Annotated in this window: 50 protein-coding genes and 3 rRNA genes (1 of these 53 cut by a window edge); 27 read left to right on the plus strand and 26 right to left on the minus strand. The window is 53.8% G+C overall.

Features of this window, described 5'->3' with window-relative positions; all coding sequences use genetic code 11:
• The 4 genes in view from fdnG to fdhE are tightly spaced (at most 12 nt apart) and all read left to right on the plus strand, a layout consistent with a single transcriptional unit that may run on beyond the window.
• On the plus strand, nt 1–418 hold the end of the coding sequence (gene fdnG, locus ABGB15_RS21105; protein ID WP_152082875.1) for a formate dehydrogenase-N subunit alpha. 2,633 nt of this gene lie to the left of the window's left edge; the window shows 418 of its 3,051 coding nt (coding positions 2,634–3,051); its start codon lies beyond the left edge, outside the window; it ends in the stop codon at nt 416–418.
• Nucleotides 419–430: 12 nt separating this feature from the next.
• Nucleotides 431–1,333: a formate dehydrogenase subunit beta gene (fdxH, locus tag ABGB15_RS21110; RefSeq protein ID WP_014833793.1), complete on the plus strand. Its 903-nt coding sequence runs from the start codon at nt 431–433 to the stop codon at nt 1,331–1,333.
• Nucleotides 1,330–1,965, plus strand: coding sequence for a formate dehydrogenase cytochrome b556 subunit (gene fdoI, locus ABGB15_RS21115; protein ID WP_008501832.1), 636 nt, complete (start codon nt 1,330–1,332; stop codon nt 1,963–1,965). The genes fdxH and fdoI overlap by 4 nt, the downstream gene beginning before the upstream one ends.
• Nucleotides 1,962–2,891 (plus strand): formate dehydrogenase accessory protein FdhE, encoded by a 930-nt coding sequence (gene fdhE, locus ABGB15_RS21120; RefSeq protein ID WP_152082873.1) that lies wholly within the window; start codon nt 1,962–1,964, stop codon nt 2,889–2,891. Before fdoI ends, fdhE begins: the two co-directional genes overlap by 4 nt.
• Nucleotides 2,892–2,930: 39 nt before the next feature.
• Here the strand turns inward: fdhE and ABGB15_RS21125 are convergent, their stop codons facing one another.
• Nucleotides 2,931–3,302, minus strand: a complete 372-nt coding sequence (locus ABGB15_RS21125; RefSeq protein WP_152082872.1) for a type II toxin-antitoxin system VapC family toxin — start codon at nt 3,300–3,302, stop codon at nt 2,931–2,933.
• Between the two features lie 2 nt (nt 3,303–3,304).
• Complete coding sequence (locus ABGB15_RS21130; protein ID WP_215723769.1) at nt 3,305–3,547, minus strand: ribbon-helix-helix protein, CopG family; 243 nt, start codon at nt 3,545–3,547, stop codon at nt 3,305–3,307.
• Nucleotides 3,548–3,749: 202 nt separating this feature from the next.
• Here ABGB15_RS21130 and ABGB15_RS21135 point away from each other — a divergent pair, with 202 nt between their 5' ends.
• Nucleotides 3,750–4,667: an alpha/beta hydrolase gene (locus ABGB15_RS21135; RefSeq protein WP_215723770.1), complete on the plus strand. Its 918-nt coding sequence runs from the start codon at nt 3,750–3,752 to the stop codon at nt 4,665–4,667.
• 11 nt (nt 4,668–4,678) lie between these two features.
• Here the strand turns inward: ABGB15_RS21135 and fabY are convergent, their stop codons facing one another.
• The 6 genes from fabY to ABGB15_RS21165 all read right to left on the minus strand — a co-directional run bounded on the left by fabY (nt 4,679) and on the right by ABGB15_RS21165 (nt 9,424).
• A complete protein-coding gene (gene fabY / locus ABGB15_RS21140; protein WP_167515542.1) occupies nt 4,679–5,620 on the minus strand; it encodes a fatty acid biosynthesis protein FabY in 942 nt (313 codons plus the stop codon).
• Nucleotides 5,621–5,664: 44 nt separating this feature from the next.
• Nucleotides 5,665–6,102 (minus strand): D-aminoacyl-tRNA deacylase, encoded by a 438-nt coding sequence (gene dtd / locus ABGB15_RS21145; protein ID WP_008501836.1) that lies wholly within the window; start codon nt 6,100–6,102, stop codon nt 5,665–5,667.
• On the minus strand, nt 6,099–6,980 hold the full coding sequence (locus ABGB15_RS21150; RefSeq protein ID WP_152082868.1) for a virulence factor BrkB family protein: 882 nt from the start codon (nt 6,978–6,980) through the stop codon (nt 6,099–6,101). The genes dtd and ABGB15_RS21150 overlap by 4 nt, the downstream gene beginning before the upstream one ends.
• Nucleotides 6,974–7,573: a glucose-1-phosphatase gene (gene yihX / locus ABGB15_RS21155; RefSeq protein WP_215723771.1), complete on the minus strand. Its 600-nt coding sequence runs from the start codon at nt 7,571–7,573 to the stop codon at nt 6,974–6,976. The genes ABGB15_RS21150 and yihX overlap by 7 nt, the downstream gene beginning before the upstream one ends.
• 119 nt (nt 7,574–7,692) lie before the next feature.
• Nucleotides 7,693–8,493 (minus strand): DeoR/GlpR family DNA-binding transcription regulator, encoded by an 801-nt coding sequence (locus ABGB15_RS21160; protein ID WP_215723772.1) that lies wholly within the window; start codon nt 8,491–8,493, stop codon nt 7,693–7,695.
• A gap of 34 nt (nt 8,494–8,527) precedes the next feature.
• Nucleotides 8,528–9,424, minus strand: a complete 897-nt coding sequence (locus ABGB15_RS21165; protein WP_215723773.1) for a sugar kinase — start codon at nt 9,422–9,424, stop codon at nt 8,528–8,530.
• Nucleotides 9,425–9,579: 155 nt separating this feature from the next.
• Between ABGB15_RS21165 and yihU the strand changes: the two genes are divergently transcribed.
• The 7 genes from yihU to ompL all read left to right on the plus strand — a co-directional run bounded on the left by yihU (nt 9,580) and on the right by ompL (nt 18,317).
• Entirely contained in the window at nt 9,580–10,470 is an 891-nt protein-coding gene (gene yihU / locus ABGB15_RS21170; protein ID WP_215723774.1) for a sulfolactaldehyde 3-reductase, read from the plus strand.
• 17 nt (nt 10,471–10,487) lie between these two features.
• Nucleotides 10,488–11,363: a sulfofructosephosphate aldolase gene (gene yihT / locus ABGB15_RS21175; RefSeq protein WP_215723775.1), complete on the plus strand. Its 876-nt coding sequence runs from the start codon at nt 10,488–10,490 to the stop codon at nt 11,361–11,363.
• A 14-nt stretch (nt 11,364–11,377) separates the two neighbouring features.
• Entirely contained in the window at nt 11,378–12,619 is a 1,242-nt protein-coding gene (yihS, locus tag ABGB15_RS21180; RefSeq protein ID WP_215723776.1) for a sulfoquinovose isomerase, read from the plus strand.
• A 16-nt stretch (nt 12,620–12,635) separates the two neighbouring features.
• The gene (locus ABGB15_RS21185; RefSeq protein ID WP_215723777.1) at nt 12,636–14,660 is read left to right on the plus strand and encodes an alpha-glucosidase; all 2,025 of its coding nucleotides are present in this window, start codon (nt 12,636–12,638) and stop codon (nt 14,658–14,660) included.
• A 45-nt stretch (nt 14,661–14,705) separates the two neighbouring features.
• On the plus strand, nt 14,706–16,088 hold the full coding sequence (locus tag ABGB15_RS21190) for an MFS transporter (protein WP_152082860.1): 1,383 nt from the start codon (nt 14,706–14,708) through the stop codon (nt 16,086–16,088).
• A 43-nt stretch (nt 16,089–16,131) separates the two neighbouring features.
• Nucleotides 16,132–17,556: an MFS transporter gene (locus tag ABGB15_RS21195; protein WP_215723778.1), complete on the plus strand. Its 1,425-nt coding sequence runs from the start codon at nt 16,132–16,134 to the stop codon at nt 17,554–17,556.
• Nucleotides 17,557–17,630: 74 nt separating this feature from the next.
• A complete protein-coding gene (gene ompL, locus ABGB15_RS21200; protein WP_215723779.1) occupies nt 17,631–18,317 on the plus strand; it encodes a porin OmpL in 687 nt (228 codons plus the stop codon).
• A 79-nt stretch (nt 18,318–18,396) separates the two neighbouring features.
• On the opposite strand, the gene typA is transcribed toward ompL, so the two are convergent.
• Nucleotides 18,397–20,220, minus strand: a complete 1,824-nt coding sequence (typA, locus tag ABGB15_RS21205; protein WP_152082857.1) for a ribosome-dependent GTPase TypA — start codon at nt 20,218–20,220, stop codon at nt 18,397–18,399.
• 377 nt (nt 20,221–20,597) lie between these two features.
• Here typA and glnA point away from each other — a divergent pair, with 377 nt between their 5' ends.
• The 4 genes from glnA (at nt 20,598) to ABGB15_RS21225 (ending at nt 24,868) form a co-directional block, all read left to right on the plus strand.
• The gene (glnA, locus tag ABGB15_RS21210) at nt 20,598–22,007 is read left to right on the plus strand and encodes a glutamate--ammonia ligase (RefSeq protein ID WP_003861925.1); all 1,410 of its coding nucleotides are present in this window, start codon (nt 20,598–20,600) and stop codon (nt 22,005–22,007) included.
• A gap of 176 nt (nt 22,008–22,183) precedes the next feature.
• The gene (glnL, locus tag ABGB15_RS21215; protein ID WP_152082856.1) at nt 22,184–23,233 is read left to right on the plus strand and encodes a nitrogen regulation protein NR(II); all 1,050 of its coding nucleotides are present in this window, start codon (nt 22,184–22,186) and stop codon (nt 23,231–23,233) included.
• 11 nt (nt 23,234–23,244) lie between these two features.
• Nucleotides 23,245–24,657 (plus strand): nitrogen regulation protein NR(I), encoded by a 1,413-nt coding sequence (glnG, locus tag ABGB15_RS21220; protein ID WP_152082855.1) that lies wholly within the window; start codon nt 23,245–23,247, stop codon nt 24,655–24,657.
• Nucleotides 24,658–24,757: 100 nt separating this feature from the next.
• Nucleotides 24,758–24,868: a YshB family small membrane protein gene (locus ABGB15_RS21225; protein WP_152082854.1), complete on the plus strand. Its 111-nt coding sequence runs from the start codon at nt 24,758–24,760 to the stop codon at nt 24,866–24,868.
• A gap of 73 nt (nt 24,869–24,941) precedes the next feature.
• On the opposite strand, the gene hemN is transcribed toward ABGB15_RS21225, so the two are convergent.
• Both hemN and yihI read right to left on the minus strand, forming a co-directional pair.
• Nucleotides 24,942–26,315, minus strand: coding sequence for an oxygen-independent coproporphyrinogen III oxidase (gene hemN, locus ABGB15_RS21230; RefSeq protein ID WP_215723780.1), 1,374 nt, complete (start codon nt 26,313–26,315; stop codon nt 24,942–24,944).
• A 188-nt stretch (nt 26,316–26,503) separates the two neighbouring features.
• Nucleotides 26,504–27,019, minus strand: a complete 516-nt coding sequence (gene yihI, locus ABGB15_RS21235) for a Der GTPase-activating protein YihI (protein WP_152082851.1) — start codon at nt 27,017–27,019, stop codon at nt 26,504–26,506.
• A gap of 579 nt (nt 27,020–27,598) precedes the next feature.
• On the opposite strand from yihI, the gene yihA reads away from it, so the two are divergent.
• The gene (gene yihA, locus ABGB15_RS21240) at nt 27,599–28,228 is read left to right on the plus strand and encodes a ribosome biogenesis GTP-binding protein YihA/YsxC (RefSeq protein WP_215723781.1); all 630 of its coding nucleotides are present in this window, start codon (nt 27,599–27,601) and stop codon (nt 28,226–28,228) included.
• Nucleotides 28,229–28,539: 311 nt separating this feature from the next.
• Here yihA and polA read toward each other — a convergent pair whose 3' ends face one another.
• Nucleotides 28,540–31,332, minus strand: coding sequence for a DNA polymerase I (gene polA, locus ABGB15_RS21245; RefSeq protein ID WP_152082849.1), 2,793 nt, complete (start codon nt 31,330–31,332; stop codon nt 28,540–28,542).
• A 438-nt stretch (nt 31,333–31,770) separates the two neighbouring features.
• On the opposite strand from polA, the gene ABGB15_RS21250 reads away from it, so the two are divergent.
• Nucleotides 31,771–32,679, plus strand: a complete 909-nt coding sequence (locus tag ABGB15_RS21250; RefSeq protein WP_215723782.1) for an acyltransferase — start codon at nt 31,771–31,773, stop codon at nt 32,677–32,679.
• A 26-nt stretch (nt 32,680–32,705) separates the two neighbouring features.
• Here the strand turns inward: ABGB15_RS21250 and dsbA are convergent, their stop codons facing one another.
• From dsbA to ABGB15_RS21265, 3 genes are all read right to left on the minus strand, one after another.
• On the minus strand, nt 32,706–33,329 hold the full coding sequence (gene dsbA, locus ABGB15_RS21255) for a thiol:disulfide interchange protein DsbA (RefSeq protein ID WP_152082847.1): 624 nt from the start codon (nt 33,327–33,329) through the stop codon (nt 32,706–32,708).
• 28 nt (nt 33,330–33,357) lie between these two features.
• A complete protein-coding gene (locus tag ABGB15_RS21260; RefSeq protein ID WP_152082846.1) occupies nt 33,358–34,344 on the minus strand; it encodes a serine/threonine protein kinase in 987 nt (328 codons plus the stop codon).
• Nucleotides 34,345–34,419: 75 nt separating this feature from the next.
• A complete protein-coding gene (locus ABGB15_RS21265) occupies nt 34,420–34,689 on the minus strand; it encodes a YihD family protein (protein WP_003861904.1) in 270 nt (89 codons plus the stop codon).
• Nucleotides 34,690–34,757: 68 nt separating this feature from the next.
• Between ABGB15_RS21265 and mobA the strand changes: the two genes are divergently transcribed.
• Both mobA and mobB read left to right on the plus strand, forming a co-directional pair.
• Nucleotides 34,758–35,342: a molybdenum cofactor guanylyltransferase MobA gene (mobA, locus tag ABGB15_RS21270; protein ID WP_215723783.1), complete on the plus strand. Its 585-nt coding sequence runs from the start codon at nt 34,758–34,760 to the stop codon at nt 35,340–35,342.
• Nucleotides 35,339–35,842, plus strand: coding sequence for a molybdopterin-guanine dinucleotide biosynthesis protein MobB (gene mobB / locus ABGB15_RS21275; protein ID WP_215723784.1), 504 nt, complete (start codon nt 35,339–35,341; stop codon nt 35,840–35,842). The genes mobA and mobB overlap by 4 nt, the downstream gene beginning before the upstream one ends.
• A 93-nt stretch (nt 35,843–35,935) precedes the next feature.
• Here mobB and rrf read toward each other — a convergent pair.
• From rrf to ABGB15_RS21290, 3 genes are all read right to left on the minus strand, one after another.
• Nucleotides 35,936–36,051 (minus strand): 5S ribosomal RNA (rrf, locus tag ABGB15_RS21280).
• A gap of 64 nt (nt 36,052–36,115) precedes the next feature.
• Nucleotides 36,116–39,020, minus strand: a 23S ribosomal RNA gene (locus ABGB15_RS21285).
• 198 nt (nt 39,021–39,218) lie between these two features.
• Nucleotides 39,219–40,760: ribosomal RNA gene (locus tag ABGB15_RS21290) — 16S ribosomal RNA — on the minus strand.
• Together the 16S, 23S and 5S rRNA genes form the textbook arrangement of a ribosomal RNA operon.
• 452 nt (nt 40,761–41,212) lie before the next feature.
• On the opposite strand from ABGB15_RS21290, the gene ABGB15_RS21295 reads away from it, so the two are divergent.
• Together ABGB15_RS21295 and mdtD are read left to right on the plus strand one after the other, a co-directional pair.
• Nucleotides 41,213–41,920, plus strand: a complete 708-nt coding sequence (locus ABGB15_RS21295) for a FadR/GntR family transcriptional regulator (RefSeq protein ID WP_152082843.1) — start codon at nt 41,213–41,215, stop codon at nt 41,918–41,920.
• Nucleotides 41,917–43,350, plus strand: coding sequence for a multidrug transporter subunit MdtD (gene mdtD / locus ABGB15_RS21300; RefSeq protein WP_215723891.1), 1,434 nt, complete (start codon nt 41,917–41,919; stop codon nt 43,348–43,350). The genes ABGB15_RS21295 and mdtD overlap by 4 nt, the downstream gene beginning before the upstream one ends.
• Here mdtD and rbsR read toward each other — a convergent pair.
• The 7 genes from rbsR to kup all read right to left on the minus strand — a co-directional run bounded on the left by rbsR (nt 43,316) and on the right by kup (nt 51,252).
• Nucleotides 43,316–44,308: a ribose operon transcriptional repressor RbsR gene (gene rbsR, locus ABGB15_RS21305; RefSeq protein WP_152082841.1), complete on the minus strand. Its 993-nt coding sequence runs from the start codon at nt 44,306–44,308 to the stop codon at nt 43,316–43,318. The genes mdtD and rbsR overlap by 35 nt on opposite strands.
• Nucleotides 44,309–44,311: 3 nt before the next feature.
• A complete protein-coding gene (rbsK, locus tag ABGB15_RS21310; protein WP_215723892.1) occupies nt 44,312–45,241 on the minus strand; it encodes a ribokinase in 930 nt (309 codons plus the stop codon).
• A 106-nt stretch (nt 45,242–45,347) separates the two neighbouring features.
• Nucleotides 45,348–46,238 carry a ribose ABC transporter substrate-binding protein RbsB gene (gene rbsB, locus ABGB15_RS21315; RefSeq protein ID WP_008503498.1) on the minus strand — a complete coding sequence of 297 codons (891 nt, stop codon included), beginning with the start codon at nt 46,236–46,238 and terminating at the stop codon, nt 45,348–45,350.
• 27 nt (nt 46,239–46,265) lie between these two features.
• Complete coding sequence (rbsC, locus tag ABGB15_RS21320; protein ID WP_006808742.1) at nt 46,266–47,231, minus strand: ribose ABC transporter permease; 966 nt, start codon at nt 47,229–47,231, stop codon at nt 46,266–46,268.
• Nucleotides 47,232–47,235: 4 nt separating this feature from the next.
• On the minus strand, nt 47,236–48,741 hold the full coding sequence (rbsA, locus tag ABGB15_RS21325; RefSeq protein WP_152084447.1) for a ribose ABC transporter ATP-binding protein RbsA: 1,506 nt from the start codon (nt 48,739–48,741) through the stop codon (nt 47,236–47,238).
• Between the two features lie 7 nt (nt 48,742–48,748).
• Nucleotides 48,749–49,168 (minus strand): D-ribose pyranase, encoded by a 420-nt coding sequence (gene rbsD, locus ABGB15_RS21330; protein WP_152082839.1) that lies wholly within the window; start codon nt 49,166–49,168, stop codon nt 48,749–48,751.
• Nucleotides 49,169–49,383: 215 nt separating this feature from the next.
• Entirely contained in the window at nt 49,384–51,252 is a 1,869-nt protein-coding gene (kup, locus tag ABGB15_RS21335) for a low affinity potassium transporter Kup (protein ID WP_152082838.1), read from the minus strand.
• 222 nt (nt 51,253–51,474) lie between these two features.
• Between kup and ravA the strand changes: the two genes are divergently transcribed.
• Both ravA and viaA read left to right on the plus strand, forming a co-directional pair.
• On the plus strand, nt 51,475–52,971 hold the full coding sequence (gene ravA / locus ABGB15_RS21340) for an ATPase RavA (protein ID WP_215723893.1): 1,497 nt from the start codon (nt 51,475–51,477) through the stop codon (nt 52,969–52,971).
• Entirely contained in the window at nt 52,965–54,416 is a 1,452-nt protein-coding gene (viaA, locus tag ABGB15_RS21345) for an ATPase RavA stimulator ViaA (RefSeq protein WP_152082836.1), read from the plus strand. The genes ravA and viaA overlap by 7 nt, the downstream gene beginning before the upstream one ends.
• Here the strand turns inward: viaA and asnA are convergent, their stop codons facing one another.
• Nucleotides 54,417–55,409 carry an aspartate--ammonia ligase gene (gene asnA, locus ABGB15_RS21350; protein WP_152082835.1) on the minus strand — a complete coding sequence of 331 codons (993 nt, stop codon included), beginning with the start codon at nt 55,407–55,409 and terminating at the stop codon, nt 54,417–54,419. It lies immediately after the preceding gene.
• 151 nt (nt 55,410–55,560) lie between these two features.
• Here asnA and asnC point away from each other — a divergent pair, with 151 nt between their 5' ends.
• The 3 genes from asnC to ABGB15_RS21365 form a co-directional block, all read left to right on the plus strand.
• Entirely contained in the window at nt 55,561–56,019 is a 459-nt protein-coding gene (gene asnC / locus ABGB15_RS21355) for a transcriptional regulator AsnC (protein WP_008500198.1), read from the plus strand.
• Between the two features lie 90 nt (nt 56,020–56,109).
• A complete protein-coding gene (gene mioC, locus ABGB15_RS21360; protein ID WP_152082834.1) occupies nt 56,110–56,559 on the plus strand; it encodes an FMN-binding protein MioC in 450 nt (149 codons plus the stop codon).
• 374 nt (nt 56,560–56,933) lie between these two features.
• Nucleotides 56,934–57,516 (plus strand): FAD-dependent oxidoreductase (locus ABGB15_RS21365; RefSeq protein ID WP_369064270.1); only part of this gene is annotated, 583 nt, incomplete at its 3' end.

Here is a 57,516-nt window from a genome sequence, read left to right on the forward strand (position 1 = left end):
CGATTTTGATGCGCTGGGCAAAAAGGACAAGTTCCCGTACGTGGGCACCACTTACCGTCTGACCGAGCACTTCCACTACTGGACCAAGCACGCGCTGCTTAACGCCATCGCGCAGCCGGAGCAGTTTGTGGAGATCGGCGAGAAGCTGGCGAATAAACTCGGCATCGCCCATGGCGATACCGTGAAGGTCTCCTCTAACCGTGGCTACATTAAAGCCAAGGCGGTGGTGACCAAGCGTATTCGCACGCTGAACGTTCACGGTCAGCAGGTGGATACCATCGGTATTCCGATCCACTGGGGTTACGAGGGCGTGGCGAAGAAAGGGTTCATTGCGAACACCCTGACGCCGTTCGTCGGTGATGCGAATACGCAGACGCCGGAGTTTAAGGCCTTCCTCGTGAACGTGGAAAAGGTGTAACGGAGACGACTTATGGCTTATCAATCTCAAGACATTATCCGTCGTTCCGCGACTAACGGTTTCACGCCCGCACCTCAGGCGCGGGATCACCAGCAGGAAGTGGCGAAGCTCATCGACGTGACCACCTGCATCGGCTGTAAGGCCTGTCAGGTGGCCTGTTCAGAGTGGAACGACCTCCGCGACGAAGTAGGTCACAACGTCGGGGTGTACGACAACCCCGCCGACCTGACCGCCAAATCCTGGACGGTGATGCGTTTCTCGGAAGTGGAGCAGAACGACAAACTGGAATGGCTTATCCGCAAAGACGGCTGTATGCACTGCGCGGACCCAGGCTGCCTGAAGGCGTGTCCGTCAGAAGGGGCTATCATTCAGTATGCCAACGGCATCGTCGACTTCCAGTCCGAACAGTGCATTGGCTGCGGTTACTGCATCGCGGGCTGTCCGTTCGACGTGCCGCGACTGAACCCGGAAGACAACCGCGTCTACAAATGTACGCTGTGCGTTGACCGTGTAAACGTCGGCCAGGAGCCTGCATGCGTGAAGACCTGCCCAACCGGCGCTATCCACTTTGGCTCTAAAGAGGATATGAAAACGCTGGCGGCAGAGCGCGTGGGCGAGCTGAAAACCCGTGGTTACGACAACGCAGGCCTGTACGATCCGGCCGGAGTTGGCGGTACGCACGTGATGTACGTGCTGCACCACGCCGACAAGCCGAATCTGTATCACGGCCTGCCGGAGAACCCGGAAATCAGCGCCACCGTGAAGTTCTGGAAAGGCATCTGGAAACCGCTGGCAGCGGTTGGTTTTGCTGCCACCTTCGCAGCAAGCATCTTCCACTACGTCGGCGTCGGTCCGAACCGCGCGGAAGAGGAAGACGACAACCTGCATGAAGAGAAAGACGAGGTGCGCAAATGAGAAAACGTGACACCATCGTGCGCTACACCGCGCCGGAACGCATCAACCACTGGGTCACCGCCTTCTGCTTCATGCTGGCGGCGATAAGCGGGCTGGGATTCTTCTTCCCGTCCTTCAACTGGCTGATGCAGATCATGGGGACACCACAGCTGGCGCGTATACTGCACCCGTTTGTTGGCGTCATCATGTTCGCGTCGTTCATCATCATGTTTTTCCGATACTGGCACCATAACCTAATCAATCGGGATGATATCTTTTGGGCGAAGAATATTCGTAAGATCGTCGTCAACGAGGAAGTGGGTGATACCGGGCGTTATAACTTCGGCCAGAAATGCGTATTCTGGGCGGCGATTATCTTCCTGGTCCTGTTGCTGGTGAGCGGCGTGATCATCTGGCGTCCGTATTTTGCGCCTGCTTTCTCAATCCCGGTGATCCGATTTGCGCTGATGCTGCATTCATTTGCCGCAGTGGCGTTAATTGTGGTTATCATGGTGCATATTTACGCCGCCCTCTGGGTGAAAGGCACCATTACCGCGATGGTGGAAGGATGGGTAACCAGTACATGGGCGAAGAAACATCACCCGCGCTGGTACCGTGAAGTCCGCCAGAAACAGGAAAAGTCATCTGAATGAGTATTCGCATAATCCCGCAAGATGAGCTGGGTTCGAGCGAGAAACGCACGGCGGAATATATTCCGCCGTTGTTATTCCCCAGACTCAAGAACCTCTACAACCGCCGCGCAGAGCGTCTGCGCGAGCTGGCAGAGAATAACCCGCTGGGCGATTTTCTACGCTTTGCCGCGCTGGTTGCCCATGCGCAGGAAGTGGTGCTGTACGACCACCCGCTGCAAATGGACCTGACCGCGCGCATCAAAGAAGCCAATGCCCAGGGCAAGCCACCGCTGGATATTCACGTGCTGCCGCGTGATAAGCACTGGCACACGCTGCTGCATTCACTGATTGCCGAGCTGAAGCCGGAAATGAGCGGCACAGCGCTGGCGGTCATTGAGAATCTGGAAAAAGCCTCCGATCAGGAGCTGGAAGAGATGGCGAGCGCGCTGTTCGCCTCCGATTTCTCGCAGGTCAGCAGCGATAAAGCGCCGTTTATCTGGGCGGCACTGTCGCTCTACTGGGCGCAAATGGCAAGCCTGATCCCAGGAAAAGCCCGCGCCGAATACGGCGAAGCACGCCAGTTCTGCCCGGTGTGCGGCTCAATGCCGGTTTCCAGCATCGTACAGATTGGTACCACGCAAGGGCTGCGCTACCTGCACTGCAACCTGTGTGAAACCGAGTGGCACGTGGTGCGCGTGAAGTGCAGCAACTGCGAGCAGACTCGCGATCTCAACTACTGGTCGCTGGAAAATGAAGACGCAGCGGTGAAAGCTGAAAGCTGCGGCGACTGTGGTACATACCTGAAGATTCTGTATCAGGAAAAAGATCCGAAAGTCGACGCCGTGGCTGACGATCTCGCCTCGCTGATTCTCGATGCCAAAATGGAGCAAGAGGGCTTTGCCCGTAGCTCTATCAATCCGTTCCTGTTCCCTGGTGAAGGGGAGTAGTGTCCTGTGACAGTGCCGGGCGGCGTAAGTTTGCCCGGCCTACAGTTGGTAGGGAGAGACGACCCCTGCGATTCCGGCAAAGTCTTTTGTGTTGCGCGAAATTAGCGGGCAATTTCTGCTCTGAGCAGTAGCCAGAATAATGGCATCGGGCAGTTTCATCCCGTGTCTCTCGCGGAGCAAGACGCTTCTTTCAGCAATATCCCTTGAAACGTCAATAATCTCAAAAGCGCCCATTACGGCCGCCGTTTTCGCTTCATGACCATGTCTGCGCGCACCTACCATGACTTCCATCCATGTGATTAGGCTAATGGCCCGATGCGAAGCGGTGCAATCAATCGTATCCGCAGCTTCAACACGATTGTTAAAGAGATCGATGAGAATATTGGTATCAAACACCGCCATGTGTTCCATGATTACCACTCCTCACGCAGCTTACGTTCATACTCAAGCCCATCTTCCTGCTGGTTTCCCCACAGGCCAAGCGCATCGCGGATAACCGACGAACTTTGCTGGTCGAGATATTGTTCAATTGCTTCCCGAAGCAATTCGGCGCGCGGCTGGTTCCGCAGCTGCTTAAGATGATCAAGCCGTTGAATTACGTCATCTGACAAATCAATCAGTATTCTGCCCATATCAAGTTTCGCCAAAAGACTCATATATCACCTTAGTATATCAGAAATGGTTACTTTCCACGCACCATACCCCTGATTAATTCAGGGTTAAAGTGTATTTAAACGGCAGTAATAAATTTTGCGAGCCGTTTTCCATAACTTTCATTCCCTCAAATTTCTCTGTTTTCATCTGCTCTAAACCAGGTTATAAACCTGTATATGCATACAGCAAAAGGACGTAATAATCATGGCACTGGAAAAGGGTATTGATAAGCTGGTACAGGATTTTATTGCTGCAGGACGACCTTCCTCGCGAAAGCAAAGTATTGATGACCGGAGAGCCGGATATGTAGCCAGCACAGAACTTGCCGGGGAGACAGAAACTCGCGTCCACGTTGAAACGCGTGTTCTCGAGGACATGACCATTCGGGTATTTTCTCCCCTCAATGCCCCAGAAACGTTACCTGCAACGGTCTATTATCACGGTGGATGCTTCATCAGTGGCGGCTTTGATACTCATGATAATCAGCTCCGTCAACTGGCGTTTTACAGTAACTGCAGGGTAATAGCCGTTCAATACAGGCTGGCACCTGAGCACATCTTCCCTGCCGCGCATGACGATGCAGAGAGAGGCGCGGAGCTGGTCTGGCAATTTGCAGCTAAATTGGGAGTGGATAAAAACCGGATCACTCTCTGCGGAGACAGCGCAGGCGCACATCTGGCACTGGTGACATCGCTGCGGCTCAAAGCGAAAGGTATCTGGCAACCGGCACAGCTGATTCTTATCTACCCTATGCTCGACGCTACGGCCAGTTTTGAAAGTTACACTCTCAACGGCACGGATTACATTATCACCCACGATACCCTGCTCAGCGGGTATGAAATGTATCTCGCAGGCACCAATCGCCAACATCCTGAAGCCAGCCCGCTGTGGCGGGATGATTTTAACGGCCTTCCGCCTGTACACATTGTTACCGCTGAATATGATCCGCTATGCGATGAAGGTGAGGTGTTATATCAGTATCTGTCAGAGCAGGGGGTGAACTGTACGGCTCAACGTTGGCTGGGTGTCATACATGGCTTCTTTCAGCTTGGCGGTGTAAGTCAGTCAGCGAGGGACGTAATGCAGGATATCGCCTGGCGGCTCGGTGCCGCCCGACGATAAAACGAGGGAGATTACTCCTCCTCGTTCCCGCCCTCTTCATACGCGCCATACGGCTTCGCCGGGAGAACAATATAGGTTCCTTCAAACACCGCGCCAGGCGTTTCATCGCCGAACAGCTCAACCTGCATCTGCACGCGGGCTTTGCGGCCTCGCGCCAGACGGTCGAGATCGCCACCCAGTGCACCGAGATCGGCCACGGCGCTCGGCTTTCCGCTGATCGGAGCACTATAGCGAATGTGGGCATCGGCCAGAATGATGGTGCCACCCAGATGGCGCTCGCGCAGCATTAGCCAGATCAACCCCCAGCCGGTGAGCGTCGCCAGCGAGAAGAGACTACCGGCAAACAGGGTGTGATGGGGATTCTGGTTGCCGACTTCCGGCATGGTCGTGATGAATTTTTGCCCGGTGTACTGCTGAATACGCACGCCCATCTTTTCACTGAGCGGAATATGCTCATACCACGCCTGTTGCAGCTGACCGCACCAGTCGGCGCGATGCAAAATGTCATCCAGCGTGGCGATGGGTTTAATCATCAAAAAGTGACGAATCGGCGTGGTTAATGGCGCAGTAATTTCACCCTGATTAACAAAACCGAGTTTAGAGAAGAACTCTACCGCATCTTCACGTGCGCTACAGGTGACGCGCTTTACGCCTTCCTGACGGGCGACGGATTCCAGGGTCATCGCCATCAGCGTACCCAGTCCTTTGTCCTGCACGGAAGGGTGAACCGCCATAAAGCGAATAGAGGCTTCATTATCGGCATTGATATACAGACGCCCGACGGCAACGAGATTGCCCTCTTCATCCACCACCATCTGGTGATGCGCCATCGCGTCCCAGGCGTCGCGTTCAGATCCTTTCGGTTGATGTAACGGCTTGCGCAGCATTTCCCAGCGGAACTGGTAATAAGCCTCTAACTCTTCTTCCGTTTGCGGTACTCGAAGGTGATACATAGCTGTACTCTCTCTTGTTACCCGCGGCCGCGCCGCCAGTTGGCTCATACCTGGAGCCAGAATGTGACGGGGCCATCGTTCACCAGCGAAACCTGCATATCTGCAGCGAATCGTCCGGTTTGCGTATTCATTTCCTGTTGGCGACAACGCTCAACAAAATACTCATAAAGTGCTTCCGCGCGATCGGGCGCGGCACCTTTAGAAAAACTCGGTCGCATGCCGCGCTCGGTGTCGGCTGCCAGCGTAAACTGGGAGACCACCAGCACGCTGCCGCCCGCCTGTTGAACGTTCAGGTTCATCTTGCCTTCTGCATCGCTGAAGATACGGTAGCCCAGCACGCGTTCACACAAGCGGTTGGCTTTCTGTTCGTCGTCATCCTTTTCGACACCTAACAACACCAAAAGTCCTGGGCCAATTTCACCCGTCACCTCTCCCTCCACGGTGACGCTGGCACGGGTTACGCGCTGTATCAATGCAATCATGGTTGGTCTGCTTCTTGTTGTTTTTCAGCTTCTGCTGCTTTTTTAAGTTCGCGGTATACGCCGAGAGTGACAGTTATTTCGGCACCAAGCAAGACGATACACCAGGTCCAGTAAACCCAGACAAACAAAATGGGGATCACCGCCAGCACGCCGTAAATCAGCTGATACGACGGGAACATGGTGATGTAAAGGGCAAAGCCTTTTTTACCCAGCTCAAAGAGGAGTGCCGCCACCAGCGCACCAACGACGGCATCACGGTTGGGCACGCGCGTGGTCGGCACCACGCTGTAAAGTAGCCAGAACGAGAGCCACGATAAAATCAGCGGGAAGATACGCAGAACGTTATCAATGACGCTGTTTAAGTCACTCGCCCAGCGCAGAGAAAGAAGATATGAGCTGATAGCCAGGCTCGCCCCCGCCAGCAGCGGACCGAGCGTTAAAATCATCCAGTAGACGGCAAAGGAGTAGACTTTGGGACGAACTTTTTTGCTTCGCCAGATGGTATTGAGCGCACTGTCGATGGAGTACATCAGCAGCAGCGCGGTGACGATAAGACCGCATGCCCCTACCGCCGTCATCTTGCTGGAGTTAGCAACAAACTGCTCAATGTAGTTCTGTATGACGTCGCCGGTGGCGGGAATGAAGTTCGCAAAAACGAAGTGACGGAGCTGCAGGCTGACATCCGCAAACATCGGAAACGCGGAAAAAAGAGCAAAGATAACGGCCACCAGCGGCACCAGCGAAAGGAGCGAGACATAGGCGAGATTCCCCGCCAGTGTCGTCATGTTGTCCTCATCAATGCGATGCCAGAGCAGTTTCAGCCACGCCCTGAGCGGACGCGTATGGTGAGTGGCTTTTTGATGAACGTTTTTTAGCATAACTGCTTCGCAAAATAGTTCGGTATCGTCTCTTTTCCGGTCACCCGAATTGACGTGATACCCAACTGGTTAGCTCCTTCTATATTATCGGCGTTGTCATCAAAAAAGACCGCATCGGCCGCAGAGAATCCTTCCGCCTGCAGAACCGCCTGATAAATGCGAGCCTCTGGCTTGCGCATACCCATCTCCTGCGAGAGATAAATTTTATCGGCCGCCGCCTTTATTTCAGGGTATTCATCCGGCCAGAAGGTGGTGTGCAGACGGTTGGTATTGGACAGCACCACCACACTGTGACCTTGCTCACGCAGTTTTTGCATGATGTCGGTAACTTCAGGGCGGATCGCGACAAATACCGCCTGCCAGCCATGAGAAAACTGCTCGTAGCTTAACGGCAGATCCATTTCATGGCAGAGGCGTTCTGCGAATTCTTCGTCGCTGATTTCACCCCGTTCATGCTGATGGAAGGTCTCCCCCATGGTGAAACTCTGCTTTAACGTCGCCAGCGGGACACGGCTAAAGTCGCTCCATGCGCCCAGCACCCGATTAAAATCGATATCGACGATTACATTTCCTAAGTCAAAGATATAAAGCATGTTTATCTCCTTTTCGCCGTGGAAAAGTAACTGTAGCGGGAAAGATAAGGTTTGGCTATGCGTCAGATTCAGCTTAGAGAAAGGAATGGCCCGGACAGAATGTCGGGCCGTGAGAAGGGTCAGACAGCCTGCTGTTCGTCGGTCGAATTCACTTCAACGACTTCAACCTTGCTGAATTTAAGATGGTTTAGCAGCGCAGAGCCGGGAAGTTCATCGGTAAACAGTGCCGTCGCCTGCGCCACGTTACCAATTTCAACGGCAGCAGACGCGTGATATTTCGTATGATCGGCCGCCAGTAAAATGTGCCGCGAGTGGGCCATCATGGTTTTCACCACGCTGGCTTCATTAACGTCAAATTCCATCATCGCGCCGTCGTGCTCTATCGCCCCAACGCTGGTCACCAGGTAATCGGCCCGGAAGCCGGAGACGAATGCCGTCGCCGCTGGCCCAATAATACCGCCATTATGCGGACGCAGCGTACCGCCGGGCACCATCACTTCAAAGCGCGGATTCTTATATAGAATGTGCGCCACCCGCAGACTGTTGGTGATGATGCGCAAATGATTATGGTTAAGCAACGCCCTTGCAACATGCTCTACGGTGGTTCCGATGGTGATAAAAATCGTTGAACCATCAGGAATATAATCAGCAATGGCTTCGGCTATCGCCCGTTTTTCTTCCGTCAGTGATACTTCACGCTGCTCAAAAGCCGTGTTGACCACGCTGGATGCCCTGCCCGCACCGCCATGATGACGCGTTATCAGCCCCTGTTCGCTCAGCTTACGGATATCCCGGCGCACCGTTTGCGTCGAGACATCCAGCAGTTGCGCCAGTTCATCAATATTCATATAGCCACGCTCAGCAATCAGTGTAAGCAGTTGATCGTGTCGCGGGTTGCCGGTTAGTTCGGTAAGGCTCATGGGCTGTCCTCTGAATACCATCACGCCCCGCATTTTATACAAAAAGTGACAAAAAAGAGCGGGTTTGATCACAGTCGGGTATACCCGCACGCCCGCCGGGCTTCGTACATTTTAGTGCTGCGACGGCGCTGGCAAAACGCACGGCGTCTGCTGCAGGTGCCTGCTGCGCCAGGCTGACCGCGAGCGCACCGTGGAAAACATCGCCTGCCCCTGTAGTATCAACGACTTCCACCGCATAGCCAGGCTGATGGCAAAGTTCGCCATTCTCAAGCCAGAAGCACCCTTCACGGCCCTGCGTGACATAGACGTGTCCATTTGTGAGCGTTTGTGCTTTTTTCAGTGCGTCTTTTGTATCATCCCCTTGAGTGAGACGACGCAAACCTGGGGCGGAAAAGGCCGCATGATCGCTTAAGGCAATAAGTTCACCAATATCCTGCGGGGTAATATCTGCATCAAGTAAGGTCTGCACACCCTGCTGGCGGGCAAGGGTAAACGCCTGTTTTGCCCCGTCGTGCCAGCGCACATCGGCTAACACAATATCCCATTGCGAGAAGTCGATTTCATGCAGCCAGCCTGCCGCAGCAGGGAGATCGGGGCTCGGGTAGTTCGCAATGACGCGCTCCCCGCTTGCGTCCACCAGCACCGCAGATTGTGACGAGCGGGCACCTTTAAATACGCGCGTATAGCGGGTGTTTACCCCCAGGGACTCCAGCTCCGCGAGAAGTCTTCTGCCGGTATCGTCATCCCCCACCCGGCCAATAAAATCCACTGAAGCCCCCAGTTTCGCTGCCGCCACCGCCGCAGTTGCCGCCGGGCCACCGCCCACTTCCGTATAGTTTTTTGCGACATATTTTCCACCTTCTTTCGGTAAATCATCGAGATACCAGATGCGATCCAGCACGGTAATACCGACACAAACGATGCGAGTCATGGTGATTCCTTCTGCGTTTTCTGATGCCTTCATTTTAATTTCACCAAATGTTTAAAAAGTGACCCGTGTCAATTTTTTGACTATAAATTACAAATACGATCAAAAACAGACAACACAAACGCGCAAAAATTGACACGATGTGACAGGAGAGAAGCATGTCAGCAATCGCATTTATCGGTTTAGGTCAGATGGGCGCGCCAATGGCGAAGAATCTGTTGAAACAGGGCCATCAGCTTCACGTCTTCGATGTGAACCCTCAGGCGGTCCAGGCGCTGGTGGAGAGCGGCTCACAAGCTGCAGCTACACCTGCACAGGCAGCAATGGATGCCGAATTCGTGATCACCATGCTGCCAAACGGTGACCTGGTACGCAGCGTACTGTTCGACGAGCACGGCGTTTGCGAGGGGTTATCCCGCGACGCACTGGTGATTGATATGTCCACCATTCATCCGCTGCAGACCGATGCGTTAATTCGTGAAATGGCAGAAAAGGGGTTCAGCCTGATGGATGTGCCCGTCGGGCGCACATCGGACCATGCCATCGCTGGAACGTTACTCCTTCTGGCTGGTGGCACGGCGCAGCAGGTTGAGCGCGCCACGCCCGTGTTAATGGCAATGGGCAATGAACTTATTAACGCCGGTGGGCCGGGCATGGGCATCCGCGTGAAACTTATCAACAACTACATGAGCATTGCCCTGAATGCGCTTTCTGCGGAGGCGGCCGTGCTATGTGAAGCGCTCGGCCTCTCCTTCGATGTGGCGCTGAAAGTGATGAGCGGTACGCCTGCGGGCAAAGGCCACTTCACTACATCATGGCCGAACAAGGTGCTGAAAGGCGATCTTTCACCCGCCTTTATGATCGACCTTGCGCATAAAGATCTGGGCATTGCACTGGATGTGGCGAACCAACTCCACGTGCCGATGCCGCTGGGCGCTGCCTCCCGCGAAATTTATAACCAGGCGCGCGCCGCCGGGCGCGGGCGCGAAGACTGGACAGCCATTCTTGAACATGTTCGCGCATCCGCCGGGCTGAAAAAAACACACTGATACGAAAGGACTGAGGAATGACGATGTACACCCTGAAAGATATCACCCGACCTTCCGGTGGTTTTGCAATGCTGGCCGTTGACCAGCGCGAAGCAATGCGCCTGATGTTTGCGGCGGCAGGCGCACCGGTGCCAGTTACCGATCGGCATCTCACGGATTTTAAGGTCAACGCGGCCAAAATCCTGTCGCCGTATGCCTCTGCGATCCTCGTCGATCAGCAGTTTTGCTATCGCCAGATTGTGGAGCAGCAGGCCGTCGCCAAAAGCTGCGCGATGATTGTGGCGGCAGACGAATTTATACCGGGGAACGGTATTCCCGTCGACAGCGTGGTGATTGATAAAAACGTTGATGCTCAGGCGGTCAAACGCGATGGCGGCAAGGCGTTGAAGCTGCTGGTGCTGTGGCGTAGCGATGAAGATCCGCAGCAGCGTCTGGAGATGGTGAAGACGTTTAATCAGCTGTGCCATGACAACGGGCTGCTCAGCATTATTGAGCCGGTGGTGCGCCCGCCACGTCGCGGAGCCGCGTTTAACCGCGAACAGGCCATTATAGACGCCGCCAAAGAGCTGGGGGACAGCGGAGCCGATCTCTACAAAGTGGAGATGCCGCTGTTCGGCAAAGGCACACAGCTGGAGCTGCTCGCCGCCTCGCAGAAGCTGAACGAGAACATCGCCATGCCGTGGGTGATCCTCTCGTCCGGCGTGGACGATAAGTTATTCCCGCGCGCCGTGAGCGTGGCGATGCAGGCGGGGGCATCAGGCTTTTTAGCCGGACGCGCCGTCTGGTCATCCGTGATTGGGTTGCCAGACACAGAGCTGATGCTCCGCGACATTTCCGTACCGAAACTGCAGCGTCTGGGTGAGATCGTCGACGAAATGATGGCTCGCCGCTAAGAAAGGACCCGAACATGAAATGGTTTAACACCCTGAGCCATAACCGCTGGCTCGAACAAGAGACCGATCGCATTCTCGATTTCGGTAAAAACGCCGCCGTACCGACCGGCTTTGGCTGGCTGGGCAATAACGGACAGGTTCGCAGCGATATGGGTACGCATCTGTGGATCACCGCCCGTATGCTGCACGTTTATGCGGTGGCGGCGAACATGGGGCGTCCCGGTGCGTATGCGCTGGTGGAACATGGCATTAATGCCCTGAATGGCCCGCTGCGCGACAAACAGCACGGCGGCTGGTACGCCTGTGTTAATGACGAAGGCGTGATCGACGCTTCCAAGCAGGGATATCAACACTTCTTCGTCCTGCTGGGCGCGGCGAGTGCCGTCACCACCGGCCACCCCGAGGCGCGCCAGCTGCTGGACGACGCCATCGAAGTGATTGAGCGCTACTTCTGGAGCGAACAGGAGCAAATGTGCCTGGAATCCTGGGATGAAGCCTTCAGCAAAACCGAAGATTACCGCGGCGGTAACGCCAATATGCACGCCGTGGAAGCCTTCCTGATCGTCTATGACGTGACGCACGACCGGAAATGGCTCGACCGCGCCCTGCGCATCGCCTCGGTGATTATTCACGACGTGGCCCGCAAAGGGGAGTATCGCGTTAACGAGCATTTCGATACCAACTGGAACCCGATCCGCGATTACAACATTGATAACCCCGCTCACCGTTTCCGTGCCTACGGCGGCACGCCGGGGCACTGGATTGAGTGGGGCCGCCTGATGCTGCACCTGCGCGCCGCGCTGGAAGCCCGCTTTGAAACGCCGCCGGAGTGGCTGCTTGAAGATGCAAAAGGGTTGTTCCACGCCACCATCCGCGATGCCTGGGCACCCGACGGAGCCGATGGTTTTGTCTACTCCGTTGGCTGGGACGGCAAGCCTATCGTGCGCGAACGCGTGCGCTGGCCAATCGTCGAGGCGATGGGCACGGCGTATGCGCTTTACACCGTCACCGGCGAGGCGCAGTACGAAGCCTGGTACCAGAAATGGTGGGATTACTGCATCAAGTACCTGATGGACTACGAGAACGGCTCCTGGTGGCAGGAGCTGGACACCAACAACGAAGTGACCACCAAAGTCTGGGACGGCAAGCAGGATATTTATCACCTCCTGCACTGCCTGGTGATCCCGCGCTTACCGCTGGCACCAGGGTTAGCCCCTGCCGTAGCCGCCGGTTTACTGGACAGCCAGGCCAAATAATAAAGACGGAGATCTTATGCGTACCCTACACAATATTAACCTGAAAAATAACGAAAGTGGTTTCACCCTGCACTGGCAGGACCGTCTGATTCTTTCACACTCGGTTGAGTCTCCTTGCCTGTGGATCGGCGCAGGTGAGGCCGATATCGAGATGTTTCGCGGTAATTTCAGCATCAAGGACAAACTCAACGAAAAGATTGCGCTGACGGATGCCACCGTCACGCAGCAAAACACGGGCTGGGCGATCCGTTTTACTCGTGGCGACGCGGTGAGTGCCACGCTGCTGGTAGGTGTCGATGTCGAAGGCCGGCTGGAGCTGAAGCTCAATAACGACGCCACCAGCCATAACCGCATCTGGTTACGGCTGGCGGCTCAGCCTGACGATCACATTTACGGGTGCGGCGAGCAATTCTCGTATTTTGACTTGCGCGGCAAGCCGTTCCCGCTGTGGACCAGCGAACAGGGCGTGGGCCGTAATAAGCAGACTTATGTGACCTGGCAGGCCGACTGCAAAGAGAATGCGGGCGGCGACTACTACTGGACCTTCTTCCCGCAACCTACCTTCGTGAGTACGCAGAAATATTATTGCCACGTCGATAACAGCTGCTACATGAATTTCGACTTCAGCGCGCCGGACTTCCACGAACTGGCGTTCTGGGAAAATAACGCCACGCTGCGCTTCGAATGTGCAGAAACGTATGTCGATCTGCTGGAAAAACTGACCGGCCTGCTGGGGCGTCAACCCGAACTGCCGGACTGGGTGTACAACGGCGTGACGTTGGGTATTCAGGGCGGCACCGACGTGTGCCAGCAAAAGCTGGATACCATGCGCAACGCTGGCGTGAAGGTGAACGGCATCTGGGCGCAGGATTGGTCCGGCATCCGCATGACCTCCTTCGGCAAACGCGTGATGTGGAACTGGAAGTGGAACAGCGAGCTTTATCCGCAGCTTGACGAGCGAATTGCGCAGTGGAAAGAGGAAGGCGTGCAGTTCCTCTCCTATATCAACCCCTACGTCGCCAGCGATAAAGATCTCTGCGAAGAGGCGTCAAAGCGCGGCTATTTGACCAAAGACGCCGACGGCAAGGACTACCACGTCGAATTCGGCGAGTTCTACGCGGGCGTTATCGACCTGACCAATCCGGAAGCCTGGGACTGGTACAAAGAGGTCATTAAAAAGAACCTGATCGCGCTGGGATGCGGCGGCTGGATGGCCGATTTCGGGGAATATCTGCCGACCGATACCTTCCTGCACAACGGCGTCAGCGCGGAGATCATGCATAACGCCTGGCCTGCCCTGTGGGCGAAATGTAACTACGAGGCGCTGGAAGAGACCGGCAAGCTCGGGGAGATCCTGTTCTTTATGCGCGCGGGCTATACCGGCAGCCAGAAGCACTCGGTGATGATGTGGGCGGGAGATCAGAACGTTGACTGGAGCCTGGACGACGGCCTGGCGTCGGTGGTGCCTGCGGCGCTGTCTCTGGCGATGACCGGACACGGCCTGCACCACAGCGACATTGGTGGCTATACCACCCTGTTCGAGATGAAACGCAGCAAGGAGCTGCTGCTGCGCTGGTGCGATTTCAGCGCCTTTACACCGATGATGCGCACCCATGAAGGGAACCGTCCTGGCGATAACTGGCAGTTCGACGGCGATGCCGAAACCATCGCGCACTTCGCGCGCATGACCACCGTCTTTACCACCCTGAAGCCGTATATCAAAGCCGCCGTCGCGCAGAACGCGAAAAGCGGCCTGCCGGTGATGCGCCCGCTGTTCCTGCACTATGAAGACAACGCGCGCACCTACACGCTGAAATACCAGTATCTGTTTGGCCGTGACCTGCTGGTCGCGCCTGTTCATGAAGAGGGACGCCGCGACTGGACGTTGTATCTGCCGCAGGACAACTGGGTCAATGCCTGGACGGGTGAAGCGTACCAGGGCGGTGAAGTGACCATTGCCGCTCCACTCGGCAAACCACCGGTCTTTTATCGCCAGCAAAGCGAATGGGCAGACCTGTTTGGCACTTTACGTCATATCTGATAAGGCTTGCCCGCAGGGAAATCTGCGGGCAGTCGGAGAATAATAATGAGTCAACATACTTCTGATCCGGCGACCCTGCGCCTGCCGTTTAAAGAAAAACTCGCCTACGGGATGGGCGATCTCGGCTCTAACATCCTGCTGGATATCGGTACGCTGTATCTGCTGAAATTCTATACCGACGTGCTGGGCTTACCAGGCACGTATGGCGGTATTATCTTTTTGATTGCCAAGTTCTTTACTGCCTTTACCGATATGGGCACCGGGATCATGCTCGACTCCCGGCGCAAGATTGGGCCTAAAGGGAAGTTCCGCCCGTTCGTGCTGTATGCAGCATTTCCGGTCACGCTGCTGGCAATCGCCAACTTCGTCGGTACGCCGTTTGAGGTAACGGGTAAAACGGTGATGGCGACAGTGCTGTTCATGCTGTACGGCCTGTTCTTCAGCATGATGAACTGCTCCTACGGCGCAATGGTGCCCGCGATTACCAAAAACCCGGACGAACGCGCGTCGCTGGCCGCCTGGCGTCAGGGAGGGGCCACGCTTGGCCTGCTGCTCTGTACCGTTGGTTTTGTACCAGTGATGAACCTGATAGAGGGCAATGACCAGCTTGGCTATATCTTTGCCGCGACCCTCTTCTCGCTGTTCGGCCTGTTCTTTATGTGGTGGTGCTACAAAGGCGTGACCGAGCGTTACGTCGAGACGCACCCTGCCAGTTCGGCGCAAAAACCGGGGTTATTGCAGTCGTTTCGCGCTATCGCCGGTAACCGCCCGCTGTTTATCCTGTGCATCGCTAACCTGTGTACGCTCGGTGCCTTTAACGTCAAACTCGCCATCCAGGTCTACTACACACAGTACGTACTGAACGATCCGATTTTGCTGTCGTATATGGGATTTTTCAGCATGGGCTGCATTTTTATCGGCGTCTTTATGATGCCCGGCGCGGTGCGGCGCTTCGGTAAGAAGAAGGTCTATATCAGCGGGCTAATGATTTGGGTGGCAGGCGATCTGCTCAACTATTTCTTTGGCGGCGGCTCGGTGAGTTTCGTGGCGTTCTCCTGCCTGGCGTTCTTTGGCTCCGCGTTTGTGAACAGCCTGAACTGGGCGCTGGTCTCCGATACCGTGGAATACGGCGAATGGCGCACCGGCGTGCGCTCTGAGGGGACGGTTTATACCGGCTTTACCTTCTTCCGTAAGGTGTCACAGGCGCTGGCCGGTTTCTTCCCCGGCATGATGCTGACGCAAATCGGCTATGTACCCAACGTGGTGCAATCCGCCGGAACGGTTGAAGGGCTGCGGCAGCTGATTTTCATCTACCCATGCCTGCTGGCGGTCATCACCATCGTGGCGATGGGCTGCTTCTACAACCTCAACGAGAAGATGTATGTGCGCATTGTGGAAGAAATTGAATTGCGCAAACGTACGGCATAAATGACGTGATAGAGCGCCCTGCGGGGCGCTGTGAGGATCGACCATGACACACAATACTGATCCGTTAACCCTGAAGTTGAGCCTGCGCGAGAAGTGCGCCTACGGCATGGGCGATTTTGGCTCTAACCTGATGTTGTGTATCGGCACGCTGTATCTTCTGAAATTTTACACTGACGAACTGGGCATGCCCGCGTTCTATGGCGGCATTATTTTCCTGGTGGCGAAGTTTTTTACCGCGTTGACCGACATGCTGACCGGTGTGCTGCTGGACTCCCGGCGCAACATTGGCGCAAAAGGGAAATTCAGACCATTTATTTTATACGCCTCTGTGCCGGTGGCGCTGGTCGCCACGGCGCAGTTTATGGCCAACGACTTTAGCCTGACGGTGAAAACGGCGCTCGCCACCGTACTGTTTATGATGTTTGGCCTGTGTTATAGCCTGATGAACTGCGCCTACGGCGCGATGGTACCAGCCATCACCAAAAACCCGAACGAGCGCGCGCAGCTTGCGGCGTGGCGTCAGGGGGGCGCAACGGTCGGGCTGTTGCTTTGTACCGTCGGCTTTATGCCCATCCAGGCGCTGTTCGTCAGCCAGCCGTCCCTCGGCTATCTGGTGGCCGCGCTGGTGTTTGTCACTTGCGGGCTTTTTTGTATGTGGTGGTGCTACAGCGGCGTGAAAGAGCGTTATGTGGAGATCACGCCCGATCACCATAAGCCCGGCATTCTGAAATCCTTTTGCGCCATCTTTCGCAACCCGCCGCTGCTGGTGCTGTGCATTGCCAACCTGTGTACCCTCGCCGCGTTCAATATCAAACTGGCAATTCAGGTCTATTACACCCAGTACGTGCTGAACGATCTGCATTTGCTGTCGTGGATGGGATTTTTCAGCATGGGCTGCATTCTGATTGGCGTGTTTCTGGTGCCCGGCGCGGTCAAGCGTTTCGGCAAGAAGCCCGTTTATCTCGGCGGGCTGACGCTGTGGGCCGTGGGCGACGTGCTGAACTTCCTCTGGGGGACCAGCTCCCTGCTGTTCGTGCTCTTTTCCTGTATGGCCTTCTTCGGTACGGCGTTTGTGAACAGCCTGAACTGGGCGCTGGTGCCGGATACCGTTGATTACGGCGAGTGGAAAACCGGCATTCGCGCCGAAGGGTCGGTGTATACCGGCTACACCTTCTCGCGCAAAATCTCCGCCGCCCTCGCCGGTTTTTTGCCGGGCATTATGCTGACCCAGATTGGCTACGTTCCCCATGCCGTGCAGAGCGCGGGCACGCTGCTTGGGTTGCGTCAGCTTATTTTCCTCTGGCCGTGCGGCCTGGCGATTATCGCCGCCATCACGATGGGACTGTTTTATAAACTCAACGAAGCACGCTTCGCCTTTATTATCGAGGAGATTGGAAAACGGAAAAAACAAACCGCGAATACCCCTGAGATGACCACCAACAATAAAGCGTCAGCAGTCACTTTATAACAATAAATCCGGCCGTTATTTCCTTCCTGTTAATCAGGAGGGTGGCCTTTCTGTACCTGATACATGGACAAATTATGAAAAGAATCATCACTGTACTGATCGTGTCGTCTGTGTCCTGCCCGGTATTTGCCGGGGCGTATGTCGAAACCCGCGAAGCATACAATACGGCCTCTGAACTGCACGAGGTAATCCTGCGTGCTGGCTATAACTTCGATATGGGCGCAGGGTTGATGTTCACCAATGCCTATAACGTGGGGAAATGGGACGAACTTAAGCACAGCTATAACGAAATCGAGGGGTGGTATCCCCTCTTCAAACCGACCGACAAACTGACCTTCCAGCCCGGCGGCTTGATTAACGACAGCAGCGCCGGATCGGGTGGCGCGGTTTATTTAGATACTAACTATAAATTTACGGACTGGTTTAATCTGACGTTCCGCTATCGCTATAACCATAATAATTACGACACGCCGGACTATAACGGGCAGATGGATAAGAACGACACGCACGAGTTTGCCAACTACTGGAATTTCAACGTCACGGATGCGTTTTTCTACACCTTTGAGCCGCACTTTTTCCAGCGCGTGAACGATTACCACAGCAAAAATGGCAAAGACCATCACTGGGAAATTACCAATAAGTTCAGCTACAGGATCGACAGAAACTGGCTGCCGTACCTCGAACTCCAGTGGCTGGACCGATGGAATGATTACAACCGGGAGCAGTACCGGATTCGGTTGGGGTTACGGTACTCGTTCTAATAAAAAAGCCGCTGATCTCTCAGCGGCTTTTTAGTTGCCGGGTGGCGCTCGCGCTTACCCGGCCTACGGATTGACCGTATTAGTCTTCTTTCGCACCGCGCATAGCACGTTTACGATCGTTCTCGGTCAGGTGACGTTTACGGATACGAATTGACTGAGGAGTCACTTCTACCAGTTCGTCGTCATCGATGAATTCCAGAGCTTGCTCCAGCGTCATCTTGATCGGTGGAACCAGAACCGTGGCTTCGTCAGTACCGGACGCACGCATGTTGGTCAGTTTCTTACCGGTCAGGCAGTTAACGGTCAGGTCGTTAGAACGACTGTGAATACCGATGATCTGGCCTTCGTAAACTTCAGCACCGTGACCCAGGAACAGCTTACCGCGATCCTGCAGACCGAACAGCGCAAACGCAACCGCTTTACCCTGACCGTTGGAGATCAGCACGCCGTTGTTACGCTGGCCCACTTCGCCCGGACGCACGTCGTCGTAATGGCTGAAGGTGGAGTACAGCAGGCCCGTACCGGAGGTCATGGTCATGAACTCAGAACGGAAGCCGATCAGGCCACGGCTTGGGATCACGTAGTCGAGACGTACGCGGCCTTTGCCATCTGGATTCATGTTTTTCAGGTCGCCTTTACGCTCACCCAGAGCCTGCATCACAGAACCCTGGTGCTGCTCTTCAACGTCCAGTGTTACGTTTTCGAACGGCTCTTGTTTACGGCCGTCGATTTCGCGGAAGATAACTTTCGGACGGGAAACCGCCATCTCGAAACCTTCACGACGCATGTTTTCGATCAGAACTGACAGGTGCAGCTCACCACGACCAGAAACGCGGAATGCATCAGCGTCTTCGGTTTCTTCAACGCGCAACGCAACGTTGTGCACCAGCTCTTTGTTCAGACGGTCAAGGATCTGACGGGAGGTAACGAACTTACCTTCTTTACCACAGAACGGAGAGGTGTTGACGTTGAAGAACATCGATACGGTTGGTTCATCAACGGACAGAGCTGGCAGCGCTTCGACGTTCTGCGGATCGCAGATGGTGTCGGAGATGTTCAGTTCACCCAGACCGGTGATTGCAATGATGTCGCCAGCTTCAGCAATGTCGCTCTCGATACGCTCAAGGCCCAGGTGAGTCAGTACTTTACCGACTTTACCGTTACGGGTTTTGCCTTCGCTATCAATGATAGTGACCTGCTGGTTAGGCTTCACTTTACCGCGCTTGATACGACCAATGCCGATGACGCCAACATAGTTGTTGTAATCGAGCTGAGAGATCTGCATCTGCAGGGTGCCTTCCAGGTCAACGTTTGGCGCAGGAACACGGTCAACAATCGCCTGGTACAGCGGAGTCATGTCTTCAGCCATGTCTTCGTGATCCAGACCTGCGATACCGTTCAGCGCAGAGGCGTAAACGATAGGGAAGTCCAGCTGCTCGTCGGTCGCGTCGAGGTTAACGAACAGGTCGAATACCTGGTCAACAACCCAGTCAGGACGCGCGCCAGGACGGTCAACTTTGTTGATAACAACGATTGGCTTCAGACCATGAGCAAACGCTTTTTTGGTCACGAAGCGCGTCTGGGGCATTGGGCCATCCATTGCGTCAACGACCAGCAGAACGGAGTCTACCATGGACATTACACGTTCAACTTCACCACCGAAGTCGGCGTGCCCTGGGGTATCAACGATGTTGATACGGTAGTCATTCCATTTGATAGCGGTGTTTTTAGCGAGGATGGTAATCCCACGCTCTTTCTCCAAATCGTTGGAGTCCATCACACGCTCTTGAGTTTCGGCACGAGCATCAAACGTACCGGACTGCTGCAGCAGCTTATCAACCAGGGTAGTTTTACCATGGTCGACGTGCGCGATGATGGCGATGTTACGCAATTTTTCGATCACAACTTTGCCTCAGGCATTTAGAAATAGCGCGTTATTGTACACGGATTAATCGCACTACAAAACAGGATCACAAACATCCCCCGCAAACAAGTATTGCAGAGATGCTTTGTGATCGCTTTCACGGAGCGGTAAAAGGGCACTTTAACGTAAATTGCACCAATATGGTGCTCAATGTTCACATTGAAGCACTACACTGGTGCAACAAAACCATCGTGGTGCAGCCCTTTTGCACTATGGTGCGCATGATAACGCCTTTTTGGGGTGTTTTAAAAGTTGGCACAGATTTCGCTTTATACAAATACAGTAAAAAGATGGCAGCACAGCCGATTTGAAGACCTCGTTACCACGACGACAATGACCAATCTGGAGAGTTAAGTATGTCCGCTGAACACGTTTTGACGATGCTGAACGAACATGAAGTGAAGTTTGTTGATCTGCGCTTCACCGATACCAAAGGTAAAGAACAGCACGTCACGATCCCTGCTCATCAGGTGAACGCCGAATTCTTTGAAGAAGGCAAAATGTTTGACGGCTCCTCCATTGGCGGCTGGAAAGGTATTAACGAATCCGACATGGTTCTGATGCCAGATGCCACTACTGCGCTGATTGATCCGTTCTACGAAGAACCAACCCTGATCATCCGCTGCGATATTCTCGAGCCAGGCACCCTGCAGGGCTATGACCGCGACCCACGTTCCATTGCGAAACGTGCTGAAGAGTACCTGCGTTCTACCGGCATTGCAGACACCGTTCTGTTCGGGCCAGAGCCAGAGTTCTTCCTGTTTGACGATATCCGTTTCGGCGCGTCTATTTCAGGTTCTCACGTTGCCATCGATGACATCGAAGGTGCATGGAACTCTTCCACCAAATACGAAGGTGGTAACAAAGGTCACCGTCCTGGCGTGAAAGGCGGTTACTTCCCGGTTCCTCCGGTCGATTCTTCACAGGATATCCGTTCTACCATGTGTCTGATCATGGAAGAGATGGGCCTGGTTGTTGAAGCGCATCACCACGAAGTGGCGACCGCTGGCCAGAACGAAATCGCGACCCGCTTCAACACCATGACCAAAAAAGCGGATGAGATTCAGATCTACAAATACGTTGTACACAACGTGGCGCACCGTTTCGGTAAGACCGCGACCTTCATGCCAAAACCAATGTTTGGCGACAACGGTTCCGGTATGCACTGCCACATGTCCCTGTCCAAGAACGGTACTAACCTGTTCTCTGGCGACAAATATGCCGGTCTGTCTGAGCAGGCGCTGCACTACATCGGCGGTGTTATCAAACACGCTAAAGCGATCAACGCCCTGGCAAACCCAACCACTAACTCCTATAAGCGTCTGGTCCCAGGCTACGAAGCACCAGTCATGCTGGCGTACTCTGCCCGTAACCGTTCTGCTTCTATCCGTATCCCGGTGGTTGCGTCTCCGAAAGCACGTCGTATCGAAGTGCGCTTCCCGGACCCGGCTGCTAACCCGTACCTGTGCTTCGCAGCACTGCTGATGGCCGGTCTGGACGGTATCAAGAACAAGATCCACCCAGGCGAAGCGATGGACAAAAACCTGTACGACCTGCCGCCAGAAGAAGCGAAAGAGATCCCACAGGTTGCTGGCTCTCTGGAAGAAGCCCTGCAGGCGCTGGACGCAGACCGTGAGTTCCTGACGGCTGGCGGCGTGTTCACTGATGAAGCTATCGATGCTTACATTGCGCTGCGTACTGAAGAGAATGACCGCGTGCGTATGACTCCGCATCCGGTTGAGTTCGAACTGTACTACAGCGTTTAAGTAAAAAATTAATACCCGGCGAGACACTCGCCAGAAGATTTTTTGTTGCCGTGGAAACTTTCAGCCCATCTTCGGATGGGCTTTTTTCTCCACCAACAACCTGATCTCACGCGCTTTTTGCGCCCAAAAAGCTATACTGCACTAAATTAGTGCAACCAACTCCAGGAGACTGCTGAATGGCAACTGGCACGCTGCCCGATGCTGGGCAGATCCTCAATTCTTTAATTAACAGTATCTTGCTGGTCGACGACGAGCTGGCGGTGCATTACGCCAACCCGGCGGCGCAACAGCTGCTCGCCCAAAGCGCACGTAAACTGTTTGGTACGCCACTTCCGGAATTACTGAGTTATTTTTCGCTGAATATTGGCCTGATGCAGGAAAGTTTGCAGGCCGGTCAGGGATTCACCGATAACGAAGTGACGCTGGTGATCGACGGGCGTTCGCATATTCTTTCTCTGACGGCGCAGCGCCTGCCTGACGGGTTGATCTTGCTCGAAATGGCACCGATGGATAATCAGCGTCGGCTCAGCCAGGAGCAGCTTCAGCACGCACAGCAAATCGCTGCCCGCGACCTGGTGCGTGGCCTGGCCCATGAAATCAAAAACCCGCTGGGTGGCTTACGCGGCGCGGCACAACTCCTGACCAAAGCGCTGCCCGACCCTGCACTGGCGGAGTACACCAACGTCATCATTGAACAGGCCGATCGCCTGCGTAATCTGGTTGACCGTCTGCTCGGGCCGCAACAGCCGGGAATGCATGTCTCGGAAAGCATTCACAAGGTGGCGGAGCGGGTGGTGAAGCTCGTTTCGATGGAGCTGCCGGAGAACATCACGCTGGTGCGCGATTACGACCCAAGCCTGCCGGAACTGGCGCACGATCCGGATCAGATTGAACAGGTTCTGCTGAATATTGTGCGCAATGCCCTGCAGGCGCTGGGGCCAGAAGGGGGCGAAATCATTTTGCGTACCCGCACCGCGTTCCAGCTCACTTTGCACGGCGTGCGTTATCGTCTGGCGGCACGCATTGATGTGGAAGATAACGGACCGGGTATTCCGTCGCATCTGCAGGACACGTTGTTCTACCCGATGGTAAGCGGCCGCGAAGGCGGCACCGGGCTGGGACTCTCCATTGCCCGTAATTTGATCGACCAACACTCTGGCAAAATTGAATTTACCAGTTGGCCGGGACATACCGAGTTTTCGGTTTTCCTGCCGATTAAAAAATAAAGGTGACGTTTATGCAACGAGGGATAGTCTGGGTAGTCGATGACGATAGCTCCATCCGTTGGGTGCTTGAACGCGCACTCACGGGGGCGGGTTTAAGCTGCACGACGTTTGAGAGCGGCAGCGAGGTGCTCGATGCACTCACCACCAAAACGCCGGATGTTCTGCTGTCGGATATTCGCATGCCGGGAATGGACGGGCTGGCGCTTTTAAAGCAGATCAAACAGCGTCACCCTATGCTTCCGGTCATCATAATGACGGCACACTCCGACCTGGACGCTGCCGTCAGCGCGTACCAGCAAGGGGCGTTCGATTATCTGCCTAAACCGTTTGATATCGACGAAGCGGTGGCCCTGGTTGAGCGCGCCATCAGCCACTATCAGGAACAGCAGCAGCCCCGTAATACCCCCGATTTTGGCCCAACCACGGACATCATCGGTGAAGCGCCTGCCATGCAGGATGTGTTTCGCATCATTGGTCGTTTGTCGCGTTCATCCATCAGCGTATTGATTAACGGCGAATCGGGAACCGGTAAAGAGCTGGTTGCCCATGCATTGCACCGCCACAGCCCGCGAGCAAAAGCGCCGTTTATCGCCCTGAACATGGCGGCGATCCCGAAGGATTTGATTGAATCCGAGCTGTTTGGCCACGAAAAAGGGGCGTTTACCGGCGCGAATACCATTCGTCAGGGGCGCTTCGAACAGGCCGATGGCGGGACGCTGTTCCTGGATGAAATTGGCGATATGCCGCTGGACGTTCAGACCCGCCTGCTGCGCGTGCTGGCCGACGGACAGTTTTATCGCGTGGGGGGGTATGCCCCGGTGAAAGTGGATGTACGCATTATCGCCGCAACGCACCAGAACCTGGAGCTGCGCGTGCAGGAGGGGAAATTCCGTGAGGATTTATTCCACCGTCTGAACGTTATCCGTGTTCATCTGCCGCCGCTGCGTGAGCGTCGTGAAGACATTCCCCGTCTGGCGCGTCACTTCCTGCAGGTAGCCGCCCGCGAACTGGGTGTGGAAGCCAAACAGCTTCATCCGGAAACCGATGCCGCCCTCACCCGCCTGGCGTGGCCGGGTAACGTGCGTCAGCTGGAAAATACCTGCCGCTGGCTGACGGTCATGGCCGCCGGGCAGGAAGTGCTGATTCAGGATTTACCGGCTGAATTGTTTGAAGCCACTGCACCAGAGAGCAGTACCGGGCAAGCGCTGCCGGACAGCTGGGCGACGCTGCTGGCGCAGTGGGCTGACCGCGCGCTGCGTTCCGGTCATCAAAACTTGCTCTCTGAGGCTCAGCCGGAGATGGAACGCACGCTGTTAACCACTGCGCTTCGTCATACGCAGGGGCATAAACAGGAAGCCGCCCGCTTGCTGGGGTGGGGACGCAATACCCTGACGCGCAAGCTGAAAGAACTGGGCATGGAATAGCTGTGTAAAGATGATTAATTGAGCGCAAATTGCCGTTATTTTGCGCTTTACTGTTCCGATGAGTTTTGTATGATCGTGCCCGGAAATTGGGGGGATCATCATGCTGGAATCATTCGTAAATTTGCTCTCAAGCGGAGCAGCGGAAAGCCACACGCCACAAACCGCCGTAGCTGCTGTGTTGTGTGCGGCGCTGGTTGGGCTGTTTAGCTAGCGGGTTTGAATGTAAAAGCCGGGTGGCGGCTTCGCCTTACCCGGCCTACATTTCACGCTTTTGGTAATGCGCCTTAAATCACCCGCGAGAACTGCTGCATACGCGCCTTCTGCCGCAGATACGCATCGAAACACATGCAGATGTTACGAATCAACAGACGCCCTTTCGGCGTAACCTCAATCGCACTCTCCGTGACATCCACCAGCCCATCTTTCGCCAGCGGCGCAATCAGCTTCAGGTCTTCGGCAAAGTAATCACTAAATTGCAGATCCCATTGTGCTTCCACGTCGCTAAAGACGAGGCGGAAGTTGCAGATAAGCGCCTTAATCACATCACGACGAATGCAGTCGTCGCGGGTTAGCGCGATACCGCGCCACAGGGCATTACCGGTTTCATCCACCTGCTGATAATACTGTTTTAGCTCTTTCTGGTTTTGCGCGTAGCAGTCGCCAATCATGCTGATAGCCGAGACGCCCATACCCAGCAGATCGGTATCGCCCTGCGTGGTATAGCCCTGGAAATTACGGTGCAGAACGCCTTCACGCTGGGCAATCGCCAGCTCGTCATCCGGGCGGGCAAAGTGATCCATGCCGATAAACTGATAGCCAGTATCGGTCAGCGAGGTGATGGTTTCCTGCAGGATATCCAGCTTCTGTTGGGCGGATGGCAGGTCGGTGTCTTTGATTTTGCGCTGTGCGGCGAATAGCGTCGGCAAATGTGCATAGTTAAAGACGCTCAGGCGGTCCGGGTTGAGTTCAGCCACACGTTTCAGCGTGAAGGCGAAGCTCTCCGGCGTCTGCTTCGGCAGGCCGTAAATGAGGTCGATATTGGTCGAGGTAAAGCCGATGTCACGCGCATGGTTGAGTAAGGCGAAGATAAATTCTTCGTCCTGCTCGCGGTTGACCAGACGCTGCACCTCTTTGTTGAAATCCTGCACGCCCATGCTCAGGCGGTTGAAACCTTCCTTGCGTAAGTGATCCAGGACATCCAGTTCGATTTCACGCGGATCGACTTCGATCGAGATTTCGGCGTTATCGTTAAAATGGAAGTTACCACGCAGCAGCGCCATCAGACGGCTGATCTGCGCTTTATTCAGGTAGGTTGGTGTACCGCCGCCCCAGTGAAGCTGGCTGACGTGACGCCCTTTAAACAGCGGTGCGCGGTGCAGAATTTCTTGTTCGAGCGCATCGAGATACTGGTCTGCTTTGTGCTGCTGGCGAGTAATAATTTTATTGCAGCCGCAGAAGTAGCAGAGCTTGTGGCAAAACGGAATATGGACGTAGAGCGACAGCGGGCGCTCAGGGTAGCGCGCGACCGCCTGCTGAAAATCCGCCTCGCCGAAGACATCGGAGAACTCCAGCGCGGTGGGGTATGAGGTGTAACGCGGCCCGGAATAGTTATATTTCTGGATTAGGGCCAAATCCCAGTCGATAGATGGTACAGACATGCTCACTCCTTCCGTTGGTGTCGCGTTCGTATACGGCGGCCCGTTCTGACCCCATTGTGGGCCATCATTCGGGTGCGCAGCCACTTCTGTCGCCGCGACAACCGCCGTAGTTTAACGAATAACCACACCAGATAACATATAACCGGAAGGGTTATAAGCAGGACGAGTGTACCTGCCGGGTGCAAATGTTAGTTTCCACCCTTCAGAAGACGCATCATATCTTCCTGCTTTTCGTCTTCCTCTTCGTCTTCTTCATCATCGTAAGACAGACCAAGTTTCTGCATCAGTTCATCAATGCGGTCCAGTTTGGCATCAACCCATGACTGCTCTTCGGCGGTCAGGGTTTCACCCTCTTCAAGACGTTCCAGCAGCGCATCCAGGCGCTCATCGTTCTCCAGCATATCCAGCTCAGCCTGCGGTGAAAGCATAGGTTTCTCGCTCTTTGGTTTGTGCTGCTTAGTGACCGGGGTGTCTGTCACGCCCAGTGGAATGGGAGTTTTACTGCCGATACGAGGATCTTTCTGCTGTTTGCCTTTTGCAGAATTGCCCGCTGCACCGCCACCGTTCGCACGGCTTCCCGCAGCATGGCCACGATGCTTTTTATCGCGTTTGCGATCGCGCGCTTCCTGGTTCAGTTCTTCGCGCGTTTTGCGGCGTGCTTTTGCCGGGCGTTTCGCGCCCGCAGCGGAGGTCGGTTTTTTCATGATGTTTTATCTTTAAGTCGTTTTCTTCAGTATAGAATTGCGGCGAAATCTAGCAGAAAGCAAGCAAAGAAAAAAGGCGACAGAGCAATCTGTCGCCTTTTTTCCTGACTCACAACCCTTAACGGGTCAGACATTCCGTGTTTGCCAACAACAAACCCTGTTTATCCCTTAGCCACTATCGTCCGTGATATCGTTCCGTTTCCTGTTAAAACGCCTCCAGGCGCTGGTCATCCTGACTATCCTGAGTCTTCGCCTCCTGGCGCTCCTGACCCTTATCCTTAAGTCGTTATCCTGTTGGCATCCTCGCCTTGACGCACACTTTACCTTGTTCCTTTAAACTAACAAGCAACGAAAGAGTACAAAAATGGATTTTCAGATAATTACCTAACATTAACTTACTGATTTTAAAGATTTTGCATTTTTTAACGCCTGCGATTTCTCTTAAATCTCCCATAGCCTTTATGGCAGATCTCTTACAATTACCAGGGTTTTCGCTTACAGGCTTCTTACGATGAGAAAAGCCTTTTGCCCGCATTCAGGTATAATCCCCCGCAGATTACGATTTTTGGAGACGACCACGTGACTACCTGGAACTACCAACAGACGCATTTTGTCACCAGTGCGCCCGATATTCGCCACCTGCCTTCCGATACGGGCATTGAAGTGGCATTTGCTGGCCGCTCCAATGCGGGGAAATCCAGCGCTCTGAATACGCTGACGAATCAGAAGAGCCTGGCGCGTACCTCAAAAACCCCTGGCCGAACGCAGCTGATTAACCTGTTTGAAGTGGCTGAAGGCAAACGCCTGGTCGACTTGCCGGGCTACGGTTATGCGCAAGTTCCGGAAGAGATGAAGATCAAATGGCAGCGCGCGCTGGGTGAATACCTGGAAAAACGCCAATGCCTGAAAGGTCTGGTGGTGCTGATGGATATTCGCCACCCGCTAAAAGATCTCGATCAGCAGATGATCGACTGGGCTGTAGCAAGTGATATTGCAGTGCTGGTACTGCTGACAAAAGCGGATAAGCTGGCAAGCGGTGCGCGTAAAGCGCAGGTGAATATGGTTCGCGAAGCAGTGCTGGCCTTTAATGGCGATGTGCAGGTTGAGCCATTCTCCTCGCTGAAAAAACAGGGCGTGGACAAGCTGCGCCAGAAGCTCGACAACTGGTTTAACGAGCTGGAACCCGCGAAAGAAGCGGAAGAAGAGTAATACCCGGCGCGGCAATGTCCGCGCTTTTTTTTGCCCGAATTTTCTTTGCCGCAATAAAAAACGCCCCAGTCATTACTGACTGGGGCGGCTAAAATATTCAGCCAAATCCGATTACGTGAAGTAAAAGGTCTGAAAGATAGAACATCTTACCTCTGTACCCTACGCCGTTAACTCTACCCCTTTTTTATCTGTAGACAAAGCACTTTTTGTAGTTTTTTTTCATTCTTTACATAGGGAATTCTAATGATCGTCACAAAACGCACGTCGTTATGTTGCTAACTTACATAAAACGCGCGTTATTCGATGAACCCTTAGTGAGCCTGATCCCAGTTTTCTCCACTGCCCACTTCCACCAGCAACGGCACGTCCAGTTTCATGCTGCTTTCCATCAGTTCGTGGATCTTCTTCGACACGTTTTCCAGATCGTCTTTGTGCACTTCGAACACCAGTTCATCGTGTACCTGCATGATCATTTTCACACGTGGTTTCTCTTTTTCCAGCCAGGCATCTACGGCAATCATTGCGCGCTTAATGATGTCTGCAGCCGTTCCCTGCATCGGGGCATTGATCGCCGCACGCTCTGCGCCAGCACGTCTCGCCGCGTTGCTGGATTTGATATCCGGCAAATAAAGTCGACGGCCGTCCAGCGTTTCGACGTAGCCTTTCTCTTTCGCCTGTGCGCGGGTGCGTTCCATATACTCCAGTACGCCCGGATAACGCTCGAAGTAGAGATCCATATACTTCTGCGACTCTTTACGCGGAATATTGAGCTGTCGCGAAAGGCCAAACGCGCTCATGCCGTAAATCAGACCGAAGTTGATCGCTTTCGCACTGCGACGCTGTTCGTTTGTCACGCTCTCCAGCGGCAAGCCAAACACTTCAGCGGCAGTCGCCCGGTGAATATCCTTGCCTTCTGCAAAGGCCGTCAGCAGGCCTTTATCGCGCGATAAATGCGCCATAATGCGCAGTTCGATTTGCGAGTAGTCGGCTGAGACAATCAAATAGTCATCCGGAGCGACAAAGGCCTGACGAATACGACGCCCTTCCTCATTACGTACCGGAATGTTCTGCAGGTTTGGATCGGTTGATGAGAGTCGCCCTGTCGCTGCAACTGCCTGGTGATAAGAGGTATGCACGCGGCCCGTTTTCGGGTTGATCATCAGCGGCAGCTTGTCGGTGTAGGTCGATTTCAGCTTCGCCAGACCGCGATACTCCAGAATAACTTTCGGTAGCGGGTGATCCAGCGCCAGCTCTTCCAGCACCTCTTCAGACGTCGAAGGCGCGCCGCCAGGGGTTTTCTTCAGCGGCTTGATACCCTTTTTTTCAAACAGGATGGTTTGTAGCTGTTTCGGAGACGAGAGGTTAAACGGCTCCTCAGCGAGTTCATGTGCCTTTTGCTCAAGTTCAGTCAGGCGCTGTGCAAGCTCACCAGAATGGTTATGCAGTACCGTTGGGTCGATTTTCACACCGTTGCGTTCAATACGGGAAAGCACTGGTACCAGTGGCATTTCGATATGCTGGAACACATTCAGTGGGCCTTCATGCTTCTGTAGTTTTGGCCACATTTTCAGATGCAGCTGCAGCGTGACATCGGCATCTTCCGCCGCATAGCGCCCCGCCTCTTCCAGAGCAATCTGGTTAAAGGTGAGCTGATTTTTCCCTTTACCGGCAATCTCTTCAAAGGTGATAGTTTTGTGCTTGAGCCAGCGGTCAGATAAGGAGTCCATATCATGTCGGCCCGCTACGCTGTCCAGAATGTAGGATTCCAGCATGGTATCGAAAGCAATACCGCGCAGTTCAATACCGTAGTTTTGCAGAATACCGCGATCGTATTTGAGGTTTTGCCCGACCTTAAGCGCCTTGTCATCTTCAAGAATGGGCTTCATGAGTTCGAGTACGCGTTCGCGCGAGATCTGATCGGGCGCATCCAGATAGTCATGCGCAACGGGCACATAGGCAGCAACGCCCGGCTCTGTCGCAAATGACAGACCTACCATATTGGCTGAGATGTTATCGAGGCTATCGGTTTCCGTATCGAAGGCAAATACTGGCGCTTTTTTCAGTTTCTCGATCCAGGCGACGAGCTGTGACTCTTCGAGAACGGTCTCATAGTTATCGAAGGAGAGTGCTGTGGCCTCTTCCTCTGCCTGTTCTTCGGCATCCACAACAATCGTCTCTTTCGGCTTCGCAGCGGGCTTCGCCCCTTTTGCCTGCAGCCATTTGCCGGCTTCCACGTCAGAGGTCCAGCGTTTGAATTCGTATTTCTTAAACAGGCCAAGCAGTTCATCAGCGGCTGGCTCCTGGACTTCCAGCTGCTCGCAGGTTAACTCCAGCTCAACGTCGGTTTTGATCGTTGCCAACTGATAAGAGAGGTACGCCACCTCTTTGTTATCTTCCAGTTTCGTGGCCATGGTTTTTGCACCACGGAAGGTGAGCCCGGCGATTTTTTCAGGCTCCGCGTACAGCGTATCCAGCCCTCCCAGCCCCTGCAGCAACGCCTGAGCGGTCTTTTCACCTACGCCTGGCACCCCAGGGATGTTATCCGAGGAGTCGCCCATCAGCGCGAGGAAGTCGATAATCAGCTCTGGCGGCACGCCATATTTTGCCACCACCTCTTCCGGCCCCAGAATGGTGTTAGTCATGGTGTTAATCAGAGTGATACCTGGCGTCACCAGCTGCGCCATATCTTTATCGCCGGTGCTGATCAGTACCGGACGGCCCAGTTTTTCCGCTTCACGCGCCAGGGTGCCGATCACGTCATCGGCTTCTACACCAGACACGGCCAGCAACGGTAAGCCCATCGCTTTCACCATCGCATGCAGTGGCTCGATCTGCGCACGCAGGTCGTCTGGCATTGGCGGACGGTGAGATTTGTAATGCTCAAACAGCTCATCACGGAAGGTTTTGCCCTTCGCATCAAAAACGACCGCCGCATGGGATGGCTGATACTGAAGAATCAGGCTACGCAGCATGTTAAGCACACCGTACATCGCGCCGGTCGGTTCCCCTGCGCTATTGGTCAGAGGAGGAAACGCATGATACGCCCGATACAGGTAAGAAGAGCCGTCGACGAGAATAAGAGGGTTTTCTGGGATCTGAACCATAATGTCCGTGCCTTTAATTAATTTATGGGTAAAGGATGCCACAGAAGGATGAAAACATCAGTTTTTAGCGCCAGATAGAGGAAAAGATTTTGCGATCGTGAAGATCGCTCGCAAATTCAATCTGTGGATAAGTTTGTGTATATTTTAAATTCAGATGAATAACGTTCGTTAATTTGATACAGGAGAGTGTAATTTTACTTTCTATATCAGTCTGTTATAAATCGATCTTTGTCAATATGTCTAACTGATGACAATTTAGACTATGTGGATATAAGGCCCGCTTAGTGTTCTCGCCTGGATGAATCCGCTGTCTGGCCGGTAAAGCCACAAACTCACCGCGTGAAAGCACGCTGCTTTTGTCTAATTTCTGGTAAAATCAGCGCCCAGCACCGGATAGCCGGCTGCTCAATTACAGCTAACTATCTGAAAATATTCATTATGTCGAGATTTCTCGCTGCGATAACATTACTGCTAAGCATCCTTTTAACTATTCTGGTTACCGTCGCCTGTTCTGTACCGATCATTGTCGCCGGAATAATTAAACTGTTGCTGCCTGTGCCTCCGGTATGGCGAGCGGTATCTGCTTTTTGTAATTTCATGATGTACTGCTGGTGTGAAGGGCTGGCGATCCTGTTGCATCTGAACCCACATCTCAAATGGGATGTTGAAGGTCTGGACAGGCTGAACAAAAAGAACTGGTATTTGCTGATCTGCAATCACCACAGTTGGGCAGATATCGTTATTTTGTGTGTTCTGTTTCGTAAACACATCCCGATGAATAAATACTTTCTGAAGCAACAGCTTGCCTGGGTTCCTTTTATTGGTCTGGCCTGCTGGGCGCTGGATATGCCGTTTATGAAACGCTATTCGCGCAGTTATTTAATTCGTCATCCGGAACGCCGTGGGAAGGATGTGGAAACCACGCGCCGCTCCTGCGAGAAGTTTCGCGCGCATCCGACGACGATTGTTAACTTTGTCGAAGGCTCTCGTTTTACCGAAGAGAAACGTCAACAGACGCGCTCCCCTTATCAGAACCTGCTACCCCCTAAGGCGGCGGGCATTGCAATGGCACTTAACGTGCTGGGTGAGCAGTTCGATAAATTACTCAACGTCACGCTCTGCTACCCGGAAAACGACAAAACGCCGTTTTACGATATGCTTAGCGGTAAACTGACGCGCATTGTCGTGCGCGTTGATCTGTTGCCAGTCGATGCTGAACTGCATGGGGATTATGTGAACGATAAGAATTTCAAACGTCGTTTCCAGCTTTGGCTTAATACGCTCTGGAAAGAAAAAGATGAGCGGATAAACAACATAAAATCTTCATATAAAAACGCCGGTCATTGACCGGCGTTTTTATTTTTGCGAAAGGATTACTTTTTCTCAACCAGGTATTTCACGGTGTCTGCGTACTGCTGTACGAAGATATCCATGCTGCTGGTGTCCATGCCCTGCATGTTCAGCTGATATTTGCCGTTAACATACATTGCCGGAACGCCCTGCAACTGCAGGTCAGCGGCGGCTTTTTCCTGCTGAGCAACCAGCGATTTCACCACGAAGCTGTTCCACGCTGCGTCGTAGTCTTCGCCTTTCACACCGGCATCAACAAACACTTTGCGGATATCCGCAGTGGTTTGAACAGTCTGGTTTTTTTGTACGGCTTCGAACATTGGGGAGGTGATCTTATCTTCCACACCCAGTGCAATCGCAACCGCCCACGCCTGAGTCAGATCTTTGCCCAACGGGCCAAGGAACTCAACGTGGTATTTCGTCATTTTGGTGCCTTCTGGCAGCTTTTTCTTCACGTTATCAGAAACATGCAGCACCTGCTCGAACTGATAGCAATGTGGGCAGTAGAACGAGAAGAACTCCAGCACCTGTGGCTCGCCAGCAACCGGCTTGTCCAGCGTGATGTACTGCTTGCCGTCGGTAAACTGCGCAGCAGAAGCGCTAAATGCCAGAATCATACCTGCCAGCGCCAGCCAAATTTTTTTCATGATCAACTTTCTCCTGGGTGTGTCCAATTTAGTACATCGGCGTTAATTGTAGAGGCGGTTCCTGAAGAACCTTAACCTGCTCGGTAAAAGTGGATATCTGGTTGCGCCAGTAATCCTCTCCGGCAAGCCACGGGAAATTTCGGGGAAATGCGGGATCTTCCCAACGCCTGATTAACCATGCGAGATAATAAACAAAACGCATCGCACGTAAAGGCTCTATCAAGGCAATTTCGTCTGAATTAAAGGGGCTAAATTCTTCATACGCTTCAATAATGGTTTCAAGCTGCATGCGTTGCTCAGCGTTATCACCGTTGAGCAGCATCCACAGATCCTGAATCGCGGGGCCCATGCGCGCATCATCAAGATCGACAAACAGAGGACCATCGCGCCAGAGAATATTACCCGCATGACAATCGCCATGCAGGCGCAGGACAGGAATATCCTCACGCCAGCAGTCTTTTACCGCATCAATAAGTTTATCGGTCGCGTGGAGGAAATTATCCTTAAGCGCACCAGGGATAAGCGTCGAGTTATCGAATACCTGGCGGGGCTCGATAAGATATTCCTGAATACCGATAGTCGGGCGGGAAATAAACGGTTTTTTGCGTCCCGTCTGGTGAATGCGCCCCAGATAGCGAGCAACCCATTCCATTTGATCAATATTATCAGCTTCAAACTGACGGCCGCCCAGGCTTGGAAATACGGCGTAGTAAAACCCTTCGTGCGTGAGCAGCGATTGGTTATTGAATTTCAGAGGTGCAGCAACGGGTACATCGTCATCCAGCAGATCGTGGGCAAACTGGTGCTCTTCCTGAATCTGTTCTGCCGACCAGCGCTTGGGACGATAGAACTTTACGACGAAGCGCTGGCGATCCTCGTCCTGAAATTGATAGACGCGGTTTTCGTAGCTATTTAAAGGGGTTAGCCCGGAATCCACCCGAATACCCTGCTCGAACAGCGCATCCATAATGGTATCCGGGTGTAGTGTCTGGAAAGTAAAAGCCTGGTCGTTCATCCGATCATCCGGAAATTATACGAATGATTCAGGATATCATCTTGTGGCGATTTCGGTGGCTCCGCTTACAAGGTTTTACTCTTTAATTACGCCACGCGCTCGTAGCAGTGCCGTTTTAAAATCTTCCTCATAATCTTTCTGAATACCCGGAATTACAGCATCTTTAGCAGAGTCGCGCATTTTGAGGTGGTAGATCAGGATATCGTCAGAAAGGTCAGCCAGTTCGCCGTCAAAACCTGACTCTTTCGCCAGTTTCTGTAAAAATTGCATCAGATTCAGCTCGGGCTCTTTCTGCCAGGCTGGCTGGAGGAGTTCAATAACTTCATTCAGACGTTTACATTTCATAATGGTGCTCCTTTCATTTAGAGAGACACGTTAGCAGGGTCAATCCCACAATAAAAGAGGCGATATTCGTGAATGAGTGTCGGGAAATTATCGGGGTCGTTCTGGCCGGTGGCAGAGCGACGCGAATGGGCGGTAAAGATAAGGGACTTCAACTCCTGAATGGCAAACCATTATGGCTGCATGTTGCTGATTCGCTTGAAACTCAGGTTGCATCCATAGCGATTAGTGCCAATCGTCATATCAATACTTATCAGCAAAGCGGGTATCCCGTTTACCAGGATAACCTGGCGGATTACCCAGGGCCGCTGGCGGGTATGCTCTCGGTTATGCAGCAGTCAAAGGGTGAATGGTTTCTCTTTTGTTCATGCGATACGCCGTTTATCCCGTCTTGCCTGGTGGAACGCCTGGTACAGCATCGTGGTAATTCGCCCGTAGTATGGGTACACGACGGCGAGCGTGATCATCCTACAATCGCATTGATTAACAGCGAGCTAGAACCTGATATGCAAGATTATCTGGCTGCTGGAGAACGAAGAGTAATGGCGTTTATGCGCCAGTCTGGCGGCCATTCGGTTGATTTTGGCGATCTGAAATCCGCATTTGTGAACGTGAATACGACAGAAGATTTGCAGACGATGCAGGAGCATAAATGATCCCCGTATTAGCGATTGCCGCATGGAGCGGCACAGGTAAAACCACGCTGCTGAAGAAACTAATACCAGCGCTTTGCGCTAAAGGTATTCGCCCCGGATTGATTAAGCATACTCACCATAATATGGATGTTGATAAGCCGGGAAAAGACAGCTATGAGCTGCGTAAGGCGGGCGCAGCACAAACGATGGTGGCGAGCAATCAGCGTTGGGCGTTGATGACAGAAACACCGGATGAAGCACCGCTGGATCTCGCTTATCTTGTCAGCCGGATGGATCATTCCACGCTGGATTTAGTGCTGGTTGAGGGCTTCAAGCATGAGGATGTTGCGAAGATCCTGCTATTCAGAAGCGATACCGGGCATGATGTTCACGAGTTAACGCTGGATGAGCATGTGATTGCTGTGGCCAGTGATGTTGCGCTTTCGCTGGAAGTGCCAATTCTGGATTTGAATAATGTGGAAGGGATTGCGGAGTTTATTCTGGAGTGGTGTGCGGTCTGACTTTGGCGGCTTTGCCTTACCCGGCCTACAAAATTCGGCGGTTCAGAAACGCAAAAAGGCCATCCTTCCGGATGGCCTCTTCACTTAATTGATGCCTGGCAGTTCCCTACTCTCACATGGGGAGACCCCACACTACCATCGGCGCTACGGCGTTTCACTTCTGAGTTCGGCATGGGGTCAGGTGGGACCACCGCGCTACAGCCGCCAGGCAAATTCTGTTATCTGTATCAGGCTGAAAATCGTGTCTCTTCGCCAAAACATCTTCGGCGTTGTAAGGTTAAGCCTCACGGTTCATTAGTATCGGTTAGCTCAACGCATCGCTGCGCTTACACACCCGACCTATCAACGTCGTCGTCTTCAACGTTCCTTCAGGACTCTCAAGGAGTCAGGGAGAACTCATCTCGGGGCAAGTTTCGTGCTTAGATGCTTTCAGCACTTATCTCTTCCGCATTTAGCTACCGGGCAGTGCCATTGGCATGACAACCCGAACACCAGTGATGCGTCCACTCCGGTCCTCTCGTACTAGGAGCAGCCCCCCTCAGTTCTCCAGCGCCCACGGCAGATAGGGACCGAACTGTCTCACGACGTTCTAAACCCAGCTCGCGTACCACTTTAAATGGCGAACAGCCATACCCTTGGGACCTACTTCAGCCCCAGGATGTGATGAGCCGACATCGAGGTGCCAAACACCGCCGTCGATATGAACTCTTGGGCGGTATCAGCCTGTTATCCCCGGAGTACCTTTTATCCGTTGAGCGATGGCCCTTCCATTCAGAACCACCGGATCACTATGACCTGCTTTCGCACCTGCTCGCGCCGTCACGCTCGCAGTCAAGCCAGCTTATGCCATTGCACTAACCTCCTGATGTCCGACCAGGATTAGCTGACCTTCGTGCTCCTCCGTTACTCTTTGGGAGGAGACCGCCCCAGTCAAACTACCCACCAGACACTGTCCGCAACCCGGATTACGGGTCCACGTTAGAACACCAGCCATTAAAGGGTGGTATTTCAAGGGCGGCTCCACGCAGACTGGCGTCCACGCTTCAAAGCCTCCCACCTATCCTACACATCAAGGACCAGTGTTCAGTGTCAAGCTATAGTAAAGGTTCACGGGGTCTTTCCGTCTTGCCGCGGGTACACTGCATCTTCACAGCGAGTTCAATTTCACTGAGTCTCGGGTGGAGACAGCCTGGCCATCATTACGCCATTCGTGCAGGTCGGAACTTACCCGACAAGGAATTTCGCTACCTTAGGACCGTTATAGTTACGGCCGCCGTTTACCGGGGCTTCGATCAAGAGCTTCGCGTTGCCGCTAACCCCATCAATTAACCTTCCGGCACCGGGCAGGCGTCACACCGTATACGTCCACTTTCGTGTTTGCACAGTGCTGTGTTTTTAATAAACAGTTGCAGCCAGCTGGTATCTTCGACTGATTTCAGCTCCACCCGCAGGGGCTTCACCTACATATCAGCGTGCCTTCTCCCGAAGTTACGGCACCATTTTGCCTAGTTCCTTCACCCGAGTTCTCTCAAGCGCCTTGGTATTCTCTACCTGACCACCTGTGTCGGTTTGGGGTACGATTTCGTGTTACCTGATGCTTAGAGGCTTTTCCTGGAAGCAGGGCATTTGTCACTTCAGCACCGTAGTGCCTCGTCATCACACCTCAGCGTTAAAAAGGTACCGGATTTACCTGGAACCTCCGCCTACATGCTTAAACCGGGACAACCGTCGCCCGGCCGACATAGCCTTCTCCGTCCCCCCTTCGCAGTAACACCAAGTACAGGAATATTAACCTGTTTCCCATCGACTACGCCTTTCGGCCTCGCCTTAGGGGTCGACTCACCCTGCCCCGATTAACGTTGGACAGGAACCCTTGGTCTTCCGGCGAGCGGGCTTTTCACCCGCTTTATCGTTACTTATGTCAGCATTCGCACTTCTGATACCTCCAGCATGCCTCACAGCACACCTTCAACGGCTTACAGAACGCTCCCCTACCCAACAACACATAGTGTCGCTGCCGCAGCTTCGGTGCATGGTTTAGCCCCGTTACATCTTCCGCGCAGGCCGACTCGACCAGTGAGCTATTACGCTTTCTTTAAATGATGGCTGCTTCTAAGCCAACATCCTGGCTGTCTGTGCCTTCCCACATCGTTTCCCACTTAACCATGACTTTGGGACCTTAGCTGGCGGTCTGGGTTGTTTCCCTCTTCACGACGGACGTTAGCACCCGCCGTGTGTCTCCCGTGATAACATTCTTCGGTATTCGTAGTTTGCATCGGGTTGGTAAGCCGGGATGGCCCCCTAGCCGAAACAGTGCTCTACCCCCGAAGATGAGTTCACGAGGCGCTACCTAAATAGCTTTCGGGGAGAACCAGCTATCTCCCGGTTTGATTGGCCTTTCACCCCCAGCCACAGGTCATCCGCTAATTTTTCAACATTAGTCGGTTCGGTCCTCCAGTTAGTGTTACCCAACCTTCAACCTGCCCATGGCTAGATCACCGGGTTTCGGGTCTATACCCTGCAACTTAACGCCCAGTTAAGACTCGGTTTCCCTTCGGCTCCCCTATTCGGTTAACCTTGCTACAGAATATAAGTCGCTGACCCATTATACAAAAGGTACGCAGTCACCTAACAAGTAGGCTCCCACTGCTTGTACGTACACGGTTTCAGGTTCTTTTTCACTCCCCTCGCCGGGGTTCTTTTCGCCTTTCCCTCACGGTACTGGTTCACTATCGGTCAGTCAGGAGTATTTAGCCTTGGAGGATGGTCCCCCCATATTCAGACAGGATACCACGTGTCCCGCCCTACTCTTCGAGTTCACAGCATGTGCATTTTCGTGTACGGGACTATCACCCTGTACCGTCGGACTTTCCAGACCGTTCCACTAACACACACGCTGATTCAGACTCCGGGCTGCTCCCCGTTCGCTCGCCGCTACTGGGGGAATCTCGGTTGATTTCTTTTCCTCGGGGTACTTAGATGTTTCAGTTCCCCCGGTTCGCCTCGTTAACCTATGTATTCAGTTAACGATAGTGCAACGGATTGCACTGGGTTTCCCCATTCGGACATCGCCGGGTCAAAGGTTCATATCACCTCGCCGGCGCTTTTCGCAGATTAGCACGTCCTTCATCGCCTCTGACTGCCAGGGCATCCACCGTGTACGCTTGGTCGCTTAACCTCACAACCCGAAGATGTTTCACTTCTGATTGCGAAAAGTTGAGAGACTCGAACACACCTTAAAGATGTGTCGTTTCAATTTTCAGCTTGATCCAGATTTTTAAAGAGCAAAACTTCTTAATGCACTCAAAAGTACATTCAGAAGTTCATCATTCATCAGACAATCTGTGTGAGCACTACAAAGGCAGGTTCTTTAAGGTAAGGAGGTGATCCAACCGCAGGTTCCCCTACGGTTACCTTGTTACGACTTCACCCCAGTCATGAATCACAAAGTGGTAAGCGCCCTCCCGAAGGTTAAGCTACCTACTTCTTTTGCAACCCACTCCCATGGTGTGACGGGCGGTGTGTACAAGGCCCGGGAACGTATTCACCGTGGCATTCTGATCCACGATTACTAGCGATTCCGACTTCATGGAGTCGAGTTGCAGACTCCAATCCGGACTACGACGCACTTTATGAGGTCCGCTTGCCCTCGCGGGGTCGCTTCTCTTTGTATGCGCCATTGTAGCACGTGTGTAGCCCTGGTCGTAAGGGCCATGATGACTTGACGTCATCCCCACCTTCCTCCAGTTTATCACTGGCAGTCTCCTTTGAGTTCCCGGCCTAACCGCTGGCAACAAAGGATAAGGGTTGCGCTCGTTGCGGGACTTAACCCAACATTTCACAACACGAGCTGACGACAGCCATGCAGCACCTGTCTCACGGTTCCCGAAGGCACATTCTCATCTCTGAAAACTTCCGTGGATGTCAAGACCAGGTAAGGTTCTTCGCGTTGCATCGAATTAAACCACATGCTCCACCGCTTGTGCGGGCCCCCGTCAATTCATTTGAGTTTTAACCTTGCGGCCGTACTCCCCAGGCGGTCGACTTAACGCGTTAGCTCCGGAAGCCACGCCTCAAGGGCACAACCTCCAAGTCGACATCGTTTACAGCGTGGACTACCAGGGTATCTAATCCTGTTTGCTCCCCACGCTTTCGCACCTGAGCGTCAGTCTTTGTCCAGGGGGCCGCCTTCGCCACCGGTATTCCTCCAGATCTCTACGCATTTCACCGCTACACCTGGAATTCTACCCCCCTCTACAAGACTCCAGCCTGCCAGTTTCGAATGCAGTTCCCAGGTTGAGCCCGGGGATTTCACATCCGACTTGACAGACCGCCTGCGTGCGCTTTACGCCCAGTAATTCCGATTAACGCTTGCACCCTCCGTATTACCGCGGCTGCTGGCACGGAGTTAGCCGGTGCTTCTTCTGCGGGTAACGTCAATTGCTGCGGTTATTAACCACAACACCTTCCTCCCCGCTGAAAGTACTTTACAACCCGAAGGCCTTCTTCATACACGCGGCATGGCTGCATCAGGCTTGCGCCCATTGTGCAATATTCCCCACTGCTGCCTCCCGTAGGAGTCTGGACCGTGTCTCAGTTCCAGTGTGGCTGGTCATCCTCTCAGACCAGCTAGGGATCGTCGCCTAGGTGAGCCGTTACCCCACCTACCAGCTAATCCCATCTGGGCACATCTGATGGCAAGAGGCCCGAAGGTCCCCCTCTTTGGTCTTGCGACGTTATGCGGTATTAGCTACCGTTTCCAGTAGTTATCCCCCTCCATCAGGCAGTTTCCCAGACATTACTCACCCGTCCGCCGCTCGCCGGCAAAGTAGCAAGCTACTTTCCGCTGCCGCTCGACTTGCATGTGTTAGGCCTGCCGCCAGCGTTCAATCTGAGCCATGATCAAACTCTTCAATTTAAGTTTGATGCTCGTGAATTAAACTTCGTAATGAATTACGTATGTTCACTCAGAGACTTGGTATTCATTTATTGTCCGAAGACATTAAGAATCCATGTCACTTTGAGTGCCCACACAGATTGTCTGATAAATTGTTAAAGAACAGTGCCGCTTCGCTTTCGCAGCGGCGCGGGGTGTGCATATTACGCTTTCCCGCTTCAGAGTCAAGCGTTTATTTCGCATTTCCCTGCTAACCCGGCGGCGTGTGTGCCGTTGTTCCGTGTCAGTGGAGGCGCATTATAGGGAGTTATTCCGATGTGACAAGAGGAAATTTAAAAAAAATTTCCGTCCGTGTTTTTTTTCACCAGAAGAGATGAAATCAAGCTACAAATTGTTCTATTTGATGTATCTGCAACCACAAGCACACTCCAGATGGCATACTTACCCGCATGAACAATTAAGGAATCAGAGCAATGCCCTTAAGCGCACAACAGCTGGCAGCACAAAAAAACTTATCATATGTGCTGGCAGAGAAGCTGGCTCAGCTGATCTTAGTGGGTAAATATGCCCCAGGTAGCATCCTGCCGGGTGAAATGGAACTGGGCGATCAGTTTGGCGTAAGCCGTACCGCCGTTCGCGAAGCGGTGAAAACCTTAACGGCAAAAGGAATGGTACTGCCGCGTCCACGCATTGGCACACGTGTGATGCCTCAGAGCAACTGGAACTTCCTCGATCAGGAGCTTCTCTCCTGGTGGATGACCGAAGATAATTTCCATCAGGTCGTCGATCATTTCCTGGTGATGCGCAGCAGCCTTGAACCTCAGGCGTGTCTTCTTGCCGCTACGCTCGGGACAGCAGAACAAAAAGCACAGCTCAACACTTTAATGGAAGAGATGGTGTTCCTGAAAAAACACTTCAACCGCGAACGCTGGATTGAGGTGGATATGGCCTGGCATGAACATATCTATATGATGAGCGCAAATCCGTTCCTGACATCCTTTGCCTCTTTATTCCATTCGGTGTACCACACCTACTTTACTTCTATTACCCAAAATGAAGTGGTGAAGCTGGATCTGCATCAGGCGATTGTAGATGCCATTCAGGAGAGCGACGGGCAGCGAGCCCTGAGTGCATGCCAGGCACTACTGGCCGCGCCAACCCACCAGCAGGTAAATAAATGACAGAGAAAAAAGCGCGCAGCATGGCGGGACTGCCGTGGATTGCAGCCATGGCGTTTTTTATGCAGGCACTGGATGCCACCATCCTTAATACCGCCCTTCCTGCAATAGCGCAAAGCCTTAACCGCTCCCCGCTGGCGATGCAATCCGCCATCATCAGCTACACCCTGACGGTTGCCATGCTCATTCCGGTAAGCGGCTGGCTGGCCGATCGTTTTGGCACACGCAAAGTGTTTATGCTGGCGGTCACGCTCTTTACGCTCGGTTCGCTGGCCTGTGCGCTGTCCACATCCTTAACGGAGCTGGTCATCTTCCGCGTACTTCAGGGAATTGGCGGGGCAATGATGATGCCAGTAGCACGTCTGGCATTATTGCGCGCCTACCCGCGCAGCGAGCTCCTTCCCGTTCTTAATTTTGTCACGATGCCGGGGCTGGTCGGCCCGATACTCGGCCCAGTGCTCGGCGGTGTGCTGGTCACCTGGGCGAGCTGGCACTGGATCTTCCTGATTAATATTCCGATTGGTGTGGCGGGCCTGGTTTATGCCCGAAAATATATGCCGAACTTCACCACGCCACGACGCAGCTTCGACATGGGCGGCTTTTTCCTGTTTGGCCTGAGTCTGGTGCTGTTCTCCAGCGGGATGGAGCTGTTCGGTGAGAAAATTGTGGCGACGTGGCTTGCACTGTCCGTCATTCTCGCTGGTATTCTGCTGTTTCTTCTTTATATACGTCATGCGCGTCGCCACCCGACACCACTTATTTCTCTGTCCCTCTTTAATACCCGTACCTTCTCGGTCGGTATCGCAGGCAATATTGCCTCACGTCTGGGGACGGGCTGCGTCCCTTTCCTGATGCCATTAATGTTACAGGTGGGTTTTGGCTATCCGGCGCTGATTGCGGGCTGCATGATGGCACCCACGGCGATGGGCTCGATTCTGGCAAAATCGACCGTCACGCAGGTGCTACGCTGGTTTGGCTACCGTAAAACGCTGGTTGGCGTAACGATCTTTATCGGGCTGATGATTGCGCAGTTCTCGCTGCAGTCCGCCGCGTTACCGGTCTGGATGCTGATCCTGCCGCTGTTTGTGCTGGGAATGGCGATGTCGACGCAGTTCACGTCAATGAACACCATCACGCTTGCGGATCTGACCGACGAAAACGCCAGCAGCGGCAACAGCGTACTGGCTGTCACGCAACAGTTGTCGATAAGCCTGGGTGTTGCCGTGAGTGCCGCAGTGCTGCGGTTTTATGAAGGTTTTGATAGCGCGAACACCGTCGAGCAGTTCCACTATACCTTTATCACCATGGGCGCACTTACCGTGGTGTCGGCGCTGGTCTTTATGTTGTTAAAACCGAAAGATGGCCGGAACCTGATTAAAGAGCGCCATAAAGCAAAGGCTAAACCGAACCCCGTTCCATCAGAACAGGAGTAAGCTGCAGGCGTTGTTGTTGCAGCGTGGGCTGCGCCATACGGTGGATCAAGACATCAATGGCCAGCTCACCCAGTTCATCTTTCGGCTGATGAATGGTCGTCAGCGGCGGCGTCATATAGCGCGCCAGTTCGATATCATCATAACCAATCACCGCCATATCGTCCGGAACGCGCAGCCCCGCCTGATACAACGCCTGATAAGCACCAAATGCCATCGCATCGTTGCCAATAAAGACCGCCTGCGGGCGCGGCTCTTGCGTCAGCAGTTTCTGCATCGCTTCAAAACCACCATTAAATTCAAAATCGCCGGTGATCCGATAACCATCAGGAATGGCAAGCCCTGCCCGCTCCATTGCGGAGAGATACCCTTCCAGACGCAAGCGCGCCGGGGTTTTATCCAGCGGGCCGGTAATACAGGCGATGCGGGTATAACCTTTATCGAGCAAATACTGCGTTGCCATATCGCCGCCCAGCAGTGAGTTATCCTGAATCAGATCGCTGGTACCGTCGAACGGTGCCCAGTCCATCATGACCGTGGGAATAGAAGGGTAGCGCTGGATAATCTCTTTCGAGGGTTGATGCGTTTCGGTACACAGCAGCAATAACCCGTCGACGCGTTTTTGCATCAGCGTCTCCAGATTACGGTTCATACGCTGCTCATCACCTTCGGTATTACACAGCACCAGGCTGTAGCCACGCTCGAAGCAGCTACGCTCCACACCGCGCACAAGTTCAGAATAAAAAGGGTTGGTACTGGCCGTGATCAGCATGCCGATGGTGCGCGTCTGGTTGAGCTTCAGGCTGCGCGCCAGCGCCGATGGCGCATAGTTGAGATCTTTTACTGCGGCTTCGACTTTCTCCCGAATCGCCTCGCTAACGAAGCGATCGTTATTAATAACGTGGGAGACCGTCGAAGTAGAAACGCCCGCCATGCGGGCGACATCTTTCATCGTAGCCAAGCGTTACCCCTGCTGACTTAAAAATTCATCAATCTCGTTGCGCCACGGAACGGAAGGCTGTGCCCCTTTGCGCGTTACCGCTATCGCTGCAGCAGCATGTGCAAAGCGAATGGCATCCTCCATTCTCTCGCCTTCCAGCAGCGCCGTCACCAGCGCACCGTTAAAGGTATCTCCCGCCGCGATGGTATCAATGGCTTTCACCTTAAAGCCCGGCACACGACGGCCTTCACCATTTACGCTTGCCCACACGCCGCGGCTGCCAAGCGTGATGATCACCGTCCCGATACCTTTATCATGCAATGCTTTTGCCGCACGGGCAGCATCGTCGTCATTTTCAACGCGAATACCCGTTAACTTTTCCGCTTCGGTTTCGTTGGGGGTAATGATATCTACCAGCGCCAGCAGCTCGTCTGATAATACACGGGCAGGCGCGGGATTAAGTACGACAGTGGTATGATTTTCATGCGCAATTTTGGCCGCAGCCAGCACGCTTTCCACGGGCGATTCCAGCTGCATTAGCAGTGCTTCTGCGCCCGCAATAATCTCTCGTTGGGCTTCGACACGTTCTGTCGTCAGCGCGGCGTTAGCGCCCGCATGAATACCGATGACATTCTCACCTTCCGCATTGACGAAAATCAGCGCCACGCCGGTGGATTCCCCTTCGACCACGCTCACTGGCGCAATATCGATGTTGTCGCTGACCAGCTGCTTGCGCACGCGCTCACCGGTATCGTCATCGCCCGTACAAGCGATAAACGCGATATTCGCGCCACTGCGCCCGGCGGCGACGGCCTGGTTTGCGCCCTTACCGCCAAATGCCACCTGGTACTGATTACCCGTGACGGTTTCGCCCGGCGTCGGGAACGTTTCAAGGTTAAGAATGTGATCGGCATTGATACTGCCAAGGACGACGAGGTTGCCTGCGGTTTTCATGGTTGGGGTGTCCGTCTGAGAGCGCCACCGGTGTTACCCGGTGGCGTATGCCACACTTTTCTTTATTGGTGTCCCTCAGGCAGCCAGCGACTGCCTGAATCGCCTTTTACTGCTTGATAACCAGTTTCAGGTCAACCGGATATTTGGCCTGAACTTTTTCGCCCTTCAGCACTTTATCGGCAGTTTCAACGCCAGTCGCGCCAATCTGCTCAGGCAGCTGAGCGATGGTCGCAGCCAGTTTGCCATCATTTACCGCTTTTTCACCATCCGGCGTGCCGTCAAATCCGACAACCATCACATCAGATTTACCTGCAGTTTGCAGCGCGCGCAGTGCACCCAGCGCCATTTCGTCGTTCTGTGCGAACACGGCCTGCACGTCAGGATGCGCGGTCAGCAGGTTCTGCATCACGTTCAGACCTTTAGTACGGTCGAAGTCTGCCGGCTGGCTCGCCAGCACGTTAAATTTATGCGCAGCAACGGCCTGCTGGAAGCCTTCGCCACGCTCACGCGCTGCGGAAGTCCCGGCAATGCCCTGCAGTTCGATAACCTTTGCACCTTCACCTGCTTTCTTGGCGATGTAATCACCCGCAATTTTGCCGCCCAGCACGTTATCAGACGCGATGTGGCTAACAACGTCGCCTTTAGTGGCCTGACGGTCCAGCGTGATGACCGGGATCTTCGCCTGGTTTGCCATCTTCACGGCGTTACCCACGGCGTCAGAATCGGTTGGGTTGATCAGCAGAATTTTGGTGCCACGAACGGTTAAGTCCTGAACGTTAGCCAGCTCTTTCGCCGGGTTGTTCTGGGAATCCAGCACCACCAGGTTGTAACCCAGCTTGTCCGCTTCTTTCTGCGCGCCATCCTTCAGGGAGACGAAGAACGGGTTGTTCAGGGTAGAGACCACCAGCGCGATGGTGTCTTTCGCCATTGCGTTAGCACTCACGGTTGCGCTCAGCGCGACAGCAGAAACCAGGGTAGCCAGTTTTTTCATGTTCATATCTAAGATGTCCTGTAGTGTCGTCAGTTACTGTTTTTTGTTGTCTACCAGTACCGCCAGCAAAATCACCACTGCTTTAACGATCATCTGGTAATAGGAGGAAACACCTAATAAATTCAAACCATTATTCAGGAAACCAAGGATCAGTGCGCCGATCAATGTCCCAACAATGCGACCTTTACCGCCCGCAAGACTCGTACCGCCCAGAACGACTGCCGCAATGGCATCCAGCTCGTACCCTGTACCCGCCGTCGGCTGCGCAGAAGAGAGGCGCGCCACTTCGATGATGCCCGCCAGAGACGCCAGCAGGCCGCACAGGGAGTAAACGATAATTTTAACTTTGTTGACGCTAATACCGGACAGACGCGTTGCCGCTTCGTTACCGCCCAGCGCATAGATATAACGGCCAAGACGAGTGTGGTGCAGCATGTACCACGCCGCCAGGAAGACGATAGCCATGATCCAGACCGGCGTCGGCACACCCAGCGGGCGTCCGATACCAAACCAGCCAAACAGATCCGCGTTATCGGTAAAGCCAGTATTGACCGGGCTACCATTGGTATAAACCATCGTCACACCGCGCAGCAGCAGCATCATCACCAGCGTCGCGATAAACGCCTGAACGCGGCCTTTCGCCACAATCACGCCGGTCACAGCACCAATCGCCGCGCCTGCCGCCAGGGCAGCAGCAACGGCCACCAGCGCGTTGACTTCAATCCCGACAATGGAAGCCGCTATCGCACCGGTGAGCGCCAGCAGGGAACCGACGGACAGATCGATACCCGACGTCAAAATCACCAGCGTCATCCCGACCGCCATAATGGCGTTCACAGACGTCTGCTGCAGAATGTTGAACAGATTATTAACGGTGAAAAAGTTCGGGCTCATGGTCGACACAATCGCGATCAGCACCAGCAGGGCGATCAGCGATTTTTGTTCCATCAGCCATGCTTTTGTGAAATAACGGCGACCAGAAACAGCCTGGGTAGTCATCTTCTTACTCCTGATTCACGCGATTTAGCTTGCCCACAGCGGCAGCCATCAGAACTTCCTGGGTGGCCTGCTCGCGAGTGAATTCACCGCCGAGATGCCCTTCATGCATGACGATAATACGATCGCTCATGCCTAACACTTCTGGCATCTCGGAAGAGACCAGAATGATGCTCAGACCGTCGGCCTTGAACTGGTTAATCAACTGATAGATCTCTTTCTTCGCGCCTACGTCCACGCCGCGGGTTGGCTCGTCGAGGATCAGCACTTTCGGGCGCGTCATCAAACCACGCGCAATCGCCACTTTCTGCTGATTACCGCCAGACAACAGGCCAATCGCCTGCTCCATCGACGGGGTTTTGACGTTAAAGAGGCGGATAAAATCGCTGACGGCCTGCTGCTCATCTTTGTGTTTCAGACCGCCGCCGCTGCGGCTGAAATAGCGCAGCGCGGTCAGGGACATGTTCTCTTTCACCGACATGCCCAGCACCAGGCCATCGCGTTTGCGGTCTTCAGAGATATAAACAATGCCGTTTGCCAGACCATCCTGCGGAGAGCGAGTGACCACTTCATGGCCGTCAAGGGTGACGTAACCGCTGGTGCGCGGCAGTGCGCCGTAGAGCACTTTCATCAGTTCGGTACGGCCCGCACCCATCAGGCCCGCGACGCCCAGGATCTCGCCCTGACGCAGAGTAAAGGTCACGTCGTTCACGCCCGGACCGCAGAGGTTATCCACCTTCAGGCGGATCTCACCCGGCGCTTTGTCCAGACGCGGATACTGATCTTCGAGCTTACGTCCCACCATCATTTCGATAAGCGTATCTTCGGTCAGGGTTGCCACTTCGCGCTCGGCAATAAACTGCCCGTCGCGGAAGACGGTGACGTCATCGCAGATCTCGAAAATCTCTTTCATGCGGTGAGAGATATAAACAATTCCGCGTCCCTGCGATTTCAGCTCGCGGATAACGCGGAACAGGGATTCGGTTTCGGTATCGGTCAGGGCGTCTGTCGGTTCATCCATGATGATGACTTTCGACTCAAAGCTCAGCACCTTCGCGATTTCCACCATTTGCTGATCGCCAATGGAGAGATCGCCCACCAGGCGGTCACTCTTAAAGCGCAGGTTCAGCTTCGCCAGCAGTTTGTCCGCTTCGGCATACATCGTTTTCCAGTCGATTTTGCCAAACCGGTTCACGAACTCGCGGCCGAGGAAGATGTTCTCGGCAATAGTGAGCTGCGGGATAAGGTTCAGCTCCTGGTGGATAATGCCGATACCCGCTTCCTGAGAGGATTTCGGGCCGTTGAAGGTGGTCTCTTTACCCAACCAGACGAGCGAACCGGCATCGCGTTGATAGATACCGGTCAACACTTTCATCATGGTGGATTTACCAGCGCCGTTTTCGCCGACCAGCGCCATGACGCGTCCGGCGTATACGTTCAGCGCTGCGCCGGAGAGGGCTTTTACGCCAGGGAACGATTTATCGATCCCTTTGAGTTGCAGTAATGCGTCCATGATGGCCTCAGAAGGTGACGCCAGCACAGAGAATGATATTCGCATACGGGGAACACTCCCCGCTGCGAATCACCGCCTGACTGTCTGCGGTTTGTTGTTTGAACTGCTCGTGCGTTGTGTAACGAATTTCTATGGTGTTTCCCTGGTGTTGCTGCAGTTGCTCAATGTGGCTGAGCAACGTTTCGTGGAGTTGCGGATTATGTTGTTTGATTTCCGTCGCGAGAATGGCCGTCTCAACCTGCATCTCCGCGGTCACTACATCCAGTACCTGCATAAACGAAGGAACACCCTGCGTTAATGCCATATCAATACGGGTAGTGCTGCGCGGAACCGGTAAGCCTGCATCGCAAACCACCAGCGTATCGGTATGCCCAAGACGGGAAATAACCGATGAGATTTCTGAGTTGAGTACCGTGCCTTTCTTCATTTTCTTGCTCCACTAGCGAAACGTTTCGCTAAAAAGAGTGTAGACGCAAGAGTGTTCAGAAAACCACCATGACGTAACGGAATTGTGATCGACGTCGAAACGTTTCGCTAAGTGAAATGTAATAGAGGAAAATTCCCCGGCGGCGCTACGCTTGCGCGGGCCTACGGGTCTGGTAGGCCGGGTAAGCGCAGCGCCACCCGGCATTTCATGAGGACTTAAATCTCGACCTGCGTCCCCAGCTCAATCACACGGTTAGGCGGGATCTCAAACTGGTCAGGCGCACGCAGGGCGTTACGCTGCAGAATCAGGTACAGCTTGCCGCGCAGGCGCAGATACCACGGACGTTTTCCGATAATCAGCGATTCGTGTGACATAAAGAAGGATGTTTCCATCATGCGACAGCTCAACCCTTCCAGACCGCAGCGGTGGAACACCTCTTCCACGTTCGGCGTTTCGCGCCAGCCGTAGCTTGCCACCACGCGCCAGAAGGTTGGCGACAGTTGCTCGATCTGCACTCGGCGTACATTGTGAACATACGGCGCATCTTCGGTACGCAACGTCAGGAGGATCACCCGCTCGTGCAACACTTTGTTGTGCTTGAGGTTATGCATCAGTGCAAAAGGGATCACATTCAGCGCACGGGACATATACACCGCCGTACCCGGTACGCGCACCGGCGGGGATTTTTCCAGCGACGCGATCATCGCCTCCAGAGAATTACCGTGCTCGTGCATACGGCGCAGCAGACGGAAACGCTCGCTCTTCCACGTGGTCATCACAATGAACATCACCAGGCCGAGCGTCAGCGGCAACCAGCCACCGGAGACAATCTTATCCAGGTTTGCGGAGAACAGCGGCACGTCGATACACAGGAAGCCAACCAAAATCAGCCCCACGAGGAATTTGTTCCAGTGCCAGTTACGGTACGCCACCGTGGTGGAGAGAATCGACGTCAGCACCATCGTACCGGTCACAGCGATACCGTAGGCCGCCGCCAGGTTACTGGAGTGCTCAAAGCTAACGATAACGATCACCACAGCAAAGTAGAGCAGCCAGTTAATAAACGGAATGTAGATCTGGCCGGATTCCATTTCTGAGGTGTGGATAATGCGCATTGGAGAGAGATACCCCAGACGGACAGCCTGGCGCGTCAGCGAGAACACACCGGAAATCACCGCCTGAGATGCGATAACCGTCGCCAGCGTCGCGAGGATCAGCATCGGTACCAGCGCCCAGTCCGGTGCCAGCAGGAAGAACGGGTTTTTAATCGCTTCAGGGTGTTTAAGCAACAGCGCGCCCTGACCAAAGTAGTTCAGTACCAGTGACGGCAGCACGACGGTAAACCACGCCACGCGGATAGGCAGTTTCCCGAAATGCCCCATGTCGGCATACAGCGCTTCAACACCGGTAATAGAAAGCACCACCGCGCCCAGCGCCACAAACGACACCACTTTATATTCAAGGAAGAAGTGAACGGCCCACATCGGGTTCAGCGCATGCAGGACATCCGGGTTAGCGATAATGCTGCGTAAGCCCAGTGCCGCCAGGATCAGGAACCACGCCAGCATAATTGGCGCAAACAGTTTACCCACCAGCCCGGTGCCGTGCTTTTGAATAGCAAACAGCAGCGTCAGCACAATAATGGCAAGCGGGACAACCCATGTATCGAGCTGCGGCGCGATGATCTCCAGCCCCTCAATTGCAGACATCACCGAAATTGCCGGGGTAATAACTACCTCTCCATAGAAGAAGCTACCGCCAATCAGACCGATGATGACCAGCACCGATGTCATTCGGGCGGAGGTATTGCGTCCGGCAAGGGACATCAGCGTCAGAATACCGCCTTCGCCCGCGTTATCCGCGCGCATCACGAAGGAGAGATATTTAACAGAAACCACCAGGATCAGTAGCCAGAAAATGAGTGACAGGAAACCGAACACGGCGTCACGTTCAACACCAAAGCCAAACTGACCGGACAGACATTCACGAAGCGTATAAAGCGGGCTGGTGCCGATATCACCGTAGACAACCCCGATCGCCGCAAGTGTTATTGCGGGTAATGATTGCTTATTATCAGTGCTCATAGACTAGTCTTTTCGTTTAAATAACAAATGTGTGCTTAGTCCCTTGGCCCACAAAAAGCGCACAGTATGCACGATTCAATGCAAAATCGTACCCCTAAATGCAACCGCGTTAATGTAGCGCAAAGAAAATAGCGCCGCACTTCAGTCTATTACCAGCCCTGACTGAAACGTCTATACTCGCTTCAATTGGCCGCCACGACGGCGAAAGGATGCAAAACTATTATGGCTCACTCACATTTATTAGCAGAAAGAATTTCCCGCCTCAGCAGCGCACTGGAAAAAGGCCTGTACGAGCGTAGCCACGCCATTCGTCTCTGTTTACTGGCAGCGTTGAGTGGCGAAAGCGTGTTTCTGCTGGGGCCGCCGGGCATTGCCAAAAGCCTGATTGCCCGCAGGCTGAAATTTGCCTTTCAAAACGCGCGCGCCTTCGAATATCTGATGACCCGGTTCTCCACCCCCGAAGAGGTTTTCGGCCCGCTCTCCATTCAGGCATTAAAAGATGAGGGGCGCTATGAGCGTTTAACGACAGGGTATCTTCCTGAAGCAGAAATTGTCTTTCTTGATGAGATCTGGAAAGCTGGCCCCGCTATCCTGAACACCCTGCTCACCGCGATTAACGAACGTCGGTTCCGCAATGGTGCCAGCGAAGAGAAAATCCCGATGCGCCTGCTGGTGGCCGCCTCAAACGAACTGCCGGAAGCCGACAGCAGCCTTGAAGCGCTGTATGACCGTATGTTGATTCGCCTGTGGCTGGACAAAGTGCAGGACAAATCGAACTTTCGCTCCATGCTGGTAAGTCAGCAGGATGAAAATGAAAACCCGGTGTCAGCCTCACTTCAGGTGACAGATGAGGAGTACCACCAGTGGCAGCAGGATATCGGTAAAATCAAGCTGCCTGACGCTGTCTTTGAGCTAATCTTCATGCTGCGCCAGCAGCTTGATCTCTTACCTTCCGCCCCCTACGTCTCTGACCGTCGCTGGAAAAAAGCGATCCGCCTGCTGCAGGCGAGCGCGCTGTTCAGTGGCCGTGATGCCGTAGCACCGATTGATCTGATCCTGTTGAAAGACTGCCTCTGGCACGATGCTGAAGGCATGAACCTGATGCAGCAGCAGCTTGAAATATTGATGACCGGGCACGCCTGGGGGCAGCAGTCGATGCTCAATCAGCTGGGCGCGATTGCCCAACGGCGCATTCAACTCCAGCAGCAACAAAGTGACAAAACGGCGCTGAAAGTGAACCGTCTTGGCGGTATGTTCGCCCGTAAACCGCATTACGAATTGCCCGCCGAACTGACTGACGTCTCGCTCACGCTTCTGCTTCAGCAGCCGCTTAAACTTCATGACATGCAGGTAGTGCACGTGACGATTGAACGCATCGCCTTGGCACAGTGGCTGGATAAAGGCGGAGAAATCCGCGGCAAGCTCAACGGCATCGGTTTTGCGCAGCCGTTGACGATGGAAGTCGACAGCAGCCAGCATCTGGTGATCCGTGATGTCAGCCTGCAGGGATCGCGTCTTGCGCTGCCGGGCACCGCCTCAGACAGCGTGCCGGAAGAGATCAAACAGCAACTGGAGGCGCTTGATACCGAGTGGCACCAGCAGCACACGCGCTTCAGCGAACAGCAAAAATGCCTCTTTATTCATAGCGACTGGTTAGGTCGTATCGAAGCCAGCCTGCAGGATGTCAGCGCGCAGATCAAACAGGCGCGACAATGCTAACGCTGGACACGCTCAACGTCATGCTGGCGGTCAGTGAAGAGGGGTTGATCGAAGAGGTGGTCATCACTCTGCTGGCCTCACCGCAACTGGCGGCATTCTTTGAAAAATTCCCAAAGCTCAAAAAGGCGATGACCGACGATCTCCCGCGCTGGCGCGATAATTTGCGGCAGCGTTTTAAAGAGACCGAAGTCCCGCCGGAATTGACGGAGGAGGTTGCCAGCTATCAGCAATGCCAGCGGCTTTCGACACCACAATTTATCGTCCAGCTACCGCAAACGCTGACGCTGCTCGACAAAGTTCACTCTCCCTTTGCCAGCCAGGCCCGCGCGCTGGTCACGGATAACGCCACCTTTACGCCCGCGCTGCATACCCTGTTTTTACAGCGCTGGCGGCTCAGCCTCGTCGTACAAGCCACCACGCTCAACCAGCAGTTACTGGATGAAGAACGCGAACAACTGCTCAGTGAAGTTCAGGAACGCATGACGCTGAGCGGCCAACTGGAACAGGTGCTGGTGGAAAATGAAAACGCCGCCGGACGTCTCTGGGATATGAGCGCTGGTCAGCTGCGGCGTGGAGACTATCAGCTGATCGTTAAATACGGCGATTTTCTGACCCAGCAGCCGGAGCTAATGAAGCTCGCGGAACAGCTCGGCCGTTCACGGGAGGCAAAATCCGTCCCAAAGAAAGATGCGCCGATGGAAACCTTCCGCACGCTGGTGCGTGAACCGGCTACCGTGCCGGAGCAGGTTGATGGACTCCAGCAAAGCGATGACATATTGCGCCTGCTGCCCACGGAGCTAAGCACGCTGGGGATGACCGAGCTGGAATATGAGTTCTACCGCAGGCTGGTGGAAAAGCAGCTTCTGACCTATCGGCTACATGGCGAAGCCTGGCGCGAAAAGTTAAGCCAGCGCCCTGTCGTCCATCAGGATTTTGATGAACAGCCGCGTGGTCCCTTTATTGTTTGCGTGGATACGTCCGGCTCAATGGGTGGGTTTAACGAGCAGTGTGCGAAAGCGTTCTGCCTGGCGCTGATGCGGGTGGCGCTTGCCGATCGTCGTCGCTGCTTCATCATGCTGTTCTCAAGTGAAGTGGTGGGCTACGAACTGACCAACCAGCAGGGTATCGAGCAGGCGATCCGCTTTTTAAGCCAGCGTTTTCGGGGTGGCACCGATCTGGCCAGCTGTTTTCGCAGCATCGTTGAGCGTATGCAGGGCGGAGACTGGTATGACGCCGACGCGGTGGTGATTTCCGATTTTATTGCCCAGCGATTGCCGGATGACGTGGTAAATAAGGTGAAGGAGTTACAGCGAGTGCATCAGCACCGTTTCCATGCTGTGGCGATGTCTGCACATGGAAAACCCGGCATCATGCGCATCTTCGATCATATCTGGCGCTTCGATACCGGGTTGCGTAGCCGCCTGCTCAGACGCTGGCGGCGTTAATTAAAGAAGAGAACCTACGCTTTCACGAACCTGCTGCGGCCACACGCCGCACTGCACCTGACCAATATGAGACAGCTGCAGCAGCAGCATGGTCAGACGGGACTGGCCGATACCGCCACCGATAGTCTGCGGCATTTCCCCGCGCAGCAGCGCCTGGTGCCACTCCAGCTGGAGACGATCTTCATCGCCGGTCACTGCCAGCTGGCGCTTCAGCGCGTCAGCATCCACGCGGATACCCATGGAAGAAAGCTCGAACGCATCTTCCAGAACCGGGTTCCAGACCAGGATATCACCGTTCAGGCCGGCAAATTCGCTCTCGCCGGTAGTGCTCCAGTCATCATAATCCGGTGCGCGAACGTCATGACGTTTACCGTCAGACAATTTACCGCCGATCCCAATCAGGAACACCGCGCCCAGCTCTTTGGCGATCGCCCGTTCACGGCCTTTAGCATCCAGTTCTGGGAAGCGGCTCAGCAATTCCTGGCTGTGGACAAAGTGGATCGTATCCGGCAGGAACGGTGCCAGACCAAACTCTTTGCTCACGGCCGCTTCGGTGGCTTTGATCCCGGCGTAGATCGCCTCAACCGTCGATTTCAGCGTACCGATATGGCGCTCGCCATCCCCCATCACGCGCTCCCAGTCCCACTGGTCAACGTAGACAGAGTGAATGGGCGTCAGGCGGTCTTCATCGGGGCGAAGGGCTTTCATGTGCGTGTAAAGCCCTTCGCCCGCGCTGAAGTCGTGTTGTCCCAGGGTTTGACGCTTCCACTTCGCCAGTGAATGAACCACTTCGAACTGAGCGTCTGGCAGTGTTTTCACTTTCACCTGTACCGCTTTTTCGCATCCGGATAAGTTATCCTGCGTCCCGTCCCCCACGCGGCTGAGAATCGGTGCCTGGACTTCAATCAGGCCAAGTTTTTCTTCCAGCTGGCGAGAAAAATGGGATTTAACGAAACTAATCTGGCGTTGTTTTGCGATGTAAGCGGTTTTCATTATTTATACTCCTGCGTCCTGTTGGTATTGATTAAGCAACAGAAATGGCCTTGAATTCAATATTCAAACAACAAAAAGCCACCTTCACTTTTGATTCGTTAAAATAAGGCGCTAGAATAGAGAGATTCATCAATCTTCATAAGAAAAACCTATGGAAAATTATCAGATCGACAATCTGGATCGCGGCATCCTGGAGGCCTTAATGGCCAATGCGCGCACCGCCTATGCCGAACTGGCTAAACAGTTTGGCGTCAGTCCGGGGACGATTCACGTTCGCGTAGAGAAGATGAAACAGGCGGGGATCATTACGGGCGCGCGTATTGACGTTAGCCCTAAGCAACTCGGTTACGACGTCTGCTGCTTCATTGGCATTATTCTTAAAAGCGCCAAAGACTATCCTTCAGCCCTGGCAAAACTGAACGCGCTGGATGAAGTCACGGAGGCGTATTACACCACCGGGCACTACAGCATCTTTATAAAGGTGATGTGCCGATCCATCGACGCCCTCCAGCAGGTACTTATCAACAAGATCCAAACAATCGATGAAATTCAGTCCACCGAGACCCTGATCTCCCTGCAAAACCCGATCATGCGGACCATCCGCCCGTGATCGGGCAAATTCATTCCCACATTTTCCACAGGTAGATCCCAGCTCGTTCACAGCGTACAATGGCCGCCTCTTTCTATGAGCGAGCGATCAATGGCGGACATTACTCTTATCAGCGGCAGCACCCTGGGCGGTGCGGAATATGTAGCGGAACATCTGGCTGAGAAGCTGGAAGATGCAGGTTTCTCAACAGAAACGCTGCACGGCCCGTTACTTGAAGATCTCCCGACTGACGGGGTCTGGCTGCTGATCACCTCCACGCACGGTGCGGGCGATCTGCCGGATAACCTGCAACCTTTATATGACGAACTACTGGAACAACAGCCCGACCTGTCAAATGTCCGGTTTGGTGCAGTCGGTATCGGTAGCCGTGAATATGACACTTTCTGCGGTGCAATAGAGAAAGTCGAAGCCGCTGTGACCTCTTGTGGGGCAAAACAGTTGGGTGAAACGCTGAAGATCAACATCCTCGATCATGATATTCCGGAAGATCCGGCGGAGATCTGGCTGGGTGAATGGAAAAATTTACTCAAAAACGATTAAAGATCACGCAAACAGATGTGGATAACTACGCTTAAAAGCTCGTATTAACCCGTAGTTATCCAACGAATAACTCTGCTGGTGTTTTTGGCCTGTGCATAAAGTCGCGATCTGATCCCAGCTTATACGGTCCAGGATCACCGATCATTCACAGCAAACGATCCTTTCTAACCGCATGATCTTCTTTGCGAGATCGGACTTATCCACAAAGAGTTGCGATCCTAATAAGAGATCACAATAGAACAGATCTCTAAATAAAAAGATCTTCTTTTTAATAGCCCAGGATCCCAATGCTTTCTCGAAAGACTAAAGTTGAGTAGAATCCACGGCCCAGGCTTCAATCCATTTTCATACCGCTTTACGCGAGGCAGACCACCATGTTTTATCAGGATCCTTTTGACGTCATCATCATTGGCGGGGGTCATGCAGGCACTGAGGCCGCAATGGCCGCAGCGCGAATGGGTCAGCAGACCCTGCTTTTGACACACAATATCGACACGCTGGGACAAATGTCCTGTAATCCGGCGATTGGCGGCATTGGGAAAGGACACCTGGTAAAAGAAGTGGATGCGCTTGGCGGCCTGATGGCGAAAGCCATCGATCAGGCGGGCATCCAGTTTAGGATACTAAACGCCAGTAAAGGCCCTGCCGTTCGTGCTACCCGTGCACAGGCAGACCGCGTGCTTTACCGCCAGGCTGTACGTACCGCGCTGGAGAACCAGCCGAATTTGATGATCTTCCAGCAGGCCGTTGAAGATCTGATCGTTGAGAACGATCGCGTTGTCGGTGTGGTGACCCAGATGGGGCTCAAATTCCGGGCCAAAGCGGTGGTGCTGACCGTCGGGACATTCCTGGACGGTAAAATCCATATTGGTCTGGACAACTACAGCGGCGGCCGTGCAGGCGATCCGCCGTCTATTCCGCTGTCTCGCCGTCTGCGTGAACTGCCGCTGCGCGTCA

Source organism: Enterobacter sp. MALB-1, from assembly GCF_041021625.1.
Lineage (GTDB): Bacteria > Pseudomonadota > Gammaproteobacteria > Enterobacterales > Enterobacteriaceae > Enterobacter > Enterobacter oligotrophicus.

Coding starts and splice junctions, on each gene's coding strand:
- glnL (WP_152082856.1), top strand. CDS start 22,184: ATGGCAACTGGCACGCTGCCCGATGCTGGGCAGATCCTCAATTCTTTA.
- ABGB15_RS21160 (WP_215723772.1), bottom strand. CDS start 8,493: ATGAGCCTTACCGAACTAACCGGCAACCCGCGACACGATCAACTGCTT.
- dsbA (WP_152082847.1), bottom strand. CDS start 33,329: ATGAAAAAAATTTGGCTGGCGCTGGCAGGTATGATTCTGGCATTTAGC.
- ABGB15_RS21190 (WP_152082860.1), top strand. CDS start 14,706: ATGAGTCAACATACTTCTGATCCGGCGACCCTGCGCCTGCCGTTTAAA.
- glnG (WP_152082855.1), top strand. CDS start 23,245: ATGCAACGAGGGATAGTCTGGGTAGTCGATGACGATAGCTCCATCCGT.
- fabY (WP_167515542.1), bottom strand. CDS start 5,620: ATGTATCACCTTCGAGTACCGCAAACGGAAGAAGAGTTAGAGGCTTAT.
- glnA (WP_003861925.1), top strand. CDS start 20,598: ATGTCCGCTGAACACGTTTTGACGATGCTGAACGAACATGAAGTGAAG.
- asnC (WP_008500198.1), top strand. CDS start 55,561: ATGGAAAATTATCAGATCGACAATCTGGATCGCGGCATCCTGGAGGCC.
- fdxH (WP_014833793.1), top strand. CDS start 431: ATGGCTTATCAATCTCAAGACATTATCCGTCGTTCCGCGACTAACGGT.
- rbsD (WP_152082839.1), bottom strand. CDS start 49,168: ATGAAGAAAGGCACGGTACTCAACTCAGAAATCTCATCGGTTATTTCC.
- ABGB15_RS21295 (WP_152082843.1), top strand. CDS start 41,213: ATGCCCTTAAGCGCACAACAGCTGGCAGCACAAAAAAACTTATCATAT.
- yihX (WP_215723771.1), bottom strand. CDS start 7,573: ATGCTTTATATCTTTGACTTAGGAAATGTAATCGTCGATATCGATTTT.
- mioC (WP_152082834.1), top strand. CDS start 56,110: ATGGCGGACATTACTCTTATCAGCGGCAGCACCCTGGGCGGTGCGGAA.
- ABGB15_RS21130 (WP_215723769.1), bottom strand. CDS start 3,547: ATGAGTCTTTTGGCGAAACTTGATATGGGCAGAATACTGATTGATTTG.
- mobB (WP_215723784.1), top strand. CDS start 35,339: ATGATCCCCGTATTAGCGATTGCCGCATGGAGCGGCACAGGTAAAACC.
- ABGB15_RS21195 (WP_215723778.1), top strand. CDS start 16,132: ATGACACACAATACTGATCCGTTAACCCTGAAGTTGAGCCTGCGCGAG.
- yihU (WP_215723774.1), top strand. CDS start 9,580: ATGTCAGCAATCGCATTTATCGGTTTAGGTCAGATGGGCGCGCCAATG.
- fdhE (WP_152082873.1), top strand. CDS start 1,962: ATGAGTATTCGCATAATCCCGCAAGATGAGCTGGGTTCGAGCGAGAAA.
- ompL (WP_215723779.1), top strand. CDS start 17,631: ATGAAAAGAATCATCACTGTACTGATCGTGTCGTCTGTGTCCTGCCCG.
- ravA (WP_215723893.1), top strand. CDS start 51,475: ATGGCTCACTCACATTTATTAGCAGAAAGAATTTCCCGCCTCAGCAGC.
- yihS (WP_215723776.1), top strand. CDS start 11,378: ATGAAATGGTTTAACACCCTGAGCCATAACCGCTGGCTCGAACAAGAG.
- rbsC (WP_006808742.1), bottom strand. CDS start 47,231: ATGACTACCCAGGCTGTTTCTGGTCGCCGTTATTTCACAAAAGCATGG.
- polA (WP_152082849.1), bottom strand. CDS start 31,332: ATGGTTCAGATCCCAGAAAACCCTCTTATTCTCGTCGACGGCTCTTCT.
- ABGB15_RS21185 (WP_215723777.1), top strand. CDS start 12,636: ATGCGTACCCTACACAATATTAACCTGAAAAATAACGAAAGTGGTTTC.
- fdoI (WP_008501832.1), top strand. CDS start 1,330: ATGAGAAAACGTGACACCATCGTGCGCTACACCGCGCCGGAACGCATC.
- ABGB15_RS21125 (WP_152082872.1), bottom strand. CDS start 3,302: ATGGAACACATGGCGGTGTTTGATACCAATATTCTCATCGATCTCTTT.
- kup (WP_152082838.1), bottom strand. CDS start 51,252: ATGAGCACTGATAATAAGCAATCATTACCCGCAATAACACTTGCGGCG.
- rbsB (WP_008503498.1), bottom strand. CDS start 46,238: ATGAACATGAAAAAACTGGCTACCCTGGTTTCTGCTGTCGCGCTGAGC.
- dtd (WP_008501836.1), bottom strand. CDS start 6,102: ATGATTGCATTGATACAGCGCGTAACCCGTGCCAGCGTCACCGTGGAG.
- yihI (WP_152082851.1), bottom strand. CDS start 27,019: ATGAAAAAACCGACCTCCGCTGCGGGCGCGAAACGCCCGGCAAAAGCA.
- rbsK (WP_215723892.1), bottom strand. CDS start 45,241: ATGAAAACCGCAGGCAACCTCGTCGTCCTTGGCAGTATCAATGCCGAT.
- viaA (WP_152082836.1), top strand. CDS start 52,965: ATGCTAACGCTGGACACGCTCAACGTCATGCTGGCGGTCAGTGAAGAG.
- ABGB15_RS21250 (WP_215723782.1), top strand. CDS start 31,771: ATGTCGAGATTTCTCGCTGCGATAACATTACTGCTAAGCATCCTTTTA.
- ABGB15_RS21260 (WP_152082846.1), bottom strand. CDS start 34,344: ATGAACGACCAGGCTTTTACTTTCCAGACACTACACCCGGATACCATT.
- ABGB15_RS21165 (WP_215723773.1), bottom strand. CDS start 9,424: ATGACTCGCATCGTTTGTGTCGGTATTACCGTGCTGGATCGCATCTGG.
- rbsA (WP_152084447.1), bottom strand. CDS start 48,741: ATGGACGCATTACTGCAACTCAAAGGGATCGATAAATCGTTCCCTGGC.
- ABGB15_RS21265 (WP_003861904.1), bottom strand. CDS start 34,689: ATGAAATGTAAACGTCTGAATGAAGTTATTGAACTCCTCCAGCCAGCC.
- yihT (WP_215723775.1), top strand. CDS start 10,488: ATGACGATGTACACCCTGAAAGATATCACCCGACCTTCCGGTGGTTTT.
- mdtD (WP_215723891.1), top strand. CDS start 41,917: ATGACAGAGAAAAAAGCGCGCAGCATGGCGGGACTGCCGTGGATTGCA.
- ABGB15_RS21225 (WP_152082854.1), top strand. CDS start 24,758: ATGCTGGAATCATTCGTAAATTTGCTCTCAAGCGGAGCAGCGGAAAGC.
- asnA (WP_152082835.1), bottom strand. CDS start 55,409: ATGAAAACCGCTTACATCGCAAAACAACGCCAGATTAGTTTCGTTAAA.
- ABGB15_RS21150 (WP_152082868.1), bottom strand. CDS start 6,980: ATGCTAAAAAACGTTCATCAAAAAGCCACTCACCATACGCGTCCGCTC.
- ABGB15_RS21135 (WP_215723770.1), top strand. CDS start 3,750: ATGGCACTGGAAAAGGGTATTGATAAGCTGGTACAGGATTTTATTGCT.
- hemN (WP_215723780.1), bottom strand. CDS start 26,315: ATGTCTGTACCATCTATCGACTGGGATTTGGCCCTAATCCAGAAATAT.